Genomic DNA, 57,671 nt, shown 5'->3' with positions numbered 1-57,671 from the left:
CCGCGCCGGTCGGATGATCCGGCTCGACGACGCGGATCGCGACGCCGCGGCGGGCGAGCCAGCGCCAGGGCAGGTCGTTCGAGGGGAACTCGTGCCGCGCGAGCACCACCTCGTCGCCCTCGCCGAGGTCGAGCCCGCGCGCGACGGCGTTCACCACCTGACCCGCCCCGGTGACGAGCGCCACTGCCTCCTCGCGCGCGCCGAGGAGGCGCGCCGCGAGGGCCCGCGCCTCGGAGACGGCCGAGACGTAGGTGGCCGCCGAGATGCGCCAGGGCCGCTCCTTGAGGGCGAGCGCCTCGCGCCCGGCGCGCGACGCCGCGAGCGGGATGGGGCCCTGGCTCGCGGCGTCGAGGTAGGCGACGCCCTCGAATGGCGCGAAGCGCTCCGCCCAGCCGGGCATCTAGACCTTCGCGGCCTCGGCGAACGCCGCCTCGGCCGCGAGGAGCGTGTGCTCGATGTCGCCCTCGGAGTGCGCGGTCGAGAGGAACGCCGCCTCGAACTGCGAGGGCGGGAGGTAGGCGCCGCCCTCCAGCATGCGGTGGAAGAAGGCGCCGAAGCGCTTCGTCGAGGAGAGCCGCGCGCTCGCGGCGTCGAACACCGGCTTCTCCGAGAAGAACACCGTGAGCATGGAGCCGACCCGGTTCACCTGCACCGGCACCTTGGCGGCGGCGGCTCGGGCGCGGAGCCCGTCCGCGAGCTTCGCGGCGAGGCTCTCGAGCTTCTCGTAGGCGGCGGGGGTCATGAGCCGCAGGGTGGCGGTCCCGGCCGCCATCGCCATGGGGTTCCCGGAGAGCGTGCCCGCCTGGTAGATGGGCCCCGCCGGCGCGACCCGATCCATGACGTCGGCGCGCCCGCCGAAGGCGCCCACCGGCAGCCCGCCCCCGATGACCTTGCCGAAGGTGACGAGGTCCGGCCGGAGGCCGAAGAGCCCGCAGGCGCCCCCCGACGACACGCGGAAGCCGGTCATCACCTCGTCCACGATGAGGAGCGCGCCGTGCTTGCGGCACAGGGTGAGCAGGCCCTCGAGGTAGCCCGCCCTGGGGACGAGCACGCCCATGTTGCCGACCACCGGCTCGATGATGACGCCGGCGAGGCGGTCGCCCCGCTCGGCGAAGAGCCGCTCGGCGGCGGCGAGGTCGTTGTACGGCAGCGTGAGCGTGTGCTTCGCGAGGTCCGCCGGCACGCCCGGGGAGTCGGGCAGCCCGAGCGTCTCGACGCCGGAGCCCGCCTTCACGAGGAGCGGATCGCCCGCGCCGTGGTAGCAGCCCTCGAACTTGAGGATGTCGTCGCGCCCCGTGAAGCCGCGCGCCACGCGGATGGCGGCGGTGGTGGCCTCGGTGCCCGAGGAGCAGAAGCGCATCTTCTCGATCCAGGGCATCCGCTCGCGCACGAGCTCCGCGAGGGTGATCTCGCGCGGCGAGGGGGCGCCGAACGAGGCGCCCTCCTTCATGGCGTCCTGCACCTCGCGCATCACCTCCGGGTGGGCGTGCCCGACGATCATCGGACCCCAGGAGAGCACGTAGTCGACGTAGTCGTTGCCGTCGACGTCGACGAGGTGGCTGCCCCTGCCGCGCGCGATGAACCGGGGCGTCCCGCCCACGCCGCGGAACGCGCGCACCGGCGAGTTCACGCCGCCGGGGAACAGGGTCTGCGCCTTCGCGAACAGCTTCTCCGACAGCTCGGTCTTCATGGCTTTCCTCTCGGTGACTAGCGGAAGGCGGCGGCGCGATCGCCCGGCAGCGTCGCGGGCTTCGCCCGCTCGCGGCGCTCGGTGACCGCCTCGATGTTGGTCCGGATCGCGTCCGGGTTCGGGTGGATGGGCAGCGCGAGCGCGTACAGCTCGAGCGCGCGGTCGAAGCGCCCCGCCTGCGCGTGGATGAGGGCCTGCCCCTCGAGCGCGCGGGCCGCGAGCTCCGGGCGCGGCTTGCTGTCGATGAGCGCCTGGAAGGCGGAGAGCGCCTCGTCGTCGCGCTTCTCGAGCGACCACGCCTGGGCGGTGAGGAGCTGCGCCTCGTCGGCGAGCTCGTGATCGGGCCACTTCTCCCGCAGGATGCGGGCCTCGGTGCGCGCCTGCGACCAGTTCTTGAGCTCGAGGTAGGCGCGGGCGACCTCGAGCTGGTAGCGCGGCGCCTCCGGCGCGCTCGAGGCGGCGACGTCCGCGTACTGGGCGATCGCGGCGAGCGGGTCGCGGAAGCGCTCGCGGTAGATGTCGCCGATCTGGACGCGCGCCTCGCGCGCCTCCTTGCCGCCCGGGTAGAGCGCCACGATGCGCCGGTAGTAGGAGATCGCGCCGGTGTAGTCGCCGAGCTCGAGGTACGAGACGTCCCCCGCGAAGCGCAGCGCCTTGCAGCGCACCGCCGCCTCGTCGGGCGAGAGCGTCGCGTCGCCGAGCTCGGCGAGCACCGCCTTGTAGCCCTGGAGCGCGCCCTTCGGGTCGCCCGCGTGGCGCTTCCCGTTCGCCTCCTCGAGCCGCTTCGCCGGCGAGGCGCAGGCGAGCGCGAGCGCCGCCGCGAGCGCGGCGGCGAAGGGGCCCGACCGCCGCCTCACGCGCCTGCCTCCGGCTCCCCGCCGCCCTGGTCCTCCGGCCCGCCCTCGGGCGGCTCCTCGCCCTCCGCCGCCTCGGCGACCCCGGCCGCCGCCGCCTCGGGCGTGGTCTCGGCGACGCGCGCGAGGCCCACCACCTGCTCGGACTTGGACTCGAGGGTGATGAGGCGGACGCCCTGGGTGTTCCGCCCGATGAGGCTGATCCCGCGCGAGGGCATGCGGATGAGCATGCCGCCGTTCGTGATGAGCATCACCTCCTCGGCGTCGGACACGAGCGCCGCGGCGACCACCGGGCCGTTCCGCTCGGTGGTCTTGATGGTGATGATGCCCTTCCCGCCGCGGCTCTGGATGCGGTACTCGGCGAGCTCGGTGCGCTTGCCGTAGCCGTTCTGCGTGACGGTGAGGATGGTCGGCGCGGGCTCGCCCTCCGGCGGCGCCGCCGGGATCGACTCGGCCGAGACGACCGCGTCCTCCGCCTCGAGGGTGATGCCCTTCACGCCGTAGGCGGTCCGCCCCATGGCGCGCACGTCGGACTCCTCGAAGCGGATGGCCATCCCCTGCGCGGTCGAGAGGAGCACGTGGCTCTTGCCGTCGATGAGCCGCGCGGCGATGAGCTCGTCGCCCTCCTCGATGCCGAGCGCGATGATGCCGGCCGCGCGCGGCCTCGCGAACTGCTCGAGGCGGGTCTTCTTGATGAGCCCCCGGCGCGTGGCCATGAACACGAACTGTCCGGGCTCGGCGGCGACCGCGCCGTTCGCCTTCTCGGCGGGCTCCGCGGCCTCGGCCTCGCCCGGCTCGGCGGCGATCTCGGCCGCATCCTCGGCGCCGGCGGGCTCCGGGAGCCGCCGCACCGGCAGGATCGCGGCGACCTTCTCGCCCGGCGAGAGCTGCACGAGGTTCACGATGGGCTTGCCGCGCGCGGCGCGCCCGGCCGGCGGGATCTCGTGGACCTTGAGCCAGTAGACCTTGCCCTTGTCCGAGAAGACGAGCAGGTAGCTGTGCGTCGAGGCGACGAAGATCGCCTCGAGGAAGTCCTCGTCCCGCGTGGCCGCGCCGGTCTTGCCGCGCCCGCCGCGCCGCTGGGCGCGATAGAGCGACACCGGGTTCCGCTTCACGTAGCCGGCGTGGGAGACGGTGACGACCATCTCCTCCTCGGCGATGAGGTCCTCCGTGGAGTAGTCGGTCGCCTCGCCCAGGATCTCGGTGCGCCGCTCGTCGGCGAAGAGCTGCCGCACCTCCTTCAGCTCCGAGACGATGACCTCCATGAGGACGGCCTCGGAGGCGAGGATCTCCTTCAGGCGGCCGATGAGCTTCTGCACCTCGGCGAGCTCGTCCAGGATCTTCTGGCGCTCGAGGCCGGTGAGGCGCTGCAGCTGCATCTCGAGGATGGCCTTCGCCTGGAGCTCCGAGAGGGCGAAGCCGGTCATGAGCCCGTCGCGGGCCGCGTCGCGGTCGGGCGCCTTGCGGATGAGCTCGATGATCTCGTCGAGGTGGTCGAGCGCGATCTGCAGGCCGAGCAGGATGTGCTCGCGCTCGCGCGCCTTGCGCAGCTCGAAGCGCGTGCGGCGGGTGACCACGTCGCGGCGGTGGGCGACGAAGCGCTCGAGCAGCTCCTTCAGGTTGAGGATGCGCGGCTGGCCGCCGTCGATGGCGAGGAGCGTCACGCCGAAGCCGGTCTGCATCTGCGTGTGGGCGTACAGGTTGTTCAGCACCACCTGCGCGACCGCGTCACGCTTCAGCTCGATGACGATGCGCATGCCCTCGCGGCTGGACTCGTCGCGGAGGTCGCTGATCCCCTCGAGGCGCTTGTCGCGCACGAGCTCGGCGATGTGCTCGACGAGCTTCGCCTTGTTCACCTGGTAGGGGATCTCGGTGACGACGATCGCCTCGCGCTCGGTCTTGGGGTGGACCTCGACCGACGCGCGCGCGCGCACCTGGATGGTGCCGCGCCCCTTCTCGTAGGCGGCGCGGATGCCGTCGCGCCCCTGGATGATCCCGGCGGTCGGGAAGTCCGGCCCGGGGATGAAGCGCATGAGCTCCGGGACGGACGCCTTGGGATTCGAGATGAGGTGCGCCACCGCGTCGAGCACCTCGCCCATGTTGTGGGGCGGGATGTTCGTCGCCATGCCGACCGCGATGCCGGCCGAGCCGTTGACGAGCAGGTTGGGGAAGCGGGTGGGGAGGACGAGCGGCTCGACGGTCGAGTCGTCGAAGTTCGGCCCCCAGTCGACCGTCTCCTTGTCGATGTCGGCGAGGAGGAAGTCGGCGAGCCGCTCGAGGCGGGACTCGGTGTACCGGTAGGCCGCGGCGGGATCGCCGTCGACCGAGCCGAAGTTGCCCTGGCCGTCGATGAGCGGGTAGCGGAGGTTCCAGTCCTGGGCGAGCCGGACGAGGGCGTCGTAGACCGAGGAGTCGCCGTGGGGGTGGTACTTCTTCAGCACCTCGCCGACGACGCCGGCGCACTTCGAGTAGCGCTTGTTGTGGTGCAGCCCCTCGGTGTGCATCGCGTACATCACGCGGCGGTGCACGGGCTTCAGGCCGTCGCGCACGTCCGGCAGCGCGCGGCCGATGATGACCGACATCGAGTAGTCGAGATACGACTTGCGCATCTCGTCTTCGATCGCGACCTGGGCGCGCTGCCCGTCTCCGGGCGGCGGCGCCCCGGGGGCGGCGGCGGGCGGGCTCGGCGGGAGGTTCTCTTCGGCCATCGGAGCTCTTCCCTCCCGGGCCATAGGCGCGCGAGGGGGTTCGAGCGCGCGGGCACCTGGGAGAAGGGGGTGTTTTAGCCGGTTTCCCTCGGAGATTCAACGCTTTTGCCCGTCCCGGGGCGGGCCTTCGGGGCGTCCGCCGGGCCCGCGCGGCGGACCCCTCCGCGCGCCCCCGAGCGCCGCGCTCGTCCTTCACGATCCGTCCCGCCCGGACGCTCCCGCCGGCCCGAAAAAAGAGAGCGGGGAGGCGCGCCGTGCGCCTCCCCGCCCTGGGTCCACGAGTGGAGCGAGACGCCTAGCGCCCGGCCACCGAGAGCCGCGCCGCGGCCCGGCGCACGCGCGCCGACTCCTCGCCGTAGTGGCCGTCCTGCTCGGTGAGGCGGAGCAGCCGATCCTGCGCGTCGTCGAAGGCGCGCTTCGCCCGCTCGACGTCGATGTCGGCGGCCGCCTCGGCGGTGTCGGCCAGCACGATGACCCGGTTGTCGGCGACCTGCAGGAAGCCGCCGCCCACCGCGTAGTGGTGCTCCCGGCCCCCCTCGACGTACGTGAGCCGACCGGGCTCCAGCGCCGTCATGAAGGGCTCGTGGTTCAGGCGGATGCCGAAGCCGCCCGCGACGCCCGGCGCGCGGACCTCGTCGACGGTGACCGAGAGGACGCGCCGCTCCGGCGTGACGATGTCGAGGGTGAGCGCCATCGGTTACCCCGCGGCCAGCTTCTTCGCCTTCTCGACCGCCTCGTCGATGCCGCCCACCATGTAGAACGCCTGCTCCGGCAGGTCGTCGTGCTTGCCGTCCACGATCTCCTTGAAGCCGCGGATCGTGTCGGCGAGCTCGACGTACTTGCCCGGGTTGCCGGTGAACTGCTCGGCGACGTGGAACGGCTGCGAGAGGAAGCGCTGGACCTTGCGGGCGCGCGCCACGGTGAGCTTGTCGTCCTCGGAGAGCTCGTCCATGCCGAGGATGGCGATGATGTCCTGGAGGTCCTTGTAGCGCTGCAGCGTCTCCTGGACGACGCGGGCGACCTGGTAGTGCTCCTGGCCGACGACGAGCGGGTCGAGGATTCGCGAGGTCGAGTCGAGCGGATCGACGGCCGGGTAGATGCCGATCTCGGTCAGCTTGCGGCTGAGCACCGTCGTCGCGTCGAGGTGGGCGAACGCGGTCGCCGGGGCCGGGTCGGTGAGGTCGTCGGCGGGGACGTAGATGGCCTGCACCGAGGTGATGGCGCCGTTCTTCGTGGAGGTGATGCGCTCCTGGAGCTCGCCCATCTCGGTGGAGAGCGTCGGCTGGTAACCGACGGCCGAGGGGATGCGGCCGAGGAGCGCCGACACCTCGGAGCCCGCCTGCGTGAAGCGGAAGATGTTGTCGATGAAGAGCAGCATGTCCCGGTTCTCTTCGTCGCGGAAGTACTCCGCGATGGCGAGCGCCGAGAGCGCCACCCGGGCGCGCGCGCCGGGCGGCTCGTTCATCTGCCCGTACACGAGCACGCACTGGCTCTTCGAGAGGTCGTCCTTGTTGATGACGCCCGACTCGATCATCTCGTGGTAGAGGTCGTTCCCCTCGCGGGTGCGCTCGCCCACGCCGGCGAACACCGAGAAGCCGCCGCGCTTCTTCGCGACGTTGTTCACGAGCTCCATGAGGAGCACGGTCTTGCCGACGCCGGCGCCGCCGAAGAGGCCGATCTTGCCGCCGCGGAGGTACGGGGCGAGGAGGTCGATGACCTTGATGCCGGTCTCGAACGCCTCGATCTTCACGTTCTGCTCGACGAGGGTCGGCGCCGGGCGGTGGATGGGGAACTTGCGCACCGACGCCACGGGCCCGCGCTCGTCGACCGGCTCGCCGACGACGTTGAGGATGCGGCCGAGCACCTCCTTGCCGACCGGCACGGAGATGGGGGCGCCGGTGGTGCGCACGCCCATGCCGCGCACGAGGCCTTCGGTCGAGTCCATCGCGATGCAGCGGGCGGTGTTCTCGCCGAGGTGCTGGGCGACCTCGATGACGAGGTTGTCGGCGCGCGCGTCGAGCGCGGGGTTCGTCACCGAGAGCGCGGTGTAGATGTCCGGCAGCGCTCCGGGCGGGAACTCCACGTCCACGACCGGGCCGATGACCTGGGTGATCCTGCCGCTCTGAACGTTCGTCGGGGTGGTCATGTCTTCCTTTCCCAAATCTACTTGAGCGCCTCGGCGCCGCTCACGATCTCCATCAGCTCCTTCGTGACGTAGGCCTGGCGCGCGCGGTTGTACTGAAGGGTGAGCGAGGCGATCATCTCCTCGGCGTTCTTGGTCGCGCTCTCCATCGCGCTCATGCGCGCGCCGTGCTCGCTGGCGGCGGACTCGAGCAGCGCGCGCCACACCTGCATCGCGATGTGGCGGGGGAGCAGGTCGCGCAGGAGCCCCTCGCGCGACGGCTCGTACTTGAAGTCGATGGCGGCGCCGCTCGCGTCGGCGCCGGGCGCCGTCTCGATGGGCAGGAGCTGGAACACCACCGGCTTCTGGGAGATGGCGCTCTTGAACTCGTTGTAGGCGAGGAAGACCGCGTCCACCTCGCCGGAGAGGTAGCGCTCCGTGTACTCGCGGGCGAGGTCCTCGGCCTTCTCGTAGGTGAGGGCCGCGTTCACCCCGGTGAAGTCCTTGCGGACCTCCACCTTGCGCGCCCGGAAGAAGTCGCGCCCCTTGCGGCCGACGGTGGCGAGCTGGATGCGCTCGAACCGGTCGCCGTTCTCGACGAGGAAGCGCTGCGTGAAGCGGGCGATGTTCGAGTTGAAGCCGCCGGCGAGGCCGCGGTCGCTCGTGATGACCACCACCTCGGCGGTGTGCTGGGCGCGCGGGGCGAGGAGCGGGTGGGCCACCACCTCGTCCGCGGCCGCGCGCGCCGCCACCCGCGCGAGCGTCTGCTCGAGGAGCTGCGCGTACGGGCGCGTCTTCAGGATGGCGTCCTGGGCCCGGCGCAGCTTGGCCGCCGAGACCATCTTCATCGCCTTCGTGATCTGCCGCGTCGACTTGACCGAGCCGATGCGGTTCCGGATGTCGCGCAGTGAGGGCACGGGGGCTCGTCCTCGGAGGGCCTACTGGCCCTCGATCTGGAACACGCCGCGGAACTCGCGGAGCGCCGCGTCGAGCTGGGCCTTGATGCCGTCGTCGAGCGCCTTCTTCTCGGCGATGGCGCGGGCGACCTCCGGGTGGCGGCCGTCGAGGAACTCGATGAGCTCCTGCATGTAGCGGCCGATCTGCTCGACCGGCACCGCGCGGATCCAGCCCTGGCCGTTCTCGTCGCGCATGGTCGCCGCGTAGATCTGGATGACCTGCTTCTCGACCGGCATCGGCAGGTACTGGCCCTGCTTCAGCACCTCCACGAGCCGCTCGCCGCGGGCGAGGGTCTCCTGGGTGGCCTTGTCGAGGTCGGAGCCGAACTGGGCGAACGCGGCGAGCTCGCGGTACTGGGCGAGCTCGAGCTTGAGCGAGCCGGCGACCTGCTTCATCGCCTTGATCTGCGCGGAGCCGCCGACGCGGGACACCGAGATGCCGACGTTAATGGCCGGCCGGACGCCCTGATAGAAGAGGTTCGACTCGAGGAAGATCTGGCCGTCGGTGATGGAGATGACGTTCGTCGGGATGTACGCCGACACGTCGCCGGCCTGCGTCTCGATGATGGGGAGCGCGGTGAGCGACCCGCCGCCCTCCTTGTCGGAGAGCTTCGCGGCGCGCTCGAGCAGGCGGCTGTGGAGGTAGAACACGTCGCCCGGGTACGCCTCGCGGCCCGGCGGGCGGCGCAGCAGCAGCGAGAGCTGGCGGTACGCCACGGCCTGCTTCGAGAGGTCGTCGTAGATGATGAGCGCGTGGCGGCCGGAGTCGCGGAAGTACTCCGCCATAGTCACGCCGGTGTACGGCGCGAGGTACTGCATCGGGGCGGGGTCGGACGCGTTCGCCGCGACGACCGTCGTGTACTCCATCGCGCCGTGCTTCTTGAGCGTGTCGACGACGCGGGCCACCGTCGACTGCTTCTGGCCGATGGCCACGTAGAAGCAGTGGAGGTTGTTCCCCTTGTTGTTGATGATCGTGTCGATCGCGACCGCGGTCTTGCCCGTCTGGCGGTCGCCGAGGATGAGCTCGCGCTGCCCGCGGCCGACCGGGACCAGGGCGTCGATCGCCTTGAGGCCGGTCTGCATCGGCTCGTGCACCGACTTGCGCTTCACGATGCCGGGGGCCTTGATCTCGATCTTGCGGGTCTGCTTCGCGTTGATCGGGCCGCGGCCGTCGATGGGGTTGCCGAGGCCGTCGACCACGCGGCCGAGCAGCTCCTCGCCCACCGGCACCTCGGCGATCTTCCCGGTGCGCTTCACCGGGTCGCCCTCGCGGATGTGCTCGTAGGCGCCCATGATGGCGGCGCCGACGTTGTCCTCCTCGAGGTTGAGGACGAGGCCGGAGACGCCGCCCGGGAACTCGAGCAGCTCGCCGGCGGCGGCGCCGGCGAGGCCGTAGATGCGGGCGACGCCGTCCGCCTGGCTGAGGACGGTGCCGGTCTCGGCGACGTCGACCTTCTTGCCGTAGTCCTTGATCTGCTCGCGGATGATGCGGCTGATCTCGTCGGCGCGGATATCCATCGTGAGGCTCTCCGGAGGATGAACTGACAGTTAAAGATCGCTACTGCTTCAGCTGGCGCCGCAGGTCCTCGAGCTGGGTGCGGACCGAGCCGTCGTAGACGACGCTGCCGACCTGCGCGACGACGCCGCCGAGCAGGGCGGGGTCGACCTCGCGATCGAGGAGGACGGTGGCCTTCGTCGCCTGCGAGAGCCGGTCGGCGATGGCCTTCGCGGCGGCGGCGTCGAGGGGGACCGCGCTCGTCACCTTGGCCCGGACCCGGCCGAGGTGCGTGTCGGCGAGGGCCCGGAAGTGCTCGACGATGCCGCCCAGGTAATCGAGGCGGTTCCGGTCGCCGAGGAGGAGGAGCAGGTTCGCGGGCTCGGCCTCGAGCCTGAACGCGGCCGCGAGCTTCTCCACGATGGCCCGCCGCTGCTCGCGCGAGTACACCGGGTTGGACAGAACGTCGCGGAGATCGTCAGAGCCCTCGACAGCCTCCTTGAGGGACTGGAGGCTCTCGCTCCAGGGCTCTACTCGACCCATCTCCGCAGCCAGGCTGAAGAGCGCCCGCGCGTACCGCCGGGCAATGGAACCCATGATCATAAGGGACGCGCTCCGTAGCACGGTGTGGGTGCGACGGTCAAGCACGAATCTCCCGGCAGTACTTGGACTTAGGCTCGGTCGAAGCCCTCCCGTTTGACAGCCCGCGACCTCGCTTTACGTTCGCGTTGCCAAAAGGAGGATGAAAATCATGGCGATGCCGACGAGATGGGAGCCCTTCCGTGACCTCGCTCGTCTCCAGGACGAGATGAACCGACTTTTCGACGATCGCGCCTACAAGACCAGCGAGTCGGTCGGCTGGACTCCGCCCTGCGACATCTTCGAGGACGACGACGAGCTGGCGCTCCGCTTCGACCTCGCGGGGGTTGACCCGAAGGACGTAGACATCCGGTTCGAGAACGGGGTCCTCACGCTCAAGGGCGAGCGGAAGCTCGAGAACGAGGCGCGGCGCGACAGCTATCACCGCATCGAGCTGGCCTACGGGACGTTCACGCGCTCGTTCTCGCTGCCGGCCACGGTCGACGCCGAGAAGATCCGCGCCGAGGCGAGGAACGGTTTACTCACCGTCCACCTGCCGAAGCGTGCCGAGACGAAGCCCCGCGCCATCCAGGTGAAGGTCGGCGTGTAGCGCCGAGGCGAGGCTCGGGCGCCCCGCGCGCCGAGACGAGAAGAGCGGGCCCGGTTCTCCCGGAGCCCGCTCTCTTCGTCTCTACGGCTGGAGTGCGTCCGGGAGCGCTACGACTTCACGGCGGCGACGGGGCCGGGAGCGGTGGCCGGCTTCGCGCCGCCCTTCTCCACGCCCTCCATCTTCGTCTGGCCCTCGAAGATCACGCCCTTCTCGATCATGAGGGACGGCGACTCGATGTTGCCGCGCATGCGCGCCGGGTGGTGCAGCTCGATCGCGCTCTTGGCCCGAACGTTCCCGTTGATCTCCCCGTGCACGATGATCGTGCCGCAGGTGATCTCGGCGTTGACCTTCGCGCCCTCGCCCACGACGAGCACGTCGTTCGTCACGATCGTCCCGGTGAACTTGCCGTCGATGCGGACGGTGCCCTCGAAGGTGAGCTTGCCCTCGAACTCGGACCCGCGCCCGAGCAGGGCGTTGAGGTCGCCGGTGGGGGTGGGAACGGACGACAGCTCATCGCGCTTCAGCATGGCCATGTTTCTCGGCTCCTCGTTGAGTGACTTCGCGGGCGTGGGCGCTCCGGGTGCGTCCGCGCCGACCGCCGGCGACGTCGCCTCCTCCCGCAGCTTTGTCCAGAAGGACATCCGTCCTCGCTGTGGTTGCTCCCCGAACATCGGGGCTGCCGCCCCCTCGGGCGGCGGTACAGGGAACTACGCTCCAATCTTCCCGAGTATTCCATCCAGCTCGTCGAGCGAGGAGTATTCAATCTCCAGGCGCCCGGCGACTGCAGACTTGGGCACGACCCTACACCTGGCCCCCAGCCGGCGCTGCAGGCGCTGGCCCAGCGCCTTGACGGCCGGGCTCTCGGAACCGCCGGAGGGACGGTCGCTTTCCTTCCGCCCGAGCGAGCGGACGAGCGCCTCGGTCGCCCGGACGGAGAGCCCCTCCCGGATGGCCTTTTGGGCCGCCCGCTTGATGGCCTCGGCGTCGTCGATGGCGAGCAGCGCGCGGGCGTGGCCCATGTCGAGCTGACCCTGTCGGACCGAGTCGCGCACCTCCTCGGGGAGCTTCAGGAGGCGCAGGGCGTTCGCCACGGTGGAGCGCTCCTTGCCGACGCGCTTCGCGATCTCGTCCTGCTTGAGGCCGTGGTCGCTCGCGAGCACCTCGTAGGCCTCGGCCTCCTCGATCGCGTTCAGGTCGGCGCGCTGGAGGTTCTCGATGAGCGCGATCTCGAAGGCCTCGCGGTCGCTCGTCTCGCGCACGATGGCGGGGATCTCGCGGATCCCGGCGCGCTGCGAGGCGCGCCAGCGCCGCTCGCCGGCGACGATGCGGTACTTGCCGCCCTCCTTGCGCACGAGGATCGGCTCCACCACGCCATGCTCGCGGATGGAGGCGGCGAGCTCCTCGAGCTTCGCCTCGTCGAAGCGCTTGCGCGGCTGGTCCGGGTTCCGCTCGATCGCCTCGAGGGGCAGCGCGAGGAGCCCGCGCCCGGGCGCCACCGCCGCGGCGGCCGGTGCCGCGGCGGGCGCGACGCTCGCCGGGGGCGGTGCGTTCGAGAGCAGGGCGGCCATGCCGCGGCCGAGGGCGGGGCGGCGCTTGTCGGCAAGGCTCACGCGACACCTCCGAGCTGGCTGAAGCGGCCCGTCACCTCGCGCGCGAGCTCGAGGTAGCTCTGGCAGCCCTTCGAGGTCACGTCGTAGAGCAGGATGGGCTTGCCGTGGCTGGGCGCCTCGGAGAGCCGCACGTTGCGCGGGATGACGGTCTTGAAGACCTGGTCCGAGAACGTGCGGCGGATCTCCTCCGCCACCTGGTTGGAGAGGTTGTTGGGCGAGAACATGGTGAGGACGATGCCGTCCACGGTGAGCGCCGGGTTCGCGCTCGAGCGGACGAGCTCGATCGTCTTCAGCACGTCGGCGAGCCCCTCGAGCGCGTAGTACTCGCACTGGAGGGGGATGACGACGCCCTGGGCCGCGACGAGCCCGTTGAGCGTGAGGAGCCCGAGCGACGGCGGGCAGTCGATCACCACGTACTCGTACGAGCCCGCGACCTCGTCCACCGCGCGCTTCAGGCGCGACTCCCGCGACTCCAGCTCCGCGAGCTCGAGCTCGGCGCCCACGAGGTGCCGGGAGGCCGGGACGAGGTCTAGGAACTTGAGCTCCGTCTTGCGAACGGCGCTCGCCATCGGCACGCCGTCCACGAGCACCTCGTAGATGGAGCACTCCGACTCGTCACGTCGGATGCCGAGGGCGCTGCCGGCGTTCCCCTGGGGATCGACGTCCACGAGGAGGGTGCGCCGCTCGGCGGCGGCGAGCGAGGCGGCGAGGTTCACGGCCGTCGTGGTCTTGCCGACGCCGCCCTTCTGGTTCGCGATGGTGAGGATCCGGGCCATGGCCTGAGCATCCGTCTGCGGGGCGCGCGCCCCTTCCGTCGTGTTCGCCAACTCGGGACCTCTCGGTTGTTTCGCGCGACCCCCTGGCCGCGCCGGCGCGCACTTTGGCCGATCGATCTGACACGACGCGGCGTCCGAACGCCTCCGGCGCCTCCGCTTTCCGCCCATCGTCGCCCTCGCTCCTCGCGCTGTTCCACGTGGAACGTCGGTCCGGGAGGGCAGCGGCAGCCGCTCGGCCGGGCACGACGTTTCACGTGGAACATCGCCAGCGGGGGACCGCTTCCCGCGGGCGGGCGCGGCCAGTGGGCAACCCTCGTCCAGCAATGTTCCCGTGGTCTTCGTCGCGGGCGGGCGAGGCGAGGCGGCGTTCCCGGTCTGCGGGCGTGGAGGGCCCCTTGGGCGGGCGCTGGAAGGGCGGTTCGGACGCGGAGGTCGGCGCGAGGGTGGGGTTGCACCGCGACGGCGGGGGAGGCGGGAGGAGCTACGCGCAGCCGGGCCGCGAGCGGACGGTGATGCGTCGCCGTTCAGGCCGCGCTCGACCCTCCCTGATGCCTCGGGGCGCGGACGATGCGCATGCCCGCCCGCGAACGCGAAAGCTCGGGCGTACCCTGCCGAGGGCCCGAGGCCCGTCGAGCGGCCGGTCCTCAGCCGGAACCGGCGCCCGGCCATGGGGGCCACGGCCAAAGTGAGGAATGAAGCAGCTCTTCGCGACGCGCGCCCGCGTCGCCACCACCGCCCGAATCGTCGAAGCGGTTCATCTCGTCCTGGAGACGAGCGAGGTCACGGGAACGGTGTCTTCCGTCGGCTAGGCCGGGCCGTGCTCGCGCTCGCGCTATTGCAGATTCCCGCAGCACCAGAGCTCCCGGCAGTCGCGCGCCGCGTCCGCTGAGTCGAAGCGACCTGCGGCGTGGACCGTGTCCCGTCTTCCGCGAGCGCCACGCCTTCCACCGCGTTCCACGTGGAACAGCAGGACGCCGATTCGCTGCGCGTGAGTGGGCCGAGGTTCGGCGCCCGTGAGCTGCGGCGACCGCACAGGCGTCGACGACGACGCCCTTCGTGCGTCGTTCACGTCCGGGGACGACCGCCCATGAGTCCGCGCTTGCGCCTGGGCGCCCCGAGCCGCTCCCGCGGTCCTCCTGCGCACCATTCCGGACGGGCCGCCATCTCTCCCAGCCAAACGCCCGCGCGGCGGGTCGGATGGGGGAAGCGACCATCGGCGTAGACCGCATTCCCTCCGCCACGACCACGCACCACCAGCGTTCCACGTGGAACGGCAGGCCGTTCGCGGCGCGTGAGTGGGGGCCGACCTGAGGTGACCCGGGCGTCGGGATCACCTCCTCGCGCTTCCGCCACCCGTCTGAACCGCGCCGAGCGCCTCGGCGTCGACGACGACCCTTGGTGCATCGTTCACGTCTTCTGGACGTTGCTAACGACCGCCAGCCCAGGGTCGGTGCCGGCCGCTGGGCGCTTCCGCGCCGCCGCCCGAGATCCGCCGAAGCGCGGCGGCGCGCGAACCCGCTTGGACCCAGCCGTCAGGAGAGCGCGAGCCTGCGGCGTCGCGAGGCGGCGTTCCACGTGGAACATCGCGGTCCGTGGTGACTCCTCACGCCCGACGGCGTTCAGCTCGTGAACGGAACTCCTGGAGAGCCATGCTCGCGACTGTTCTCGCCGTCGCTCTCGCTTCCTCGCACGGGCACCGACCGACGCCGAGTTCGCGCGGCTCTACGCGACGGACGCCTACGTCCGACTCGAGCGGCGCGAGACGGAATGAAGACCGTTCACCGACGCCGAGTTCCGCGCGTTCGTCACGTCCGATGCGCTGCTCGACGGCGGGCCGAACTCCAGCGGTGCTTCGCAGCATGGCAGCAGGCGGATCTCCCGGCGGCCGCAGAGCGAGCGCGCCGGTATCTCCCCACCGGCGCCCGGCTGCGCGCGACCGTCTACCTCGTGGTGAAGCCGAACAGCTTCGTGTTCGAGCTCGCCACGAACCCCGCAATCTTCTTCGCCGTGGGCGCGGACGCTCCCGATCCAGCGGTCATCCAGAACACCGTCGCGCACGAGCTTCACCACGTCGGCGCCGCGAGCGTCGCCGATCGGCTCGCTTCGCTCGCCGAGCCGCGCCGCACCGCGGCCCTCTGGACCGGGGCGTTTTCCGAAGGCATCGCCATGCGGGCCGCGGCTGGCGGACCGGACGTGCACCCGCACGCCGAGCGGGCGCGCTGGGACGCAGACCTCGCGCGCGCGCCGGAGGACCTCGGCGCGGTGAGCGCGTTTCTCCTCGACGTCGCCGAGGGCCGCCTCGTGGGCGACGCGATGGCCGAGGCCGGCCATCTTCCACGCCGATGGCGATCGCCCTCAGGGCGCCTGGTACACGCTCGGCTGGCGCATGGCCGTCGTCGTCGAGCGCCACCGCGGCCGGGCCGCAGTCGTCGCCTCGCTCAGGGACCCGCGCCTTCTCCTCGCGCAGTACCAGGAAGTTGCGCGCATGCTGAACGCGAACGGTGACCATCTCCCGCTCTGGCCCGACCGACTGCTGCGGCTGCTCTCGGATCCGAGCTGAAGCGGTTGCCTTCTGCGGGCCTGGTCGGCACGCGCTCGAGGAGCGGGAAGCGGTGCCCGTCCGTCGCGACCAGGCGAAGCCCGGACGGCGGCCGCGAGGTATCACCTGCCGTGATGTTTTACCATCCGTCATCCCGTGCAAGACCGCGACTCTCGTCCGGTCCCCTGCCACCGGCCAGGCGGCGACGCGCCCCTTCTCCCGCTCGCCGCTGCCTGGAGCGAGGGGTAGCGCGGTCGCTCATGCGCTCCTCCTCACCCCGCCGCTCCGTGCCGGAGCGTGTCTCGTCGCGGCGCTGCTCGCCTGCGGCCGTGCTGATCGCGGGTCCGCACGGACGCGGCGGAGGGAGCGCCCGTCGTGGGGACCCATCGGACGTCGCGCCGGAACCTCTCACGCGCGGGACCCTTCGGCTCGCGGGCTCGGGCCCGCGAAGAGCGGAGGGAGCGATGGCCTCGTATCTGATGCAGTTCAGCTTCACCGCGCAGGGCATCCAGCAGATCAAGGACAGCCCGGCGCGCGTCGAGGCGGCGAAGCAGACGGTCCGCGCCATGGGCGGTGAGGTGCGGGAGTTCTACGCGATCCTCGGCAGCGCCCACGACACGCTGTTCATCCTCGAGGCCCCGGACGACGCGGCGGTCGCGCGCATGGTCCTCGCCATCGGCTCGCGCGGCTACGTGCGCACCGAGACCCATCGCCTCTTCACCGAGGAAGAGTACGGGAAGGTCATCCGCTCGCTTCCCTGAGACGACGCGGGAGCGCACCCCGCCGCCGGATGCGGCGCACGCGCCTGCGCGCAGGCCCGGCGCGCGACCCGCCGCGCGCGCCACCTGCGACAACCGGGATCTCCGCCGTGGAGGAGACGCCGAGGCTGAAGCGGCGCGAGGTGGCCGAGCGGCACGCCGCGCCGCCGCCGAAGAGGAGGAGACCCGCGGGGTCTTCGCCCGGCGCCGCTACTGCGCGCGCCAGCGCGCGATGGCGCGCGCGGAGCGCGAGAGCGGCAGCTCGAAGCGCGAGACGTCGACGAGCGTGAGGCCGGCCGCCTCGCCGACGGCGGCGAGCCCCGCCGCGTCCGCGTCGCGCCCGAGCATGGCGAACAGCGTCCCGCCCGGCGCGAGGTAGCGGACGCCGAGCGGCACCCAGCGCTCGGGATCGGCGAGCGCGCGCGAGACCACCGCCTCGGCGCGCGGGAGCTTCTCCCGCTCCGGGTCGCCGTCGGCGCGGACCGCGAAGGCGCGGACCGCGAGGTCGAGCTCCGCGGAGACCGCCTTCACGAACGCGACCTTCTTCGCCACCGAGTCGCAGCAGGTGACCTCGAGCTCCGGCCGCGCGCAGGCGAGCGGCACGCCCGGCAGCCCCGCGCCGGCGCCCACGTCGAGGAGCGTGCGCGCGCCGCCGAGGAGGGGGAGCAGGAGCAGGCTGTCGACGAGGTGCTTCTCGGCGACCTCGGCGGGATCGGTGATGGTGGTGAGGTTCACCTTCCGGTTCCAGGCGAGGAGCCGGTCGGCGAAGCGCTCGAGGCGGGGGAGCGCCTCGGCGGAGACCGGAAGCCCGAAGGCCTCGATGCCGCGCCGCAGCGCCTCGTGGAAGGCGGCGTCCATGGCGTCGCTACTTCTTCTTCGCGCCGCGTCGGCCGATGGCCGCCTCGACCTCGCCCCGGTGCTCCGCGAGGTAGGCGTCGACCTCGGCGTCGTCGAGCTCGAGGTCGCGCAGCACGCCCTCGTACACGAAGCGGAACCCGGCGGCGTACTCGCGGTCCTGGAGCTCGAACGAGCGCCGCACCACCGCGGCCGAGAAGAGCCGCTCCGCCTTCGTGCGGGGACGCGCCACTACCGCTCGCCCCGCCCGCCCGGGATCACGAGCAGCTGGCGGAAGATGCCCTCGCCTTCGCTGCGGGTGGTGACGCCCTCGTGCTCGACGAGGGCGAGGTGGATCTGGCGGCGCTCGCGGGCGCTGATGGGCGCCACGGCGAGCACCTTGCCGGTGCGGATCGCGGCCGCGGCGAGCCGCTCCGCCATGGCCTTCACCGCGGGATCGCCCTCCTGGGCGAACCCGCCCACCTCGAGGTTCACCCACTTGCGCCCCTCGGAGCGCGGGTTCACCACGCGGTTCACGAGGTACTGGACCGCCTCGACGAGCGCCGAGGAGAGCTCGACGGCGTTCCCGGCGCGCGGGTTCAGGGCGACGCCGATCTGCTCGGCCGTCTCCTTCACCTCGACGTCCACCGCCGCGCCGAGCCGCTCGAGGAGCCCTGTGCAGAACTCCCGCGCCCGGGCGACCTTCTCCGGCGCCTCGGCCGGCGGCGGGCTCGGGGTTCCCTTGGTCTCGTCCATGGCTCCCCCCGGACTACTTGGCCTTCGCGGGCGCCGGCACGGCCGGCATGCGCCGCATCATCCACTGCTGCTGCGCGATGGACAGGAGGTTGTTCACGAAGATGTAGAGGGTGAGGCCCGCCGGCACGCTCAGCATGAGGAACGTGAAGAAGCCGGGCATGAAGTAGAGCATCATCTTCGCCTGCGCGTTGTCGGCGGGCTGGGGCGACAGGCGCTGCATGATGAACTGCGAGAGGCCCATCGCGATCGGCAGGACGAAGAACGGGTCCTTGATCGTGAGGTCGTGGATCCAGAGGAACGGCTCGCGGTAGAGCTCGACCGAGGTCTGCAGCGTCGCGTAGAGGGCGAACCAGATCGGCAGCTGGATGAGCATCGGCAGGCAGCCGCCGAGCGGGTTCACCTTGTGCTGCTGGTAGAGCTGCATCGTCGCGAGGTTCAGCTTCTCGCGGTCGTTGCCGTGCTTGGCCTTGAGCTTCTCGATCTCCGGCTGCAGCTTCCGCATCTCGTTCATCGACTGCATCGACTTCGCGGTGAGCGGGTAGAGCAGGAGCTTCACGAGCAGCGTGAGGAGGATGATCGCGACGCCCCAGTTCCCCACCAGCCGCTCGAACCAGCGCATCACATAGAGGAGCAGGCGGGCGAAGAACGCGAACGGGCGGGCCATCGTGCCGTAGTCGATGGCGCTCTCGAAGTTGCGGCCGTAGGCGCGCAGGTGATCGAGGTCCTTCGGGCCGGAGTACACGGTGAGCGCGTACTTGCGGGAGCCGCCCTCGAACGGCAGGCGCAGCGCGGCGAGCGCGCTGCCCTTCTCCGTGCCCTTCGCGAAGACGCAGCTCCCGGCCGGCTCGGCGGGGAAGATCGCCGAGACGAAGTAGCCCTGGTCGAGCCCGACCCAGGCCGCCGTGCCCTCCACCTTCTCCACGGCCTGGTCGCCGTCGACCTTGAAGCGCTCGGTCGTGTCCGCCGCGCGGCACACCGGGCGGATGAACTCGACCGGCGGCCCGGAGAAGAAGCCGCCGGACTTCGTCTTGGGCGGCATGTAGCCGGGGTAGAGGATGACGATCCCCGCGCCCGGCGCGGCGGCGCCCTGGACCTCGAGCTCGAGGGCGAGCTCGTGGAACTTGCCGGTGAGGCGGAAGGTCTTCCGGACGGTGGCGTTGCCGGCGCGGCCCTCGAAGGTCACCGAGCGCGCGTCCTTCGCGACGACCCGCATCGGCGCGCGCGCCGACGGATCGCTCGCCGCGTCCTGCGCGCCGCCCAGCTCCGGCGAGGCCACCACCGCGAGCGGGTAGGGCTGATCCTTCGCCACCCGCACGAGGTCGATCTGCACCGGCTTCCCCTCGTGGTCGCGGCGGTACTTCTCGCCCTCGAGCACGACCTCCTTGAGCGCGCCGCCGTGGCTCGTGAGCACCGCCTCGAAGCCGTCGCCCGCGAGCTTCACGAGCTCCTCGGGGGTGTTCTCCGGGACGGCAGGCGCCGCCGGCGCCACCGGGGCAGGGGCGGGCGCCGCCGGCGCGGTCTGGGCCGCCTCGGGACGCTTCTGCGCGCCGGGCTTCGGCTTCGGCGAGGGGAAGACGAACTGCCAGACAATGAGGACCGCCACGGAGAGGACGGTGGCGATGAGGACACGACGGTTCTCGGGACCCAAGGTTACCTCTCGGACTCCGGCACCGGATCGATGCCGCCGGGATGGAAGGGATGGCACTTGAGAAGCCGCCGCGCCGCGAGCGCCGACCCCTTGAGCGCGCCGTGGCGCTCGAGGGCCGTCACCGCGTAGGCGGAGCAGCTCGGATAGAAGCGGCAGGCGGGCGGAAGCAGCGGCGACACGAGCCGCTGGTAGAGGCGCACGAGGAGCACGAGGGCGCCCCGGATCACGCGCTCCCCCTCGGGGCGAGCCGCGTCCGCGCGGCCGCGAGCGCGAGGCGGATCCCGTCCCTACCCGCGGCGAGCGCGCCCGCGCGAGCGATCACGACGAAATCCACCGCGGGCAGATCACCCTGCATCGCGCGGAACTCCTCCCGCACCCAGCGCTTCACCCGGTTGCGCTCGACCGCGTTCGCGATCTTGGACGACACCGTGATCCCGATGCGCGGCCGGGCTCCGCCGGAGTCGAGCGACAGGACGAGCACGTCTCCGGCGTAGAGCCGCGTACCGCGCTGCTGGACGAGGAGGAATTCGCGGCGGCGGCGCAGGCGCGCCGCCTTGGGTAGCTTCACCTGCAGTGCTACTTCTTCGGCGTGCTCGGCGTGAGGCGCTTGCGACCCTTCGCGCGGCGGCTCTTGATCACGTTCTGCCCGCCCGGAGAGCTCATGCGCTTCCTGAAACCGTGCGTGCGATTACGGCGCTGCTTCTTCGGCTGATATGTCCGCTTCATGGCGCGGCAACCTCCCCGATCAGTCGCGAGATGTCAAGGTTTCCAGAGACTTGGCCCGTTCCGCCGGACCCTCGCGCGATCCGTCACCGCCCCGTCACGCGAAAAGCTCGTCGTTTCGCGACCACGCACGACGCCCTTGATCCTCTCGGTGAACCTTGGCTAACTTCCGCCCCCACGCAACACGAGGCCGCCTGCACTCTCGCCCTACGAGCGCCGAGTGAGCCGTCGTCCGGAAGCCCGGGCGTCGGAGGGGGGATCCTCGTTCCGTTGCGCGCACCTCGGGGGACAGCAGCATGGACTCGCGCGCGAGCGCCAAGATGATCTCGCCGGCAGACGAGCTCTGGTCGCGCCTCGACGCGTTCCTGCGCTCCCGGCTGCGCCCTGACCTGTACGACCGCTGGTTCGCGCCGCTCCACCTCGTCTCGCTCGAGGGGAGCCGGCTGCAGATCGCCGCGCCCGACCGCTTCCACCGGGACTTCGTCGAGGACAACTACCGCTCCTTCTTCGAGGAGTTCGTGCCCGGCCTCGCCGGCCAGGCGGTCCAGATCACGTTCGTGGTGGACGCCGCGCCGCGCCTCGCGCCGACGCCCCTGCCGCTCGCGGACGGCCCGGCGCTCACGCCGGTGCCCCGCGCGGCGGAGGCGGCCGACCCGCGCGACTCGCGGCCGAACCCGCGCTACACCTTCGACACCTTCGTGGTGGGCGAGTCGAACCGCTTCGCGTTCGCCGCGGCCCAGGCCGTGGCCGCGAACCCCGGCCACACCTGGAACCCGCTCTTCCTGCACGGCGACTCCGGGCTCGGCAAGACCCACCTCCTGCACGCCCTCGCCCACGCCATCCTCGACAAGCACCAGGGCGGGCGCGTCGCCATCGTCTCCTCGGAGCGCTACACGAACGACTTCGTCGCCGCGCTCTCGAAGGGCACGATGGACGAGTTCCGCCACAAGTACCGCGAGTGCGCCGCGCTGCTCGTCGACGACGTGCAGTTCCTCGCCGGGAAGGACAAGACGGCGGAGGAGTTCTTCCACACCTTCAACGAGCTCCACGATCACCACGTGCAGATCGTCCTCTCGAGCGATCGCAGCCCGAAGGAGCTGAAGGGGCTCGACGCCCGGCTCTGCTCGCGCTTCGAGTGGGGCATGCGCGTCCAGATCGAGGTGCCCGAGTTCGAGACGCGCGCCGCCATCCTCCAGAAGAAGGCAGAGGTCGAGTCGATCGACCTGCCCGGCGAGGTGACCCAGCTCCTCGCCAGCCACATCCGCTCGAACGTGCGCGAGCTCGAGGGCGCGCTCATGCGCCTCGCCGCCTTCGCCTCCTTGAAGAGCGAGCCCATCACCGTGCCGCTCGCGCGCGACGTGCTCGGCGACGTGATCCCGCCCGAGGGCTACAAGCCGCCCATCGAGCGCATCCAGGAGGCGGTGGCGGCGCACTACGGCCTCACCGTCGCGAAGCTCACGAGCGCCTCGCGCGAGCAGAAGATCGCGCAGCCGCGCCAGGTGGCGATGTACCTCTGCCGCGAGCTCGGCAAGGAGAAGTTCCAGTCCATCGCCGAGCGCTTCAACAAGAAGGACCACACCACCGTCATCGCCGCGGTGGAGCGGATCCGCTCGCTCATGGAGAGCGAGGAGACGGTCCGCACCGCCGTGCAGGTCCTCACCGCGAAGCTCGCGCCCTGAGCCGCGCGACGCCCTCGACCCCGCTCCCGTTCGCGCGCGGGCCGCTACAGGCGGCCTCGCGCGTCCTTGCGTCCGCTCGCCGGGCGCCCGCGACGGCTCGGCTCGCCTCCCGGGCTCGGCGCGAGGCTGTGGATCATCTGTGGATCCGGCACCGATCCTCGTGGGGACGGGGTGTGGACCGCTGTTGACACCGTTTCTCGGCCCGCGCTACACAAACTCGACCCAAAGGGATCCGGAGAGTTTTCCAGGCCGAAAGCTCCAGGAGTTTCGCGGGTTCCGAGCCCTTATCCACATCCACTCGGCCCCTGCTGTTACTTCTAGGATCACAAGAAGAGGATCTTCCCATGGAACTGAAGATCGGAGTCGCTGAGCTCTCGAAGGCGCTCGGGCGCTCCCAGGGCATCGTGGAAAAGAAGAGCACGATGCCGATCCTCTCCCACGTCCTCCTCGAGGCGAAGAAGGGTCAGCTCGTCGTCTCGGCGACCGACCTCGACCTCGCCGTCTCGTCCGAGCACGGCGAGAGCTGCGAGGTGCTGAAGGAAGGCGCCCTGGCCGTCTCGGCCCGCCACCTGTACGAGATCGTTCGCGCCCTGCCCGAGCAGCAGGTCACCCTAAAGCGCGCGAACAACAACTACCTCGAGGTGCGGAGCGGCCCCTCCGAGTTCCGCATCGTCGGCCTCCCCGCCGAGGACTTCCCGGCACTCCCCCGCTTCGAGAAGGTCACCTTCACGGACGTGAAGCCGGACGAGCTGCTCGAGATGATCGAGCGGACCTTCTTCGCCGTCTCGAACGACGAGACCCGCTACAACCTGAACGGCGTCTACTTCGAGCCGAGCCCCGAGGTGCTCCGCCTGGTCGCGACGGACGGGCACCGCCTGTCGCTCTCCGAGCGCCCCTCGAGCAGCACGTTCGGGCTGAAGCGCGGCGTGATCCTGCCGAAGAAGGGCCTCCAGGAGCTGCGCAAGCTCCTCGCCGAGGCCGTCGAGGGGGGCACGGAGGCCGGCGAGACGAAGCTCGGCTTCGTCGAGAACAGCGCCATCTTCCGCCGCCCGGGCGTGATCCTCTCGATGCGGCTCATCGAGGGGCTCTTCCCGGACTACCGGCAGGTCATCCCGAAGCAGGGCGAGAAGGTGGTCCGGGTCGGGCGGGACCGCCTCCTCGAGACGCTGCGGCGCATCTCGCTCCTCTCCACCGACAAGGCCCACGCGGTGAAGCTCGAGCTCGGGAAGGGCACGCTCCGGGTGCTCTCGCAGAACCCGGACCTCGGCGAGGCCAAGGAGGAGGTGCCGGTCGAGTACGAGGGCGAGCCGCTCAAGATCGGCTTCAACGCGCGCTACCTCATGGACGTGCTCGCGGTGGTGAAGAGCGCCGACGTGCAGCTCGAGCTCGCGGACGACCTCTCCCCGGGCGTGCTCCACGGCGGCGACGAGAAGGATCAGGGCTTCACCGCGGTGGTGATGCCGATGCGGATCTGACGTCCCGGGTGAAGCTCCTCTCCCTCGCCGTAAAGGACTTCCGCAACCTCGCCGAGGTCGTGCTCGAGCCCTCGCCGCGCGCGACCGTGCTCCTCGGCGAGAACGGCCAGGGGAAGACGAACCTCCTCGAGGCCATCTACTTCCTCACCACGCTGAAGCCCCTGCGGGCGGCGCGCCTCGTGGAGCTCGTCCGCCACGGCGCCGAGCGGGGTGAGGTCGCGGGCGACTTCGACGGCCCGGGCGGCGTCCGGCGGGTGGCGGTGCAGGTCGCCGCCGGGGGACGGGTGGCGCTCCTCGACGGAAAGCCGCAGGAGCGGCTCGACGACTACTTCGAGGGGCTCGCCGCCGTCTGCTTCGCGCCCGACGACCTCTTGCTCGTGAAGGGCGGACCGGAGGGTCGCCGCCGCTTCCTCGACCGGGCCGCCTTCAACCGCTGGCCGGCGGTGCTCGGCGAGGCGCGCGACTACGTGCGGGCCCTGCGCGCCCGGAATGCCGCCCTGCGCGGCGGGGTCGCCGAGGTCGAGGCGAGCTTCCGCGCCCCGCTCGCGCGGGCCGGGGCGCGCCTCGTGCGCCGCCGGCAGGCCCTCGTCGACGAGCTGGCGCCGCGGGTGGGCGCCGCCTTCCGGGAGATCTCCGGCCCGGGCGCGCCGGACGCGCGCTTCGCGTACCGGCCCTCGGCCGGCCTCTCCGGCGAGGGCAGCGAGGCGGAGCTCGCCGCAGCGCTCGACGCGGCCCTCGGGGCGCGGCTCGAGCGCGATCGCGAGCGCGGCTTCACCTCCGCCGGCCCGCACATGGACGAGCTCGTCCTCGCGCTCGACGGCCGCGGCGCCCGCGCCTACGCGAGCCAGGGACAGCAGCGCGCCCTCGTGCTCGCCCTCAAGATCGCCGAGATCGAAAATCTTCGGGCGGCGCTCGGCCGGCCGCCTTTGCTCCTGCTCGACGACGTGTCGTCCGAGCTCGATCCCGCCAAGAACCGCTACCTGCTCGCCTACCTGGCTGCCCTGCCGGCGCAGGCGTTCCTCACCACCACCGACCGGCGGCTGCTCGAGCCCGCGGCCGGCCCGGATACGACCTTCTATAGGGTAGAGCGCGGGGTGGTCACGCCGCTCGTTTCCTGAGTGGATCCGAGAAGTTGAGTTGACGAAGGGAACGTTGCCAGCAGCCGCCTTGCCTGCTATACCCCACTGTCTCGCCTAAGCTGCGGGAACCCTTCGGGGAAACGACGGAGGAACCCCCCTGGAAACCGCCGAGAAGAGCCTTCAGCCGACGAACGGCGTGGAGGAGTACGGAACCGACGCGATCAAGGTGCTCGAGGGCCTGGAGGCGGTCCGCAAGCGCCCGCACATGTACATCGGCGACGTGGGGGAGCGCGGGCTCCACCACCTCGTGTACGAGGTCGTCGACAACTCGGTCGACGAGGCGATGGCGGGGCGGGCGAACGAGATCAACGTCACGATCCACGCCGACCGCTCGATCACCATCGTCGACAACGGCTCCGGCATCCCCATCGGCCCTCATCCCACGGTGAAGGGGATGGACACGCTCGACGTGGTGCTCACGAAGCTCCACGCCGGCGGCAAGTTCGAGTCGAACGCGTACAAGGTGTCGGGCGGCCTCCACGGCGTCGGCGTCACCTGCGTGAACGCGCTCTCCGAGTGGCTCAAGGCCGAGGTCTACCGCGACGGCAAGGTCTGGCAGCAGCGCTACGAGCGCGGCACGCCTGCGGGCAAGGTCACGGCCGTCGGCGAGACGCAGCGGCGCGGCACGAAGATCACCTTCAAGCCGGACTCGACCATCTTCGAGGTGTTCGACTTCTCCTTCGAGACGCTCTCCGGCCGCCTGCGCGAGCTCGCCTTCCTGAACGCCGGCCTCAAGATCACCATCGACGACGAGCGGAGCGGCAAGAAGCACGAGTTCCTGTTCAAGGACGGCATCCGCGAGTTCGTGGCCTACCTGAACAAGAGCCGCGACGTGCTCTTCCAGCCCCCCATCTCGCTCCGCCAGGAGGTGGAGACCGAGCGCGGCGCCGCCGTCGTCGAGATCGCCCTGCAGTGGAACGACGGCTACGACGAGAAGGTCTTCGCCTTCGCGAACAACATCCACAACCACGAGGGCGGCACCCACCTCATCGGCTTCAAGACCGCCCTCACCCGCACCATCAACGCGTACGGGCAGAAGAACAACCTGTTCAAGGACCTGAAGGACGAGCTGCCCTCCGGCGACGACATGCGCGAGGGGCTCGCGGCGGTGATCTCCATCCGGCTGCCCGGCGCGAGCTTCGAGGGCCAGACGAAGACGAAGCTCTCGAACACCGAGGCGAAGAGCATGGTCGAGACCATGCTCAACGAGCGGCTCGGCGCGTTCCTGGAGGAGAACCCGAACGTCGCGAAGCGCGTCTGCGGCAAGGTGGCGGAGGCGACCCGGGCGCGCATCGCCGCGCGCAAGGCGCGCGAGACGGTGCGCCGCAAGGGCGCGCTCGACGGCGCCTCGCTGCCGGGGAAGCTCGCCGACTGCCAGTCCAAGGACCCGCGCGAGTCCGAGCTCTTCCTCGTGGAGGGCGACTCCGCAGGCGGCTCGGCGAAGCAGGGGCGCGACCGGCGCATCCAGGCCATCCTCCCCCTGCGGGGCAAGATCCTGAACGTCGAGAAGGCGCGCTTCGACAAGATGCTCTCGTCCGCCGAGATCGCGACGATGATCACCGCGCTCGGGACCGGCATCGGGCCCGAGGAGTACGACGCCGGCAAGATCCGCTACCACAAGATCGTGATCATGACGGACGCGGACGTCGACGGCTCGCACATCCGGACGCTGCTCCTCACCTTCTTTTTCCGGCAGATGCCGGAGCTCGTCGAGAGGGGCTACCTCTACATCGCCCAGCCGCCGCTCTACCGCGTGCAGAAGGGCAAGAAGGAGAGCTACCTCAAGGACGAGCCGGCGCTCGACGAGTTCCTGCTCCACCTCGGCACGGACAAGGCGAAGCTGGTCTCCGGCGAGACCGTGGTGGGGGGGCACGACCTGAAGCGCCTCGCGCAGGAGGCGCTCGCCTACCGCGCGCTCCTCGCCCGCGTCGATCGGCGCCGCGACAGCCGCATCGTCGACGCGGCGGTCCAGCTCGGAGACCTCGACCTCGAGCTCCTGAAGCACCACGAGAAGGTGAAGGAGCAGGTCCAGAAGATCTACGACCGGGCGCAGAAGCTCCACCCCGAGCTCGAGGTGCGCCTCGCCAAGATCGAGCGCGACGAGGAGCACGGCTGCGACGCGCTGGTGTTCCAGACCACCATGTCGGGCGCCACCCGCACGACGCGCATCGACTTCGACTACCTCTCCGGCCCGGAGTGGGGCGAGCTCGCCGGCCTCTACGCGGCGGTGGCGGAGATCGGCCCCGGCCCGCACCGGCTCCAGACCGGCGAGGGCGAGGAGGAGGTCGACGACGTCTTCGCCGCGGTGGAGGCGCTCAAGAAGAGCGCCACGGCGGGCCAGACCATCCAGCGTTACAAGGGGCTCGGCGAGATGAACCCCGAGCAGCTCTGGGAGACGACGATGGACCCCACCCGCCGCACGCTCCTGCAGGTCCGCGTCGACGACACCGTCGAGGCGGACGAGGTCTTCAGCGTGCTCATGGGCGACGCGGTCGAGCCGCGCCGCGAGTTCATCGAGAAGCACGCCCTCGACGTGCAGAACCTCGACATCTGACAGCAGCCGCCCGCGCGCGAAGGGCTCCTCCCCTTTCGCGCGGGGCGCTCACCGCAAGGACCCAAGCGATGCCTCGCGCCGCCTTCGCCGCCCTCGGCACCTTCGTCCCCGACCGCGTCGTCACGAACGAGGAGCTCACCCGCCACATGGAGACCACCGACGCGTGGATCCAGGAGCGGACGGGGATCCGGGAGCGGCGCTGGGTGCGCGAGGGGACCGAGAACTCCGACCTCGCCTTCGAGGCCACGAAGCGCGCGCTCGACAAGGCCGGCTGGAAGGCGGGCGACATCGAGGCGATCATCTACGCCTCCCTCTCGCCCGACCACATGTTCCCGGGCGACGGCTGCTTCCTCAACGCGAAGCTGGGCATCCCCGGCGTGCCCGCGCTCGACATCCGCAACCAGTGCTCGGGCTTCCTGTACGGGCTCTCCGTCGCCGACGCCTGGATCCGCGCCGGCGTGTACCGCCGCATCCTGCTCGTCGGCTCGGAGATCCACTCCACCGGCCTCGACGTGTCGACCCGCGGCCGGGACGTGGCGGTGATCTTCGGCGACGGCGCCGGCGCGGCCCTCCTCGAGGCGACCGACGACCCGGGCCGCGGCGTGCTCTCGGTGCACCTCCACGCCGACGGCCGCTTCGCGAAGGAGCTCTGGACCGACGCGCCGGGCTCCAAGTACCACCCGCGCGTGCAGGTCGCGCACATCGAGTCGGGCGCGATCTACCCGCACATGGAGGGGCAGAAGGTCTTCAAGCACGCCATCTCCAAGATGCCGGAGGTGGTGCGGCGCGCCCTCGACCAGCACGGCCTGACCCCGAAGGACCTGAAGGTGCTCGTGCCGCACCAGGCGAACCTGCGCATCGCGCAGATGGTGCAGCGCAGCCTCGAGCTCGAGGACGCCCAGGTCTTCAACAACATCCAGAAGTACGGGAACACCACCGCGGGCTCCATCCCCATCGCGCTCGCCGAGGCCGTCGAGGAGCGCGGGGTCTCGCGCGGGGACCTCGTCGGGCTCTGTGCGTTCGGGGCGGGTTTCACCTGGGGGAGTGCCCTGGTACGCTGGTAGGTCGCTGCCGCGCGGGAGGATTCCCGCCCGCGCCGTCGAGAGGAAACCCGCGCCGGGGAAGCGCAGCGAGGAAAAGCAGGCCGCCCGTGCGTCGCAACGATGAGGCGTCGTCCAACGGCAGGACTGCGGACTTTGGATCCGCGTATGAAGGTTCGAATCCTTCCGCCTCAGCCAACTCCGGCCCGAGGCCCGGCAGCGCGCGCGCGGAGCTGAAGGCGCTGGCGCGCCCGAGCCACGTGCTCCTCGTGCCGCTCGGCGAGGTGAGCCCGAAGGTCGTCGCCGAGGCGGCCCAGGCGCTGCGCGAGGTGCTCGGGGTCGCCGCGAAGAACGGCCCCTCGCTCGACCGACCGCGCTACGCGTTCAACGAGGCGCGCGGCCAGTACCACGCCACCTCGATCCTCCGCCGCCTCGCCTCGCTGCGCACGGGCGGGAGCGGGCCGGTCCCGGTGGTGGGGATCACCGACGTCGATCTGTTCCTCCCCGACGCGCCCTACGTCATCGGCGACGCCGACCGCGACGCGGGGGCGGCGATCTTCTCGCTCGCGCGGCTCTCGCACGGGGCGCCCGCGGAGGTCCGGCGGCGCGCGCAGGTCGAGACCGTCCACGCGACCGGCCACCTCCTCGGCCTCTCGCACTGCGCGGACTACCGCTGCGCCATGTTCGTCTCCCGCGACGCCGCCGACTCGGACCGCAAGGGCCCCGGCCTGTGCGCGAGCTGCCGCGCCGCGCTCGGCTCGGAGGGGTGACGCCGCGGTGCGGCGGCTCTGCCAGACGGAGCGGTCGAGCTGCGGCGCGTGCTGCGGGCTCTACAACGGCCGCGACCTCTCCCGCGAGGGCCTGCGCGCGGAGCTCTCCCGGCGCAGCCGCGCGCTCGCCCGCGTGCCGCGGACGCCCGCGGCGTTCCGCGCCGCCGCGGCGGCCATCGCCGCCGACTCGCCCGCGCCGCTGTTCCCGTCGGTGCGGATCTGCCCGCTGCTCGGCTTCCTCGACGCGGCGGAGACGCGCGTCGGCTGCCTCGCCCACCCGCTCGCGACCGGCGGCGCCGACCTGCGCGACTGCGGCGCCTATGACGTCACCACCTGCGACGCGTTCCTCTGCCCGAGCCACGCCTGGCTTGCGGAGGAGGAGGCGGCGCTCCTCGACCGCGCCCTCGCGGACGACTTCCACCTCTACGGGCTCGTCGTGACGGACGTGCCGTTCCTGCGCGCGGCGCTCGCGGGCGTGTCGGCGCGCACCGGGGCGAGGGTGGAGCTCCGCCACCTCGAGCACGCGCCGTTCCGCTCCGCGCTGCGGCGGCTCTTCGCCCTCAAGGAGGAGCTCGCCCCCGGCTCGGAGGGGCTCTTCGGGGCGTTCCGGCCGGGCAGGGACGGGGAGCCGGTGCCGCGCCGCATCGACTACGAGGCCCTGGGCGCCGCGCCGTCGCCCTACGACGAGATCCTCACCTGCGTGGGCGCGGACCCGCGCTCCGGGAACGACCTCGAGCTGTTCGAGCGCGAGGTGACGCGCCGGCTCGACGCTGCGGCGGCGGCGTTCCCGCGAGCGGTCGGTCGCTAGCCGGCGGCCAGCTCCGCGCGACGCTCCCGCCGACGCGAGGCCCGGCTGCACGGCCGCCCACGAGTCCGCGCTCAGCGCAGGAAGCCCGCGCGCCGCGCCACGTCCCGGATGGCGTCGGCGATGGGCCCCGGCGCCTCCTCCTGCGGATAGTGGCCGGCGGAGAGGCGCGTCACGCACGCCCGGGGCAGCGCCGAGGCGACGCCGCGGAGCGCGCGGCCGAGCACCGGATCGCGCTCGCCCCACACCACCGCGGCCGGGCCGTCGAAGGCGGTCGCGACGGCGAGCGCGCGCTCGAGGCCGGCGACGGATGGGTGATCGGGGCGCAGCGGGACCATCCGCGCGAGGGCGAGGGGCGCCGTGCGATCGCGGAGCCGCCGCAGCGGCCAGCGGTAGGCGCGCGCGACGTCTCCGCGGATCGAGCGGCGATCGGCCTGCGCGAGGTGGAGCGCGTTCTGCGGGAAGCCGAGGAGCCGGAAGAGGAGCGCGGGGAGGACGGGCAGGTTCGCGAGGCGGTGGAAGGCGGTCTTGCGGGAGCCCGGGCGCGGGGGTCCGACGCCGGTGTTCGTGACGACGAGCCCCGCGAGCCGCCCCGGGCGATCGGCGAGGGCGGCGAGGCCGATGGGGCCGCCCCAGTCGTGCACGGCGAGGACGAAGCGGCCGGGGACGACCGCGTCGAGGAAGGCGCCCATCACGCGGGCGTGGTTCTCGAGCGTGTGGAAGCGCGGGTCGCGCGGCTTCTCGGAGAGGCCGAGGCCGGGGAGATCCGGCATGACGAGGCGGAGCGGCGCGTCGCGGAGCCCGTGGGCGACCTCGCGCCAGAGGAAGCTCCAGGTCGGGTTCCCATGGAGGAGCACGACCGGCGGCGCGCCGGCGGGACCCGCCTCCATGACGTGCAGGGCGAGGCCGCCGGCGACGACCACCGAGCGCTCGAACGGGAGCGCCCGGGCGAGGAACGGCGGGAGCGGCGGGGCGGGGAGCCGCTCCACGAATCCCCTACCCTTCGCGCGGCGCGCGCGCGGCGGGGAGCCCGAGCGCGACGATCTCGGCGACGTCCAGGACCTTCAGCTTCTCCTCGCGGCCGGTCTCGTTCACGCCGTCCTTCATCATGGTGAGGCAGAACGGGCAGCCGGTGGCGATGACGCCGCCGGTCTCGCCGAGCGTCCGGGCCGCCTCCTCCACCCGGTCCTGGTTCACCCGCGTGCCGAGCTTCTCCTCGAGCCAGAAGCGGCCGCCGCCGGCGCCGCAGCAGAAGCCCTGCCGGCGGTTGCGCTCCATCTCGACGAGCTTCACGCCCGCGACGGCGCCGAGCGCCTCGCGGGGCGCCTCGGTGACGCCGTTCCAGCGCGCGAGGTAGCACGGGTCGTGGAAGGTGACGGGCCCGAGCCCCTCGGCCGCGCCGGGCGTGAGCCTCCCGTCGGCCACGAGCTTCGCGATGAGCTCGGCGTGGTGCACGACCTCGTAGCGCCCGCCGAACTGCGGCAGCTCGTTCTTGATCGTGTTGAGGCAGTGCGGGCACTGGACGAGGATCTTCTTCACGCCGTAGCCGTTCAGCGTGTCCACGTTCGCCTGCGCCTGCAGCTGGAACAGGTACTCGTTGCCGAGGCGGCGGGCCGCCTCGCCGTTGCAGGTCTCCTCCTCGCCGAGGATGGCGAACGAGACCTTCGCCTCGCGGAGGATCCGCACGATGGCGCGCGAGACCTTCTTCTGGCGGTCGTCGAACGCGCCGGCGCAGCCCACGAAGAACAGGTACTCGAACGGCTCGCCGGCCGCGGCGCGCGGCACGTCGAGGTCCTCGCACCACTCGGTGCGCTTGTTCGAGCCGATGCCCCAGGGGTTCCCCTGCGTCTCGATGCCCTTGAACACCCGGGCCGCCTCGTCCGGGAAGGCCGACTCGACGAGCACCTGCTGGCGGCGCATGTCCACGAGGCGCGGGATGTTCTCGATGAGGACCGGGCAGGCCGTCTCGCACCAGCCGCAGGTGGTGCAGGCCCAGAACGTCTCCGGCGGGATGACCGAGGTGATGGGCGGGAGCCCGGCGAGCGCGGCGTCGCGCGCGGCAGGGTCCTTTGCCCGGGCCGCGGCGGTGAGCGCGGGGGCCACCTCCGCGAGGTGGTGCCGGATCGACCGGTTCACCTCCTTGTGCGAGAGGGGCTTGCCGGTGACGTAGGTCGGGCAGTGCGTCTGGCAGCGCCCGCACTCGGTGCAGCTGTAGACGTCCCAGGCCTCCTTCCACGACAGGTCCTTCACGGTCGCGGTCCCGAAGCTCGCGTCCTCCGCCTCGAGGTCGAGCTTGCGGAGCGCGACGGCGGGGGGGAGCCGCGCGAAGAAGACGTTCGGGAGGCCGGTGATGATGTGGAAGTGCTTCCCGAACGGGAGGACGTTCAGGAACACGAGGATGAGGGCGAGGTGCAGCCAGAAGGCGAGGACGCCGAGCGCGTGCGCCTGGCCCGCCGGGAGCGGCGCGAGGAGCGCGCGGCCGAGCGCGCCGGCCGGTCCCCACGCGGAGCCGGGCGCGCCGCGCGAGAGGAGCTCCGACCCCTCGAACACGAGGTCCGTCACCATGAGGCCGGCGATGAAGAGCAGGATCACGACGCCCTCGGTCGAGAGCGTCACCCGGTCCGGCTTCGTGACGAGCCGCCGCCAGAGGAACCCGGCCACGCCCACCAGCGCCGCGAGCAGGACGAGGTCCTTCACGAGGCCGTACACGCGGCCGAACGGGGCCTCCGGCGCGAGGAGCGGCAGGTGGAACCCCTCGGAGAAGCCCATCCCGAACATCGTGATCGTGCGCAGCGCGAGCACGAGGAACGCCGCGAAGATGACGACGTGGAGGAGGCCCGGGCCGCGCTCCTCCGGATCGACGAGCCGCTTCTGGCCGAGGCCGAAGCGGAGGAGCGTCGCGAGCCGCTCGCCGGTCCGCGAGAGCCGGTCGTCGCGCCGGAGCGCGAGGAGCGGCGCGATCCTCTGGAGCATCGTGAACGCGAAGAACGCGAGCGCGAAGACGAGCATCGCGGCCGTGAGGAAGGGGCTCATGACGCGGCACGCTATCACCCCGCTCGGGCCCGGCAAGTCGCCGCAGCGGTCACGGCGGGGGGGCGAAAATGCCATGTCGGGAAGCGAAGAGGCCGCCCGCGGACGGGCGGCCTCCAGGCGTCTCGACCTTCACCCGGTGCTATGCCGGCTTTCAGCGCCGGCCGTTGCCCCGGCCGTCCTTCTCGTCGTCGTCGCCCTTCTTGTCCCCGCCCTGCCCGCGGCCGTTGCCATTGCCGTTGCCGCGGGGGCCGGCGCGGTCCGGACGGCCGCTCGGGGCGGGGGCGGGCGCGGCCTGGCCGGGCGGAGTGCCGCCGTGGCCCGGGGCGGCGCCGCTGTTGCCGGGCGAGGACGGCGCCTGCGCGGGAGAGGCGGCGCGGCCGGGCGTCGAGCCGTGGTCGCGATCGTCGTCGCCGCGGCCCGGCCGGCCCGCCGGCGGGGTCGGAGCCGGAGCCGGCGCCTGCGGGTAGGCCGGCGCGGCGTGGCCGGGCGGGAGGTTGCCGTGGCCGGGGGCGTCGTCGGAGCGGCCGGGTCGGTCCTGCGTCGGATAGGGCGCGGGAGCCGGCGGCTGCGGGTAGGGAGCCGGTGCCGGGGAGGCATGCCCGGGCGGCGTCCCGCCGTGGCCGGGCGGGAGGTTGCCGTGACCGGGGGCGTCCTCGGAGTGGCCGGGGCGGTCCGGCTGCGGGTACGGCGGATAGCTCGGCGCCGGGGCGGGGGCCGGCGCGGGCAGCGGCGCGGGGCGCGGGGCCGGGTACGAAGGCGCGGGATAGGGGGCGGGACGCGGCGCCGGGTAGCCGGGCTGCGGCGCGGGAGCCGGGCGCCGGTCGTCGTAGCCGGGATAGGCCGGGCGGCGATCGTCGTAGGCCGGACGCGGCGCCGGACGCCGGGCGGGCGCGACCACCGGCCAGTAGCTCGGCGGCGGCGGGCGGTTCGGGCGCCACGCGCCGCGGAACACGAAGCCGCGACCGCGGTTCCACGCGAAGTCCGGCCCGCTCGGCGGGTAGTACTCGTGGTTGTGCGGCCCGCGCATGTAGCACCAGCCGCGACCGGGCACCGGGTGCCCGCCGTAGTACGAGAACACGTACGGGCCGCGGTAGGAGTAGGCGCCGTCGTAGACGTCGTACTCGTCGAGGCGGTCGGGGGCGTAGTCGTGCCGGTGCGGTCCCTCCTCGTAGCACCAGCCGCCGCCGAACGCGTCGGGCACGAAGTGCTGGCCCTCGTACCAGACCACCGCGACGCGGGGCGGCGCGGGCGCGGGCATGGGCGCAGGAGGGGGCGGAGGTGAGTAGACCGGCCGGCTCGCCGCGGTGTCGACGACGCACCCGGTGGCGAGGGCGGCGAAGGTGGCGGCGAGGAGGAGGCGCTTCATCGGGGAACTCCTTCGCGAGGGCTCGCTCGATCGACGCGCGGCGGGCGTCGGCATTCACCGGGGCGCCTCGCGCACCCCGCGGCGAGCGTAGTCGCAACGCGCGTGCCGGGCGAGCCCGCGACCGGAAAAGCGTGCGGGAGCGCGGCGCGCCGCGGCTGCGGGGGATGTGGGCGTGCCCGCCGCGCACGGGCGCGGGCACACTCGGCGGAACGCTCAGTGAATGACGCGCGCCAGCGGGAGGCCGTGGCGCACCCGCGCGTACCGCTCCAGGATCTCGCGGTACTCGTCGGCGGAGCGCGGTCCGGCGACGAGCCACTCCTCGCCCACGACGAGGGCGGGCGCGACCTCGACGCCGCGGTCCACCGCCTCCTCGTAGCGAGCGCGCACGCGCCGCTCGGTCGAGGGGGTCGCGAGCGCGCAGGCGAAACGCGAGACGTCGAGGCCGGCGCACCCGGCGAGCTCGTAGAGGACGTCCCGGCGCGACACGTTCACCCCGCGGAAGAGGGCCGCCTGGCGGAGCGCGGTGCGGAGCGCCTCCTCGCTCCCGGCGCCCTGGAGCCGCGCGGCGGCGAGCGCGGCGAGGGGCGGGATGGACGAGAGCGGCGGATCCTGCGAGAGCCACAGGTCGGGCGTGATGCCCTGCGCCTCGGGCTCCTTCGCGGCGCGCCGCGCGGCGCGGGCGAGCCGTTCACGCTCGGTCCGCGACATCGCGCGCGGCTCGAGGCGCAGCGGGAACGGCTCGTGGCGGAGCGGCTCGTAGGTGCGCTCGAGGTCGGCGAGCGCGGCGGCGATGCGCTTCTCGGCGACGAGGCACCAGGGAGAGAGCGGATCCTCGTACAGGACGAGCGGGATGGGCTCGACGGGCGGGGTTCGAGGTGGCACGGTTGCGCGGATTCTAGATGCCGCGATCCGTTTGTTGAAGGGGCGTCCGCGGGCTGGCCTGCTCGCCTGGCCGCTCCCCACCTCCACTCACACGAGGTGGCCGCCCACGTAGCCGGAGTGGCGGGCGTGGCCGTACTCGACGGCGTGCGACACGTAGGCCGTGGCGATGTCCACGCCGGTGGCGGCCTCCAGCCCCTCGAAGCCGGGCGAGGAGTTGACCTCCATGATCTTCGGGCCGGTGCGCGCCTCCAGCATGTCGACGCCGGCGACCTCGAGCCCCATCACGCGCGCGGCCTTCACCGCCACCTCGGCGAACTCGCGCTCGAGCGCGACCGCCTCGGCCACGCCGCCGCGGTGGATGTTGGAGCGGAACTCGCCCGCGCGCGCGGTGCGCCGCATGGCGGCCACCACGTGATCGCCCACGACGAGCGCCCGCACGTCCTTGCCGCGCGACTCGGCCACGAGCTCCTGCAGGAGGATCTCCTGGCCGAGCGTCCAGAGCGTGTCGAGCATGCCCTCCACCTCGGCGGAGGTGTGGGCGATCATGACGCCCACGCCCTGCGTCCCCTGGATGAGCTTGATGATGCAGGGCAGGCCGCCCACCATCTCCACCGCCTGGGGGACCTCGTCGCGGTAGCGGCACATCACCGTGCGCGGGATGTCGATGCCGAAGCGCGAGAGGAGCTGCAGCGCGCGGAGCTTGTCGCGCGAGCGGGCGATGGGGATGGCGTTGTTGAGGACCGGCACGCCCATCATGTCGAACTGGTTCACCACCGAGAGGCCGTAGCCGGTGATGGAGGCGCCGATGCGCGGGATGACCACGTGGAGGTCGGTCGCGAGGACCTCCTCGCCGCCGTAGAAGATCCGCGGACGGTCGCGGCCGAGCACCATGTTGCAGCGGAGGGTGTCGAGCACGCGCGGCGCGTGGCCGAGCGCGGTCGCGGCCTCCACGAGCCTCCGCGTCGAGTAGAGCTTCGCGTTGCGCGAGAGGATCGCGACGCCGAGCCCCTCGCCTGGAGCAGTCGCGCGACGGCGGCGCGCGCGGGGTCGCGTTCCGTTCCTGCGGGGGGGCGGCATGAGGCGGGGAAGGTTAGCGGCGCGTCGTCCGGCCCGCAATGGAGCGCCCGCGCGCAGCGGTTCGTTGAGAAACTCCCGCCGCGCTGCTAGAACCCCTGGTTTCCCAGAGGAAAATGCCGTGGACTACAAGGACACCGTCAACCTCCCGAAGACCGCGTTCCCGATGAAGGCGAACCTGCCGCAGCGGGAGCCCGAGATCCTGCGCGGCTGGGAGGAGCAGACGATCTTCCAGCGCCTCGTCGCCTCGAACGCGGAGCGGCCGGGCGCGAAGCGCTTCGTGCTCCACGATGGGCCGCCCTACGCGAACGGCGACATCCACATCGGCCACGCGCTCAACAAGATCCTGAAGGACGTGGTGGTGAAGTACCGCAACCTCAAGGGCGAGGTGGCGGACTACGTGCCGGGCTGGGACTGCCACGGGCTCCCCATCGAGCTCAAGGTGGACAAGGAGCTCGGGCCGAAGAAGCGCGACATGGACCGCGCCCAGATCATCGAGGCGTGCCGCGCCTACGCCCAGAAGTGGATCGAGCGGCAGCGCGAGTCGTTCAAGCGGCTCGGCGTCTTCGGCCGCTGGGACGACCCGTACACCACCATGTCGAAGGGGTACGAGGCGGAGATCGTCCGGACGCTGGCGCGCGCCGCGGAGAAGGGGTTCCTCTTCCGCGGCAAGAAGCCGGTCTACTGGTGCGTCACCGATCGCACCGCGCTCGCCGAGGCGGAGGTCGAGTACGAGGACCACACCTCGCCCTCGATCTACGTGGCCTTCGACCTCGTCTCCCCGCTCCCCGACGCGAAGCTCGCCGGGAAGAAGGCGCGCCTCGTCATCTGGACCACCACCCCCTGGACGCTCCCCGCCAACCTGGCGGTCGCGGCGCACCCCGAGTTCACCTACGTCGCCTACGAGCTGCGCGGGCAGGTGCTCGTCGTCGCGAAGGACCTCCTCACCCGCTTCCTCGCCGACTGCGCGCCGGAAGAGCTCGCGGTGAAGGACGTGCCCGTCGCGCACTCCCCCGACGCGCACGCCGCCGCGACCGGCGGGGGCGGGCTCGTGCCGAGCGCGCACCTCGTCCACCCCGAGCGGATCCTCGCCTACCTCGACGGCAAGGCGCTCGAGGGGCTCACCTACCGCCACCCGTTCATGGGCCGCGAGTCGCCGGTGATCCTCGGCGAGCACGTGACCCTCGAGGCCGGCACCGGGCTCGTGCACACCGCGCCCGGCCACGGCGCCGAGGACTACCAGGTCGGCCTCGCCTACGGGCTCGAAGTCCTGAACCCGGTGGACGGCGCCGGCCGCTTCACGGCGGAGGCCGGCAAGTACGCGGGCAAGAAGATCTTCGAGGCGAACGCGGAGATCGTGGCGGACCTGCAGGCCTCGGGGCACCTCCTCTCCGACCCCAAGGCCTCCCTCCGCCACAGCTACCCGCACTGCTGGCGCTGCCACAACCCGGTGGTCTTCCGCGCCACCGACCAGTGGTTCCTCTCCCTCGAGCACGACGGGCTGCGCAAGAAGGCGCTCGACGCTATCGACCGCGTGCAGTGGATCCCGCGCTGGGGGCGCGAGCGCATCTACGGGATGATCGAGAACCGCCCGGACTGGTGCCTGTCCCGGCAGCGCACCTGGGGCGTGCCGATCCCGGTCTTCTACTGCGAGGGCTGCGCCGAGCCGCTCGTCTCGCCGCCGGTGATGGAGCGGGTCGCGCAGGCGTTCGAGGCGGAGGGCATCGAGGCCTGGTACCGCCACGCCCCGGCCGACTTCACGCAGGGCGAGGCCTGCCCGAAGTGCGGCAAGGCCGAGTTCCGCCGCGAGCAGGACATCCTCGACGTGTGGTGGGACTCGGGCGTCTCCTGGGCGGCGGTGGCCGCGAAGCGCGGCTTCGGCGTGCCGGTGGACCTCTACCTCGAGGGCTCCGACCAGCACCGCGGCTGGTTCCACTCCTCGCTCCTCACCTCGGTCGCCATCCGCGGCCAGGCCCCCTACCGCGGGGTGCTCACCCACGGCTTCGTGCTCGACGGCCAGGGCAAGGCCATGTCGAAGAGCCTCGGGAACACCGTCGCGCCCGAGGAGATCATCAAGAGGTACGGCGCGGACATCCTGCGCCTGTGGGTGTCGGCCGCCGACTACCGCGACGACGTGCGCATCTCCGCCGAGATCGTGGCCGGCCTCGCCGAGGGCTACACCAAGATCCGCAACACGGTGCGCTACATGCTCGGCGCGCTCGACGGCTTCGACCCGGCCCGCGACGCGGTGCCGCTCGAGGAGCTCGAGCCGCTCGACCGCTGGGCGCTCGCGAAGCTCGCCGCCTGGGACGAGAAGGTGAAGGCGGCGTACGAGGAGTACGAGTTCCACCTCGCCTACCACGCGACGATGCAGCTCTGCGCGGTGGACCTGTCCGCCCTCTACTTCGACATCATCAAGGACCGGCTCTACACCTGGAAGAAGGACGGCAAGCCCCGGCGCTCGGCGCAGACCGCGCTCTGGCTCGTCTGCCAGGACGTGCTGCGGCTCCTCGCGCCGGTGCTGTCGTTCACCGCGAGCGAGGCGTGGGGGCACCTGCCGGGCAAGCCCGCCGAGAGCGTGTTCCTCGCCGGGCTCCCCACCCGCGCGCGCCCCGCGGACGCGGAGGCGCTGGAGGCCCGCTACGGGAAGCTCTTCGAGGTCCGCGCCTCCGTGCAGAAGAAGCTCGAGGAGGCGCGGCGGGCGGGGCTCATCGGGAAGAGCCTGGAGGCCGCCGTGACGATCCGCGCCGAGGGCGAGACGCGCGCCCTCCTCGAGGAGGCGAAGGCCGAGCTGCCGACGCTGCTCATCGTCTCGCGGGTGACCCTCGCCGACGGCCCCGCGGCCGTCGAGGTCGAGCGCGCGCCGGGCGAGAAGTGCGAGCGGTGCTGGATCTACGCCGACGATCGCGGCATCGACCCGGCCCACCCCACCCTCTGCGGCAAGTGCGCGGGCGCCCTGCGATGAGCGCGAGCCGGCCGTTCTCCAAGTGGGCGCTCCTCGCCCTCCTCTTCGTCTCGCTCGTCGCGGTGGACCAGTGGACGAAGTACCTGGCCGTCGAGCGGCTCACCACCCTGTTCGACCGGACCGGCGCGCAGTCGCTCGGGGAGCGGGTGGCGGGGTTCCTCGAGCACGAGCACCTCGAGGAGATCTCGACCGAGCCGTACTACGTGTGGCGGCCGGTCTGGCGCATGAACTACGTGGAGAACCCGGGCGCCGCCTGGGGGCTCTTCCGCGGGCACTCGGAGCGCTTCCGCAACGGCTTCTTCACGCTCGTCTCGCTCGGCGCAGTGGCCTTCATCCTCTACTACTTCCGCAGGCTGCGTCCCGAGCAGCGCTACCTCCAGGTCGCGCTCGCGCTCGTGCTCTCCGGCGCGGTGGGGAACTTCCTCGACCGGCTCGCCCGCGGCTACGTGATCGACTTCGTCGAGTGGTACTGGTGGAACCGGCCGGACATCCGCTGGCCGACCTTCAACGTCGCCGACTCGCTCATCGTGGTGGGCGTGGCGATGCTGGTCCTCCACCCCGGCTCCGGCAAGGCGGCCCAGGCGAGCGGCGCCGCTTCCGAGGGCGACCGGCGCGCGTCCACGGGCGCCTAGCGCCGGCGGTGCGTCCGCGCGCGGGCCGCCGGCGCGGGCCCGCGCCGAAGGGATCCGAATGCACCCCATCCTCCTCCACCTCGTCGTCCCCGCGGGCCTCGGCAAGCTCGTGGCGCTGGCGGTGCTGGTCATCTCGGTCGTCGGACGCGCGGCGTCGCGGCTCCGCGCGGCGCGGCGCGCGGACGAGCCGCTCTCGGTCGGCCAGGCCTTCCGCGCGGACGGGCTCTCGAGCCTCGCGCTCGCCGCCGCGGTGCTCGCCCTCTGGCGCGCGGGGCTGCTCGACCGGGAGCTCCGGCTGCCCGTCCACGCCTACGGCCTCCTCATCGCCGCGGCGTTCGTCATCGGCATCTGGCTCGCGCAGCGCGAGGCGCGCCGGGTCGGCCAGGACGCCGAGCGGCTCGCCGACCTCGCGTTCTGGGTGCTCGTCGCCGCGCTCGCCGGGAGCCGCGTCTACTTCATCCTCGTGAACGCCGGCACGTACTTCGGCTCAGGCAGCGCCTTCGTCGCGACGCCCCTCGGGCGGATCCCGCGTGTCCTCGCGATCTGGGAGGGCGGCCTCGTCTTCTACGGCGGCTTCATCGGCGCGGCGCTCGCGGCCGCGATCTACATGCGCCGGCACCGGATGCCGTTCCTCGCCCACGCCGACACGCTCATCACCTCGGTCGCCTTCGGCCACTTCCTCGGCCGGCTCGGCTGCTTCTGCGCGGGGTGCTGCTGGGGCGGGCTCGCGGATCCGTCGCTGCCCTGGGCGGTGCGCTTCCCGCCGGAGTCGCTCGCCTACAAGACGTTCCTCGAGCGCCCGGAGCCGGCGCACTACCTCGCCGCCGGCTGGGCGACGACGCTCCCGCTCCACCCAACCCAGCTCTACGAGGCGTTCGGCGAGCTCGCCCTGTTCCTCCTCCTCGCCCTCGTCATCCGGCCCCGCAAGCGCTTTCACGGCCAGGTGCTCGCGAGCTGGCTCCTCGCCTACGCGGTGCTGCGCACGGTCGTCGAGCTCTTCCGCGGCGACGTGGAGCGCGGCGTCTACCTGGGCCTCGGCGCCGGCCAGTGGACGTCGTTCGTGATCCTCGCGGTGGGCGTCGCGGTGTGGGTGGGTGCGCGCAAGGAGCGCCCCGCGATCGCCGCGGCGGGCGCGCAGTAGCGGGAACGTTGATCGCCTCCGCGCGCGGCCGATAGACTCCGCGCGTGCCCGTCCCGCCGAAGCCGCCCGCACGTCCCGGTGCTCCGCTCGCGAAGGGCGCGCTGGGCGCCGAGGATCCGCTCTCGAGGTCGCGCCGCGGCAAGGACGAGCTCGCCGAGGCGGTGCAGGGGCTCGAGGAGGAGCTCGAGACCCTCAAGGCCCGCTACGAGCAGTACTTCCTCGGCATCGAGCGGCGCGAGCCGGTGCGCTGGCGCGAGGAGCTGAAGCGCAACGTGGCGCGGGTGAAGGGCGCGTTCACGCGGAACGCCGGGCTGCGCTTCCGCATCCAGGCGCTCCACGCGCGCTACCTGTCGTACGAGCGGCTCTGGATGCGCAGCGCGCGCGAGCGCGAGGAGGGGACCTACAAGCGCGATCTCTTCAAGGCGCGGCTGCACGCTCGCGCCAAGGCCGAGCGCGCGCAGGAGGCGAGCGGGAAGGCGGCCGCCGAAGGATCGGGCCCGGCGCCCGTCGAACCCGCCGCGGCCGCGAGCCCGCCCGCGGTGCCCGCCCGCACGCGGCAGCCGGCCCCGGCGCGGACCCCGGCGCCCGGCGGCGTCGGCGAGGCGCAGCTCCGGGCGCTCTACGAGGCCTACGTCGCCGCGAAGAAGCAGTGCAACGAGGACGTCTCGCGCCTCACCTACGAGGCGGTCGCGAGGAGCGTCGCGAAGCAGGTCCCGGAGCTCATGACGCGCTTCAAGGCGAGGTCCGTCGACTTCAAGGTCGAGGTGAAGGACGGGCGCGCCGTGTTGAAGGCGATCCCGAAGGTCTAGGCCGCGCGGCGGGCCGCGTCCCCAGCCGCTTCGTTCGTTTCACGCCAAACGAATGGTTCCCCCGGTCGCGCCCGTGCGCGCCCGGCGCGGGCCTCGTCGATTCCGGGGCGCGCTCCAACCGGGAGGGACCCGCCCGGCACGGCCCGTGCGGTTTTTCCGCCGCGGCGAAGCGGGCTTCCGCCCGTGGCTCACACCCGGGGCCGTCTCGCGCGGAGGATGTGGTCCGGCGCCGACATGGAGACGTTCCTGCGGACCGAGGCGCGACGCCCGGTGGCCCTTGGAGGGAGGTCCGCTTGAGAACGCTCGCGCTTCTCGCCGCCGTCGCCCTCGCGGGCGCCTGCGGGCCGTCGAGGGAGCTCGAGGTCCACCGCGCGCGGCTCGCCGCCGAGCGCCGGGAGCTCGAGGCGACCTTCGATCACCTCGAGGACCGGCTCGTGGTGAACCAGGCGCGGGTCCGCTTCTGGCGGGAGATGCGCGAGCGGCACGAGGGCGTGACGGCCATCGCCTGCGCCTCGCTCGAGCAGCACGCCGAGGACATCGCCCGGCGGATGGCGCCGCCGCCGCCCGCGCTGCGCCAGGCGCGCTCGTCGCTGCACAACTCGCGGGTCGCCGCGCGCGGCGGGCCGCTGGACGAGCCGTCGCCCGCCGCCCGAGCCGATCGCTCCGAGTAGGCGCGCGCCGCCGTCTCAGGCCCTCCGGCGGCGGCCGCGTTTTCGATTTGCCTTCCGGCCCCGGTCGATCGTAGAACGCTCCCCGCGGTGGGCCCCCCGGCTCGTCGCGGACCGTTCGCCTGGGTAGCTCAGTCGGTAGAGCAGGGGACTGAAAATCCCCGTGTCGGTGGTTCGATTCCGCCCCCAGGCACACTCATCTTCGCTCGAACATCTGGCCCATCAGACCGCGAGGTCTGGTGGGCCTTCTGGTTTTCGGGGGCGGCGCGCGGTCCACTGGCTGGCCCGCGGGACCTCCGAGCCCTCACGCGACCGCTAGTCCTCCATGAACGGGTACTCGTGCTGCGCGTCACGCACCGTGAGCGCTCGTTTCCCGCCGGCGCCCCGTCCGACCACGAACTCGAGCCCCTGCACTCCGGGGGCGATCGTCAGGAACGAGATGGTGCCGTCCGGATTCCGGCGCGAGGCCACCTCGCTCCGCCACTCGCCGAAGTCGAAGACGGTGGCGGCGCCGCTGCGGCTCACCGCGATGCTCCCGAGCGCCGTGCTCGCGTAGCGCGGGGCGAGCCGGGCACTCTCCGCCGCGTCGGCGGGGACGGTGAGGAGCTTCCGCTCGGCGGCGAGCTCGTCGAAGAACGTCTTCGCCGCGGCCGTCGCCTGAGCGTCGGCCTCGGGTCTGCCGTCGAAGAGCACTTCCAGGAGCTTGCGGCGGAACACGTCCCGGAGCGCCCAACCGGGATCGCCGTTGGTCAGGATCACCGCGCCCACCGCCTGCCCGGGCAGCCAGATCATGTCGCTGTGGTAGCCAATCATGTCGCCCCCGTGGTGCACCACCGGGACGCCGTAGGTGGTGTCCACCGCGAGCCCCATCCCGTAGGTCACGTCCTTCCCGATCGTCACCTGCGGCGTCCGCCGGTCGAGGAGCGGACCCTTCCCGACGTAGGGCGCGCCGCCCGGCAGCGTCCCCTCGTCGAGCTCCATCTGCACGTAGCGCAGGAGGTCGCGCACGCTGCTCCAGGCAGCGCCGGCCGGGCGAAGCGGGATGATCGACCGGTTGACGTCCATGACCGCCAGCGCGGGCTTCCCGTCCACGTCCGGCGCGTGCGCGTCGGCGTGGGCCGCGGCCAGCGCGCGCCGGAAATCGAACGTCGTGGCGGTCATCCCGAGCGGCCCGAAGACCTGCTCCTGCATGGCCCGGTCGTAGGCCGCACCGAGCTCCATGCCCGGGAAAAGGACGTGTCCCGCCGTGAACCCGGCCGCAGCCGCCAGGGGGTTCGAATACTGGAACAGCTCGCCGAAGCGGCTGGTGGGCTGCATGGTGGCGAGCTCCGCGAGGGCCTTACGGGGTGTGAGGTCGCCGAACTCGAGGAGCCACTCCATGTCCTGCCGGGGCATCCCGGTGCAGGCGCAGACGAGGTGCCTGATCAGCACCCGATGTGTCGTGTCAGCGTCGCCCAGCGCGAAGCCGGGGAGCACCGACGTGACCGGTGTCGTCCAGGTGAGCCGCTTCTCGTCCACCTCCTTCGCGAGGAGCAGCGTGGTGAGCGCCTTCGTGTTCGAGGCGATCATGAAGAGGGTGTCGCCGTCGACCGGCGACGTGTCGCCCAGCTTGCGGACGCCGAGGCCGCCGGCGAAGACGACCTTACCGCCTTGCACGATGCCGAGCCCCACCCCCGGCACCTTCATCGCCCGCATGGCGCGCTCCACGAAGCGCCGGAGCTCGGCCATGCGTGGGGCGTCGATGGGTGCGGCCTTCTTCCCCGCGAAGCTCTCGCGGGCATAGCCCTTCGGCAGGAGCCGCCCGAGCACCAAGACGACCTGCCCGCGCCGCTTCTCGGCGACCGGCTGTGAGAGGTCGCCGATCACCACCGTCCAGCCGCCCGCAGAGAACCGGGCGCTCGCGAACACGTCCCGGCGCTCGTTCGGCGACGTCTGGTAGGCGAAGTCGCGGCGCCTCGACCAACCGTCCTTGTCGGGAAGATCGGTCGCCACCTTGAGCGGCCACCGCGCGCCGGGCCTGTACGCTTTCCAGGCGGCCGCGACCGCGGCGTCCGCGTCCAGGGCCGGGACGTCCACCAGCGCCAGCCACGAGTCGCCCTCCGGGGCTTCGAGGATGGTCGCCGGACCGCGTACCGAGAGCGACCAGCCGGCAGGCGCCAGGAACGGGTTGCCGCCCACGGTCGTCTTCGGCCCGTCACTGGAGAGGCGCTGGGGGGCGCGCGCGGCCGGCGCGCCGTCGGTCGGCGCGATGGACGCCGGCGGCGGCTTCTGCGGTGCCGACGAGTGAGCGAGCGAGGGAACGGCGACAAGGACCAGCAGACCGGCGAGAGCGCGCAATGGACCCCCCGCAGCGAAAAGGCGCGGAGAGGGTCCCCGCACCATGAGTCGCAGGCTTTCATGCGAAGAGCGCGACGACAACACGCTTCCGGGGGCGCACGCCGTGGGCACCCCGCGCCCGAACGACGTCTCGAGCGTGGTGCTCCGGCAGGACTATCCGACGCGGTGATGGTGGCATCGGACGAGAGGTACACGCCCACGAGGAACGCGGGAGCTGCACCGCCTGCGGCGCTCGCGGCCACAGTGTTCAAGAACCCTCGCGCGGCAGCGCCGCGGCGGCACCTCGGGTGGTCGACGCGTCCGCAGGGGGCCGCTACGTCAAGCCGCTCTTCCGAGGACGCTCACGCAGTTGGTAACACCCGATCCACCGATGTTGAACGAGACCCCGATCTCCGGCTTCTTCCACGTGGGGGTCGCGCCGATGGGTCGACCGACGAGCTGCTTGAACAGGAGCGCGTGCATGGAGACGCCCGTCGCGCCCACCGGATGCCCCTTCGCCTTGAGGCCACCGGAGAGGTTCACCGCGCATCGATCGTCGCGCGTGAAGCGGCCCTCGAGGTAATCAAAACCAGCGCGGCCGTCGCGAGATAGCCCGAGCGCCTCGGTCGTGAGGAGCTGGGCGATGCTGAAGCAGTCGTGCACCTCGACGAGGTCCACGTCGGAGACCTGGACCTGCGCCTCGGAGAACGCGCGACGAGCCGCTTCCTTGCCGGCCTCCAGCTCGTGCAGTCCCGCTCGCGACGACAATGGCAGGCGTTCGTTCACGTGCCCGATGCCCATGATCTCGACCGCCACCTTCCCTGCGCGCCTCGCGTCGCCGGTCCTCATGAGCACGACCGCGGCCGCCCCGTCGGTGACGAGCGAGCAGTCGTGCAGCCGCAGCGGAGCCGCGATGACGGGGTTCTTCTCGGGTGGCAGGGCCATGATGGCGTCGGCCGTGAAGAGACCGAGCTTGTCGCTCGGCCCGCCCCTGCCGAAGTGCGCGAGCGGGTTGTCCACGCCGTTGCGATAGCCGAGCGCGGCGACCGTCGCGAACATGCGCGCGAGGACCGCCTCGTCGATGCCGTGCCGGGCCTGGTAGCCCTTCGCGAAGCTCGCGAACAGCTCCGGGAAGGTCACGCCCTTCGCGCCCTCCTCGGGCCAGTACGAGCACGTCGCGAGCGCGTGCGTCACGCCCTTCGTGTCGAGGAGGTTCATCTTCTCGGCGCCGATCACGAGCGCGACCTTCGCCCGCCCCGACTCGATCGCGTAGAGCGCGTCATACAGCGCGACGGAGCCCGACGCGCAGGCGTCCTCGCAGCGGGTCATCGACTTGAAGCGGAGCCCCTGAGGATCGATCTCGGTCGCGTACGCGGCGAGGTGCTCCTGGTTCGCGAAGATCCCCGGCGCGCAGGAGCCGACCCACACGCCATCGACCTCGCGGCCTTCCACCCCCGCGTCCGAGAGCGCTCCCTTGCCCGCCTCGACCAGGAGGTCGTGGATCGACCTCAGGTCGGAGACCTTTCCCGTCTCCCGGTCCTTCCGGACGAGGGCGCCGAACTTCGAGTTGTAGGCTCCGACGATGCTCACCTGGCTCAAGTCGCCTCCCTCGGATGTTCGCGGTGGGTGGAGTGGCTCTGCTACTGCGCGGTCCAGCCGCCGTCCACGGGCAGGGTCACGCCGGTGATCTGCGCGGCGGCATCGGAGCACAGGAACACCACGACCGCGCCGAGCTGATCGACGGTGACGAACTGCTGCGTAGGCTGCTTCTCCGCGAGCAGGTTTCGCGCGGCCTCCTCGAGGTCGACCCCGAGCGTCTGGGCGCGTGCCGCGATCTGCGGCTCCACGATCTCGGTCCGCGTCCAGCCCGGGCCGAAAGCGTTGCAGGTGATCCCGGAGCCGGCCGTCTCCAGCGCGACGACCTTGGTGAACCCGACGAGGCCGTGCTTCGCCGCGACGTACGCCGCCTTGTGCACCGAGCCGACGAGGCCGTGCACGGAGGCGGTGTTGACGATGCGCCCCCAGCCGCGGCGCTTCATGTGCGGCAGCGCGAGCCGGGTGGTGTGGAAGGCGGCGGACAGGTTCGTCGCCAGGATGGCGTCCCACTTGTCCGGTGGGAACTCGTCCACCGGCGCGGTGTGCTGGATCCCCGCGTTGTTGACGAGGACGTCGACCCCGCCGAGCTGGTCGATCGTCGCCTCGACCAGCCGCGCGGCGCGCGCGGGCAGGGTGAGATCCGCGTCGTCGTACCGCACCTTCACCGCGTTCTCGGCCTCGAGCGCCGCCCGCGTGCGCTCGATCACGGCCGGGTCGCCGAAGCCGTTCAGCATGACGTTGCAGCCCTGTCCTGCGAGCGCGCGGGCGATCCCGAGGCCGATGCCGGACGTGGAGCCGGTGACGAGGGCGGTCTTCCCGATGAGCATGCGATCCTCCCTCACTCCTCGATCGTGTTCCGGTGCGTCTCCGCGGCAAGCGCGACCGAGATCACCGTGATCACGACGAGCACGATCATGTAGACCGCGATCGGCCATGGCTTGCCGTCCGCCCACGCGAGCAGCCCCGTGGCGATGAGGGGCGAGAGGCCGCCTGCGAACACGGAGGCGAGCTGGTAGCCCAGCGACGCGCCGCTGTAGCGCAGCCGCGCCGAGAAGAGCTCGGAGAAGAAGCTCGCCTGTGGGCCGTACATCGCCGCATGGCCGAGGCCCAGCGGCAGCGCGATGGCGAGCCAGATGAGGGCAGGCTGCTTCGTCCCGAGCATCCAGAAGAACGGGAACGCGAGCAGTCCGCACGCGACGGCGCCCCAGATGTAGACCGGGCGGCGGCCGATCCGGTCGGAGAGCGCGCCCCACAGCGGGCCGAGGAAGATGTTCACGAACGAAGCGACGAGGAGGCCGTTCAGGGCGATGACCCGATCCATCTTGAGCTGCGTCGCCACGTAGGTGAGCGCGAAGGTCGTGAAGATGTAGAAGAGGCCGTTCTCGGCGAACCGCGCGCCTGCGGCGAGCAGCATGTTCTTCGGGTGCTTCTTCAGCACCTCGACGATGGGCAGTCGGGACTCGTGCTTCTGCTGCTTCACCTTCTCGAACACCGGGGACTCGGAGACCTTCATCCGGATCCAGAGGCCGACGCCCACGAGCAGGAAGCTCAGGAGGAAGGGCACGCGCCAGGCCCAGGACAGAAAGACTTCCTCGGGCAGCTTCGAGACGTAGCGGAACACCAGCGTCGAGAGGAGCAGGCCGATGTACGCGCCGATCTGCGGCCACGATCCATAGAACCCGCGCCGGTTCGCGGGTGCGTGCTCGACCGCCATGAGGACCGCGCCGCCCCACTCCCCGCCGAGTCCGAAGCCCTGGGCGAGACGCATGGTGACGAGGAGGACAGGGGCCCAGATGCCGATCGTGGCGTAGGTCGGGAGCAGGCCGATGATGGCCGTCGCGGTCCCCATGATGAGGAGCGTCAGGTACAGCATGTTCTTGCGCCCGATGCGGTCGCCGTAGTGGCCGAAGACGATGCCGCCGATCGGCCTCGCGATGAAGCCGACCGCGAACGTGGCGAACGCCGCGATCGTCCCGACGAGCGGATCGAAGGTGGGGAAGAACAGTTTGTTGAAGACCAGCGCGGCGGCGGTGCCGTACAGGAAGAAGTCGTACCACTCGATCGACGTTCCGATGAGGCTCGCGAGCGCCACCTTGACGCTCTCGCGGTAGCCCGGCTGTGGCTGCTGCTGGTCGACCGAGGACAGGGCGGGAATGGCCATGGACATGCCTCCGGCTGCGGTGGGGGTGCTTCGAAGAGGCGACGACGTCAGCTGCGGAACTGTGGCGCGAGCAGAAGAGGCGGTTCGGTGCACGCGCACACGTCGCGCGGAGTGAAGCCGGGTGCGACCTCGACGAGGACGAGCCCGCGGGGCGTCACGTCGATGACGGCGCGATCGCTGATGATCCGATGCACGACAGCCTTCCCGGTGAGGGGGAGCGAGCAGCGGTTCAGGATCTTCGGCTGCCCCTGCTTGTTCACGTGCTCCATCAGGACGACGATGCGCTTCGCTCCGTGGACGAGGTCCATGGCGCCGCCCATGCCCTTCACCAGCTTCCCCGGGATCGTCCAGTTGGCGAGGTCGCCCGTCGCCGAGACCTCCATCGCGCCGAGGATGGCGAGGTCGATGTGCCCGCCCCGGATCATGGCGAACGACTCCGCGCTGCTGAACACCGAGGCGCCTGGGATGACGGTGATCGTCTCCTTCCCGGCGTTGATGAGGTCAGGATCGAGCTCCTCCTCCCGTGGGTAGGGACCGATCCCGAGCAGCCCGTTCTCCGACTGCAGGACCACGCGCTTCCCCGGGGGAATGAAGTTCGCGACGAGCGTCGGCATGCCGATGCCCAGGTTCACGTAGTAGCCGTCCTGGATCTCCTGCGCGGCCCGCTGCGCGAGCTGCTCTCTCGTCCATCCCATGATCGCCCGCCTCCTAGGCCCGAACCGTCCTGCGTTCGATGCGCTTCTCGACCTCTCCGGCGGCGAGGACGCGATGCACGTACACGCTCGGCGTGTGCACCTGGTCCGGGTCGAACCCGCCCACGTCGACGACCTCTTCCACCTCCGCCACCGTCACGCGCCCCGCCGTCGCCATCACGGGGTTGAAGTTCCTGGCGGTGCGCCGGTAGACGAGGTTCCCCAGCCGATCGGCGCGCCACGCCTTCACGAGCGCGAAGTCGGCCGTGAGACCGCGTTCGAGGAGGTAGGGCCTTCCATCGAACACCCGCACCTCGCGCCCCTCCTCGAGCGGCGTGCCGACGCCCGCGGGCGTGTAGAACGCGGGGATCCCCGCGCCCCCCGCGCGGATGCGCTCGGCGAGCGTGCCTTGGGGGACGAGCTCGACCTCGATGTCGCGTGCGAGCAGCTGCCGCTCGAACTCCTTGTTCTCGCCGACGTACGACGCGACCATCTTCCGGATCTGCCGGTTGCGGAGGAGCAGCCCGAGTCCCCAGTCGTCCACGCCGCAGTTGTTCGAGATGACGGTGAGCTCGCGGACGCCCTTGTCGCGCAGCCCTTCGATGAGCCGCTCGGGGATCCCGACGATCCCGAACCCGCCGGCCAGGATCGTCGCGCCGTCCTCGATCCCTGCCAGTGCCGTGTCGATTGAGTCGCACACCGTCATCGCTCTCTCCGGTCAGCTGAGGCCGGCTGCCTCGTCCGACGCCGTCGGCCGAGTGCCAGCACGCTCACCGTATGTGGAGCAACGAACGGGCCAGGTGCGGGACTGCGCTAAGAGCCGGATGAATCGACGGACCGTCTCGCCGGGCGCGTGGCGCCGCTCCAGGTTCCTGGAACCGGGTGCGCGAGCCGACCCCGCCTGCCGCAGCGCGGCAGCGCCCTGATTGGGACCCTCTGTGCGGAGAATCGCGTCCGCGTCTCAGCGCGTGCGGCGCGTTCCAGGGCCGTGGACGTCGCTCCGCGAACCTGGAAGGGCGGGAGCCCGGTCCGCGGCTTGGGTGATGCCGTACTGCTCGATCTTGGCGTAGAGCGACGACTTGCTGATGCCGAGGCGCGCCGCGGCCGCGAGCTTGTCGCCCTCGGCTTCCTGCAGCGCGCGCCGGATCGCGTCCTGCTCGGTGCGCCGCAGGAGAATCTTGAGCGTGGCGCACCCGTCGTCGAGATCGCCGGCGCGCTCGCCCGCGACCGCCCTGGGCAGGTCGGCCCTGGAGATCGCGCGCCCACCCTTCACGTAGAGCGCCTGCTCCAAGGCGTTGCGCAGCTCCCGGACGTTCCCCGGCCACCGATACGCCTGGAGCGAGGATGCAGCCTCGGCGTCGACGCCGTCGACTGGGATGCCGGTCTCCTTCTCCAGGCCGCGGAGGAGCGCCTCGACGAGGAGCGGAATGTCCTCTCTCCGTTCATGAAGCGGTGGGATCTCGAGCTTCAGGACGTTGAGGCGATAGTACAGGTCTTGCCGGAACGCCCCCTCGGCGATGAGCGCCTCGAGGTCCTTGTTCGTGGCTGCGACGATGCGGACGTCGATCGGCTCCGGCTCGACGGCCCCCACGGGCTCGATCTCGCGCTCCTGGAGGACACGCAGCAGCTTGACCTGCATCGCGAGGGGCAGCTCGCTCACCTCGTCGAGCAGGAGGGTGCCCTTGTCTGCGAGCGCGAACTTGCCCTTCTTGCCGCCGCGCTGCGCGCCAGTGAAGGAGCCCGCCTTGTAGCCGAACAGCTCGGACTCGAAGAGCGACTCCGGGATGGCGGCGCAGTTCACCTTCACGAACGGACCGAGCGCCCGCCCGCTCTCGAGGTGGATGGCGTGCGCGAACAGCTCCTTCCCGGTGCCGCTCTCGCCCTTGAGCAGCACGGTCGTGTCGCTCCGCGCCACCTTGCGGGCGAGCGCCTTCGCGCGCTCGAGCGCCGCGCTCGTCCCCACGATCTGCGAGAAGGAGTACTTCGCGCCACCGCGGCGGTGCAGCTCGTTCTTGTAGAACTCCAGCTCTTTCTTCAGCGCCGCGAACCGGCCCGTCATGGTGAAGAGGTCGTCGACGTCGCGGAACATGACCTTGCCCACGACCGCGACGATCCTTCCGCCCTCGAAGATCGGGATCCGGTGGCAGATCATCTCGTGTCCTCGGATCTTCTGCAGCTGCGCGATCTCGGGGACCCCGGTCTTGGCGACGATGTGCATCCGGGTGTTCTCGACCACCTCGGTGACGTGACGGCCGATCATCTCGTCCTGACGCAGGCCGAGGAACCTGGCGTACGCCTCGTTCGTCTTGAGAATGATGCCGTCCACGTCGGTGATGAGGAGCCCCTCGTAGGCATGGCCGAGGGCCTCCTCGAGCATCGCGTGGGCGCGCTCCGAGGAGACGACGCGCGCGGCGAGACGATTCAGCAGCCGGTGAGTGAACCCTCCGCGCCGGATCCTCATCGCGGCATTGTACGGCAGTCCGAGCTTCCGGACGCGAGGGGCTCATCCACGTTCCCGCGGCGCGATACGGCGAGCCCGGCGGGCTCTCGACTCGACCGGCCTTCGGCTGCAGGACCAGTCGAGGCCGCCTGGCGCCGCGATCGAACCACTCGCAGGGGAAGTTTCGATTTCACGTCCGCCTCGTGACCAGGTCAGAGAGCGCGCGCTCGGCGGCGGACCGGGAGGCGGTGCCCACGCCGATGGCCACCGCCTTCACGGCCGCGCACACGGCGCGGAGCGACGAGCCCAGCTGCCGCGAGGCAGCGGAGCTCGTCCACGGCGTCGCCGGGACGCGGCGAAGCTAGAAGACGTAGCTCGCCGTGGCGATGAGCTGGTTCCCCTCGAGGTTGGCGTCTCCCGTGAACGCGGCCGGAGTCCCGGCGTAGCTCGCGTTCTTCGTGCGGAAGGCGAGCCACTCGAAAGCGACCGCGTAGGCGCCGTCGCGGTACTGGAGCATGAGGTCCGTCGTCTGGTTCCGCAGGAGCTTGAACTGGGCCTTCTTCGCCTGCTCCTCGTCGAGCCGCTGCAGGCCGTAGAAGCCCCAGACCGAGAGCTGCTTCGTGAGGTTGTAGCCTGCCTGGCCCCATCCGCCCCACGAGTACACGTCGTTCAGCGTGCCCGCCGCGGGCGTCGCTCCAGGCGCGCCGGGGGTTCCGATCGCGCCGCCAGACTGGAACTGTACGAGGTTTCCGAGCACCGGTCCGGTGTTCTTGCCGTAGTAGCCGCTCGCGGCGAGGCTCAGCGGGCCGAACGACCCCTTCGCCCCGAGGTTGCCGGCGACGACATCAATCCTGTCTGCGACGCTCCCGGCGCCGTCGGTGCCAGCGCCCGTCAGGTCGACGCGATTCCAGTGCCCCGCCACGAACGCGCTGAGCGCGGTGCCGCGCGAGACGGTGACGCGCGCCTCGAGAGCGGGAAGGCCGGACGCCTCGCCGAGCGACACGCCGTACGGGGTGTTCGGGATGTTGGCGCCGATCCCGGTGGCCGCATCGTTCCACTGGCTGCGGCCGACCTCCCATGCGAGCTCTACCTTCATGTCCGGAGCGCCGAAGGCGTGAAAGCCGAACACGCCGGGGCGGCGCCAACCGATGTTGCCGGTGGCGTATCCGAGCGGGAATGCGACGTGCGAGAGCGACGTCGGGCCCATCGCGAAAAGGAGGTCGTTGAGCTGGCCGACGTCGATGCGGTGATCGCCCCAGTTCAGCTCGGAGTAGGCGAGGCGCATCCGGTTCAGGACCGAGACGTTGCCGAACCCGCCCGCGCCGAAGCCCTGGAAGAAGTCGATCTCGAGGACCGCCTGCGGCGTCGCATCGGCGAAGACCTTCGGTCCCTTCACGGAAAAGTTGAAGCGCGACTGGCGGACGTCGAACCCCAGCGCGTTCTTGTCGGTCGCCGGCTGCGCGCCGGAGACGAAGAGCGTCTGCTGCCCCTCGCTGAGCCCGAGATTCGCGTCCTGCAGGTAGCCGGAGGCAGAGACGAAGCCGTGGAGTGCAAACGTGAAGGGTGGCGCCGCTGGCGGACTGGAGGGCGCGACGGCCGCGGGGGGTGCCGCCGGAGGTGCGGACGAGGCGACGAGCGAGGGCTGCTCGGCGCCCTTGGCTTCGCCCGCGCCAGGCTTGGTGTCCTGCGCCTGGGCGAGTGAGGCGAAGCAGACGCAGAGTGCAACGAGGATCGGCTTCAGTGTCACGGGTCGACCTCCGGGTGGACGGACGTACGGGGCAGCGAGAGGGAGTGCAGACCGGGTGACGCCGAAGGCCGAGGCGCCAGCCCGGCGGACCGTATGAGGAGCAACGACCGGGCCAGGTCTTCGGCCGCGCTAAGCGCCCTGTGAACCTACGGGCCAGAAGCCCGCTGCGAGGCGCGGCTCCAGGTTCCTGGAAGCAGTTGCGAGACCGCACCTCGCTTGCCGCGCCGCGGCAACGTGCCGCAGCGACCCTCCTGTGCGGGGAATTGCGCCAGCTCGTCAGAGCGTGCCTCGCGTTCCAGCGCGGTGGACACGCCTCCGCGAACCTGGAACGGTGCAAAGCGCTCCACGCCGACCGAGATCCCGTACCGCTCCGCCTGCGCGACCGTTCCGCTGAGAATGCTCGTCAAGGCCGGAAGCCTTGGAGTTGGCGCTCGTGACCCTCACCGGTCCTCGGCCAACTCGCTCGAACATCAGAGGCCCCGTGGACTGCAAAGTCCGCGGGGCCTCGCGCTTTCCGGGCCTGGGTACGCCGTGGCCGTCGCCGCGTTCATGGCAAAGCGGTGGCCCCGGCCAGCGGCGTGGCCGGGGCCGCGAAGGCCGCTAGGGCGCGCTGATCACGATGGCCCCGCCCGCGAGGGCGTTGTTCGCCCCGTCGGGCTCCTTCGCCTGGTCGCCCTGGCACTCGTACTCGTCCGTCGACCAGTTGAACTCGCAGACGGTGAAGTCGTCCGCGAGGACGCCGAGGTAGTACGTCCCCGGCGCCACCGTCGCCGGGATCGCCACGAGGGTGGTGTCAAACGAGCTCGCGCCCGGCTGGAGGCCAGCGACGCTGCGGTAGCCGAGCAGCAGATCCGACGCGGTGATGGTGGCATCGGAGGAGAGGTACACGCCCACGAGGAACGCGGGAGCTGCGCCGCCCGAGGCGCTCGCGGCCACCGTGTTCGAGACCGGGATGCTGGTCCCGCGCAACGCGGAGGCCGGGCCGGACACCGCGGTCGCCACGAGGTCGGGCCCGGTGATCGCGATGGTGCCGCCGGCGAGGCCGTTGTTCGCCTCGTCGCTCTCGGGCGTGGTGCCGTACGGGTCGGCGAACGCGCCGAGCTGATAGGTGCCGCCGGCGATGCCCGCCGGGATCGTCAGCGTGACCGTGCCCGAGCGCGACGCGCCGGACGCGAGGTCGCCGGGGTACGCGGTCCCGACCGAGATGTCCTGCGGCGTGATGAACAGGTCGCTCGACAGGTAGATCCCGAGCGGCGGGCTCGTCACGCCCGCGCCGGTCGGGAGCGCCGAGAGCGTGTAGCTCACGGTGATGGTCTCGCCGGTGAGTGCGGCCGGCGGGCCCGAGACCGCGGTCGGCGCGAGATCGGGCCGGTCGAGGGTGAGGGCGGCGCCCGCGGAGGCGTTATTCGTCTCGCTCGCCTCCTTGACCTGGTCGTACGGGTCGAGGAAGACGCCGAGGTAGTAGGTCGCCTGGGCGACGGAGCTCGGGACGCTCACCGTGAGCGTCGCGGTGCTCGTCTCGCCCGGCGCCGGCATCGCGAAGGTGCCGTAGCCGAGCCGCAGGTCGGAGGTCGTGATGACGGGATCGGTGGAGAGGTAGATCGACACCATCGTGGCGGGGCTCGCTCCAGAGCCGAGGTTCGCGACGGTCGCCGTGACCGAGAACGGGGTCGCCGTCCCGACGCTCTGCGGCGCGGCCAGCGCGGAGACGGTGAGGTCGGGTCCGGCCACGGAGACGGTGTTGCCGGCGCGGGGGTTGTTCGTCTCGCTCGCCTCCGCGACGCGGCCCTCGTAGTCGGCGATGGCGCCCACGTAGTACGTCCCCGGCGCGAGCCCCGCAGGGACCGTCAAGCTCGTGTCGGCGCTGCTCGTGGCGCCCGGCGCGAGGCCGCCGAGCGCGCGGTAGCCGAGGAACCGATCCGCCGTAGTGATCATCGGGTCCGTCGAGAGGTAGTAGCCGACCTTGAACGCCCCCGTCCCTCCGCCGACCGCCGCGACGGCGTCGTGGACGACGAGCGGCAGGCCCGTGCCGGCGGTGGCCGGCGCGCTCACCTCGGTGAGGACGAGGTCCGTCCCGCCGACGACGATGGGCCCGCTCGCGCGGGCATTGTTCGACCCGTCGGGCTCCTTCGCGACGTCGCCGCCGTAGCAGTAGGAGTTGTACAGGTAGTCCTCGTAGCAGTACGTGAAGTCATCGGCGATGACGCCCACGTAGTACGTGCCGGGCGCGAGCCCGAGCGGCAGGGTGACCGGCGTGGAGGCGGAGCTCGAGGCGCCCGGCGCGAGCGCAGCGGCGGAGCGCCAGCCGAGGAGCAGGTCCGACGGCGTGATCACGGGGTCGGTGGAGAGGTAGAAGCCCACGTCGAACGGGGGCGTCGCGCCGCCCGCGGCGCTCGCCGCGATCGTGTCGAGGACGGTGAGGGTCTCGCCGACGACTCCGGACGCGGGCGCGGAGACGGAGGTGGCCACGAGATCGGGGCCGATCACGGTGAGCGCGCCACCCGCGACCGCGTTGTTCGCCTCGTCGAGCTCCAGGACCTCGTTTGCCACGTCCGCGATGGCGCCGACGTAGTAGGTGCCGCCCGCCCACGTGACGGGCAGGGTGATCACCGTGGCCCCCGAGGAGGAGGCGCCGGAGGAGAGGGAGGGGATCGTGCGCTCACCGAGCTTCAAGTCGGCGGTGGTGACGATCGGATCGTCGGAGAGGTACAGGCCGACCTTGAACCGCCCGGCGCCGCCGCCGGTGGGGCGCGCGGTGACCGTGTCCTCCACGGTGAAGGTCCCGCCGGTGAGCACCGTCGCGGGGCCGCTCACGGACGTGACCTCGAGATCCGGGCCGTCCACGACGACGCGGGGGCCGACGAACACGTTGTTGTCCTCGTTCGACTCCTTGACGTAACCGACGACGTCGACGATCCCGCCGAGGCGGTAGGAGCCCGCGGGCAGATCGCTCGGGAGCGACAGGGAGGTGGTCACGGTCGCGGAGGCGCCGCCGTCGAGCGAATAGGCCTCCTGCCATCCCAGCATGCGGTCGGCGGTGGTGATCGTGTCGTCCGTCGACAGGTACACGTTCACGAGGACGTTGATGGCGATGCCGCGTCCCGGGTTCGCGACCGTGGTCGTGAGCGAGAACGGGGTGGAGGTCCCCAGGCGCGCTGGCGCGGACATCGCCGTCACCGTGAGGTCGGCCGGCTCGAACGTGGTCAGGTTCGACGCCAGCTTGTAGTTGTTGTCCCCGGGCGCCTCGTTCTGGTCGACGAACGCGAGCACGCCCACGTGGTAGCCGCGACCGAGGAAGCTTTCCGAGCTCGCGCGGATCGTGTACGCGAGGTTGGTGCACCCGCCGAGCTGGGAGTAGACCCGCTTGGCCGAGCCGAGCGCGACGTCGCCGGGGCCGAGCACGTCGTCCTCGGAGATGAACCAGATGACGCTGAAGTAGTCCGCGGTGATCCCGCCCTGGCCGATGTTGCAGACCTGGGCGGTGACGGGGAACCCCATGCCGAGGCCCGCCACGTCGGGCGCCGTGACGGACGTGACGGTGAGGTCCGGCAGCGGGATCCGGTGGACCACGAGCGTGGTCGTGGCCGACTGCCCGCGCCCGTCGGTGGCCACCACGGTGATCGGGTTCTCGCCCAGGGCGAGCGGGACTGCGGTCTCGAAGTAGCCGTCGGCGGCGCGGACCGGAACGGCCGCGCCGTTCACGGTGAGCGAGGCCACGCCCGAGGGATCGACGGCGGTGCCGAAGACGACCGTCTCCGCCTCCTCCGTCTCCTCACCCATGGAGGAGAAGACGCCGAGCACGGGCGGCAGGACCGGCGTCGTGAACGTGCGCGGCGTACCTCCGCCGTCGTCGAAGGAGACGTTCCCCGCCTCGTCGGTGGCCTGCGCCGCGTAGAAGTAGGTCGTGCCCTCCTCGAGCGCGCCCAGCGGCACGTCGTGGGAGCTCGCGAGCCAGCGGAGCGAGACCGTTCCGCCGAGGGCGGGCGTCTTTCCGTAGAGGACCGCCGCCGAGGACGGCTCGCTCGTCGA

General features: G+C 71.7%; 49 protein-coding genes, 2 tRNA genes and 1 pseudogene (2 of these 52 only partly in view). 18 read left to right on the top strand and 34 right to left on the bottom strand.

Annotated elements, in window-relative coordinates; translation table 11 throughout:
- The 9 genes from MNZ39_RS02885 to atpH form a co-directional block, all read right to left on the bottom strand.
- Positions 1-400, bottom strand: partial view of an aminotransferase class V-fold PLP-dependent enzyme gene (locus MNZ39_RS02885; RefSeq protein ID WP_242334182.1) — the beginning only. Its footprint begins 731 nt before the window's first position; the window shows 400 of its 1,131 coding nt (coding positions 1-400); it begins with the start codon at positions 398-400; its stop codon lies beyond the left edge, outside the window.
- Positions 401-1,690: a glutamate-1-semialdehyde 2,1-aminomutase gene (gene hemL / locus MNZ39_RS02880; protein WP_242334179.1), complete on the bottom strand. Its 1,290-nt coding sequence runs from the start codon at positions 1,688-1,690 to the stop codon at positions 401-403.
- A 17-nt stretch (positions 1,691-1,707) separates the two neighbouring features.
- Positions 1,708-2,547 (bottom strand): tetratricopeptide repeat protein, encoded by an 840-nt coding sequence (locus tag MNZ39_RS02875; protein WP_242334175.1) that lies wholly within the window; start codon positions 2,545-2,547, stop codon positions 1,708-1,710.
- Complete coding sequence (gene gyrA / locus MNZ39_RS02870; protein WP_255821338.1) at positions 2,544-5,252, bottom strand: DNA gyrase subunit A; 2,709 nt, start codon at positions 5,250-5,252, stop codon at positions 2,544-2,546. Before gyrA ends, MNZ39_RS02875 begins: the two co-directional genes overlap by 4 nt.
- A 295-nt stretch (positions 5,253-5,547) precedes the next feature.
- The gene (locus MNZ39_RS02865; RefSeq protein ID WP_242334172.1) at positions 5,548-5,946 is read right to left on the bottom strand and encodes a F0F1 ATP synthase subunit epsilon; all 399 of its coding nucleotides are present in this window, start codon (positions 5,944-5,946) and stop codon (positions 5,548-5,550) included.
- Positions 5,947-5,949: 3 nt separating this feature from the next.
- Positions 5,950-7,398: a F0F1 ATP synthase subunit beta gene (atpD, locus tag MNZ39_RS02860; RefSeq protein WP_242334169.1), complete on the bottom strand. Its 1,449-nt coding sequence runs from the start codon at positions 7,396-7,398 to the stop codon at positions 5,950-5,952.
- Between the two features lie 17 nt (positions 7,399-7,415).
- Complete coding sequence (gene atpG / locus MNZ39_RS02855; protein ID WP_242334167.1) at positions 7,416-8,291, bottom strand: ATP synthase F1 subunit gamma; 876 nt, start codon at positions 8,289-8,291, stop codon at positions 7,416-7,418.
- Between the two features lie 21 nt (positions 8,292-8,312).
- Complete coding sequence (gene atpA / locus MNZ39_RS02850; RefSeq protein ID WP_242334164.1) at positions 8,313-9,848, bottom strand: F0F1 ATP synthase subunit alpha; 1,536 nt, start codon at positions 9,846-9,848, stop codon at positions 8,313-8,315.
- Positions 9,849-9,888: 40 nt separating this feature from the next.
- Complete coding sequence (gene atpH / locus MNZ39_RS02845) at positions 9,889-10,428, bottom strand: ATP synthase F1 subunit delta (RefSeq protein ID WP_242334161.1); 540 nt, start codon at positions 10,426-10,428, stop codon at positions 9,889-9,891.
- A 205-nt stretch (positions 10,429-10,633) separates the two neighbouring features.
- Between atpH and MNZ39_RS02840 the strand changes: the two genes are divergently transcribed.
- The gene (locus tag MNZ39_RS02840; protein ID WP_242334158.1) at positions 10,634-11,014 is read left to right on the top strand and encodes an Hsp20/alpha crystallin family protein; all 381 of its coding nucleotides are present in this window, start codon (positions 10,634-10,636) and stop codon (positions 11,012-11,014) included.
- Between the two features lie 107 nt (positions 11,015-11,121).
- On the opposite strand, the gene MNZ39_RS02835 is transcribed toward MNZ39_RS02840, so the two are convergent.
- The 3 genes from MNZ39_RS02835 to MNZ39_RS02825 form a co-directional block, all read right to left on the bottom strand.
- The gene (locus tag MNZ39_RS02835; RefSeq protein ID WP_242334236.1) at positions 11,122-11,547 is read right to left on the bottom strand and encodes a polymer-forming cytoskeletal protein; all 426 of its coding nucleotides are present in this window, start codon (positions 11,545-11,547) and stop codon (positions 11,122-11,124) included.
- Positions 11,548-11,721: 174 nt separating this feature from the next.
- Complete coding sequence (locus MNZ39_RS02830) at positions 11,722-12,624, bottom strand: ParB/RepB/Spo0J family partition protein (RefSeq protein WP_242334155.1); 903 nt, start codon at positions 12,622-12,624, stop codon at positions 11,722-11,724.
- Entirely contained in the window at positions 12,621-13,400 is a 780-nt protein-coding gene (locus tag MNZ39_RS02825; RefSeq protein ID WP_242334152.1) for a ParA family protein, read from the bottom strand. Before MNZ39_RS02825 ends, MNZ39_RS02830 begins: the two co-directional genes overlap by 4 nt.
- Positions 13,401-15,167: 1,767 nt before the next feature.
- Here MNZ39_RS02825 and MNZ39_RS25085 point away from each other — a divergent pair.
- The 3 genes and pseudogenes from MNZ39_RS25085 to MNZ39_RS02815 all read left to right on the top strand — a co-directional run.
- Positions 15,168-15,638: pseudogene (locus tag MNZ39_RS25085) on the top strand (DUF5700 domain-containing putative Zn-dependent protease); the annotation flags it as partial.
- 91 nt (positions 15,639-15,729) lie between these two features.
- Complete coding sequence (locus MNZ39_RS24210) at positions 15,730-15,960, top strand: DUF5700 domain-containing putative Zn-dependent protease (protein WP_308197146.1); 231 nt, start codon at positions 15,730-15,732, stop codon at positions 15,958-15,960.
- A 443-nt stretch (positions 15,961-16,403) separates the two neighbouring features.
- A complete protein-coding gene (locus tag MNZ39_RS02815) occupies positions 16,404-16,700 on the top strand; it encodes a GYD domain-containing protein (protein WP_242334149.1) in 297 nt (98 codons plus the stop codon).
- Between the two features lie 207 nt (positions 16,701-16,907).
- On the opposite strand, the gene rsmG is transcribed toward MNZ39_RS02815, so the two are convergent.
- The 7 genes from rsmG to rpmH are packed head-to-tail and all read right to left on the bottom strand — an operon-like array spanning position 16,908 to position 20,661.
- Entirely contained in the window at positions 16,908-17,555 is a 648-nt protein-coding gene (gene rsmG / locus MNZ39_RS02810) for a 16S rRNA (guanine(527)-N(7))-methyltransferase RsmG (protein WP_242334146.1), read from the bottom strand.
- Between the two features lie 7 nt (positions 17,556-17,562).
- Positions 17,563-17,784: a hypothetical protein gene (locus tag MNZ39_RS02805; RefSeq protein ID WP_242334143.1), complete on the bottom strand. Its 222-nt coding sequence runs from the start codon at positions 17,782-17,784 to the stop codon at positions 17,563-17,565.
- Complete coding sequence (locus tag MNZ39_RS02800; protein WP_242334140.1) at positions 17,784-18,287, bottom strand: R3H domain-containing nucleic acid-binding protein; 504 nt, start codon at positions 18,285-18,287, stop codon at positions 17,784-17,786. The genes MNZ39_RS02805 and MNZ39_RS02800 overlap by 1 nt, the downstream gene beginning before the upstream one ends.
- Before the next feature lie 13 nt (positions 18,288-18,300).
- Positions 18,301-19,935, bottom strand: a complete 1,635-nt coding sequence (gene yidC, locus MNZ39_RS02795) for a membrane protein insertase YidC (RefSeq protein WP_242334137.1) — start codon at positions 19,933-19,935, stop codon at positions 18,301-18,303.
- A 2-nt stretch (positions 19,936-19,937) separates the two neighbouring features.
- The gene (gene yidD, locus MNZ39_RS02790; protein ID WP_242334134.1) at positions 19,938-20,162 is read right to left on the bottom strand and encodes a membrane protein insertion efficiency factor YidD; all 225 of its coding nucleotides are present in this window, start codon (positions 20,160-20,162) and stop codon (positions 19,938-19,940) included.
- The gene (gene rnpA / locus MNZ39_RS02785) at positions 20,159-20,503 is read right to left on the bottom strand and encodes a ribonuclease P protein component (RefSeq protein ID WP_242334131.1); all 345 of its coding nucleotides are present in this window, start codon (positions 20,501-20,503) and stop codon (positions 20,159-20,161) included. Before rnpA ends, yidD begins: the two co-directional genes overlap by 4 nt.
- 8 nt (positions 20,504-20,511) lie before the next feature.
- Positions 20,512-20,661, bottom strand: a complete 150-nt coding sequence (rpmH, locus tag MNZ39_RS02780; protein ID WP_242334129.1) for a 50S ribosomal protein L34 — start codon at positions 20,659-20,661, stop codon at positions 20,512-20,514.
- A gap of 293 nt (positions 20,662-20,954) precedes the next feature.
- Here rpmH and dnaA point away from each other — a divergent pair, with 293 nt between their 5' ends.
- From dnaA to MNZ39_RS02740, 8 genes are all read left to right on the top strand, one after another.
- Complete coding sequence (gene dnaA / locus MNZ39_RS02775) at positions 20,955-22,337, top strand: chromosomal replication initiator protein DnaA (RefSeq protein ID WP_242334127.1); 1,383 nt, start codon at positions 20,955-20,957, stop codon at positions 22,335-22,337.
- 344 nt (positions 22,338-22,681) lie between these two features.
- Positions 22,682-23,812, top strand: a complete 1,131-nt coding sequence (dnaN, locus tag MNZ39_RS02770; protein WP_242334124.1) for a DNA polymerase III subunit beta — start codon at positions 22,682-22,684, stop codon at positions 23,810-23,812.
- An 8-nt stretch (positions 23,813-23,820) separates the two neighbouring features.
- A complete protein-coding gene (recF, locus tag MNZ39_RS02765) occupies positions 23,821-24,930 on the top strand; it encodes a DNA replication/repair protein RecF (protein WP_242334122.1) in 1,110 nt (369 codons plus the stop codon).
- Between the two features lie 157 nt (positions 24,931-25,087).
- Positions 25,088-27,505: a DNA topoisomerase (ATP-hydrolyzing) subunit B gene (gyrB, locus tag MNZ39_RS02760; RefSeq protein WP_308197059.1), complete on the top strand. Its 2,418-nt coding sequence runs from the start codon at positions 25,088-25,090 to the stop codon at positions 27,503-27,505.
- 68 nt (positions 27,506-27,573) lie between these two features.
- Positions 27,574-28,569 (top strand): 3-oxoacyl-ACP synthase III family protein, encoded by a 996-nt coding sequence (locus tag MNZ39_RS02755; protein ID WP_242334120.1) that lies wholly within the window; start codon positions 27,574-27,576, stop codon positions 28,567-28,569.
- A 100-nt stretch (positions 28,570-28,669) separates the two neighbouring features.
- Positions 28,670-28,743 (top strand) — tRNA-Gln (locus MNZ39_RS02750).
- A 62-nt stretch (positions 28,744-28,805) separates the two neighbouring features.
- Complete coding sequence (locus MNZ39_RS02745; protein ID WP_242334118.1) at positions 28,806-29,315, top strand: archaemetzincin; 510 nt, start codon at positions 28,806-28,808, stop codon at positions 29,313-29,315.
- Positions 29,316-29,322: 7 nt separating this feature from the next.
- Positions 29,323-30,123, top strand: coding sequence for a hypothetical protein (locus MNZ39_RS02740; protein ID WP_242334114.1), 801 nt, complete (start codon positions 29,323-29,325; stop codon positions 30,121-30,123).
- A 71-nt stretch (positions 30,124-30,194) separates the two neighbouring features.
- Here the strand turns inward: MNZ39_RS02740 and MNZ39_RS02735 are convergent, their stop codons facing one another.
- The 5 genes from MNZ39_RS02735 to MNZ39_RS02715 all read right to left on the bottom strand — a co-directional run bounded on the left by MNZ39_RS02735 (position 30,195) and on the right by MNZ39_RS02715 (position 36,478).
- Positions 30,195-31,109, bottom strand: a complete 915-nt coding sequence (locus tag MNZ39_RS02735) for an alpha/beta fold hydrolase (protein WP_242334111.1) — start codon at positions 31,107-31,109, stop codon at positions 30,195-30,197.
- A 7-nt stretch (positions 31,110-31,116) separates the two neighbouring features.
- A complete protein-coding gene (locus tag MNZ39_RS02730; protein ID WP_242334109.1) occupies positions 31,117-33,153 on the bottom strand; it encodes a heterodisulfide reductase-related iron-sulfur binding cluster in 2,037 nt (678 codons plus the stop codon).
- Positions 33,154-33,304: 151 nt separating this feature from the next.
- Positions 33,305-34,519, bottom strand: coding sequence for a hypothetical protein (locus MNZ39_RS02725; RefSeq protein WP_242334106.1), 1,215 nt, complete (start codon positions 34,517-34,519; stop codon positions 33,305-33,307).
- Positions 34,520-34,732: 213 nt separating this feature from the next.
- Positions 34,733-35,401 carry a DsbA family protein gene (locus MNZ39_RS02720; protein WP_242334103.1) on the bottom strand — a complete coding sequence of 223 codons (669 nt, stop codon included), beginning with the start codon at positions 35,399-35,401 and terminating at the stop codon, positions 34,733-34,735.
- Between the two features lie 87 nt (positions 35,402-35,488).
- The gene (locus tag MNZ39_RS02715) at positions 35,489-36,478 is read right to left on the bottom strand and encodes a RimK family alpha-L-glutamate ligase (RefSeq protein ID WP_242334099.1); all 990 of its coding nucleotides are present in this window, start codon (positions 36,476-36,478) and stop codon (positions 35,489-35,491) included.
- 118 nt (positions 36,479-36,596) lie between these two features.
- Here MNZ39_RS02715 and MNZ39_RS02710 point away from each other — a divergent pair, with 118 nt between their 5' ends.
- From MNZ39_RS02710 to MNZ39_RS02685, 6 genes are all read left to right on the top strand, one after another.
- On the top strand, positions 36,597-39,440 hold the full coding sequence (locus tag MNZ39_RS02710) for an isoleucine--tRNA ligase (RefSeq protein WP_242334096.1): 2,844 nt from the start codon (positions 36,597-36,599) through the stop codon (positions 39,438-39,440).
- The gene (lspA, locus tag MNZ39_RS02705) at positions 39,437-40,072 is read left to right on the top strand and encodes a signal peptidase II (RefSeq protein WP_242334093.1); all 636 of its coding nucleotides are present in this window, start codon (positions 39,437-39,439) and stop codon (positions 40,070-40,072) included. The genes MNZ39_RS02710 and lspA overlap by 4 nt, the downstream gene beginning before the upstream one ends.
- Before the next feature lie 58 nt (positions 40,073-40,130).
- Positions 40,131-41,213, top strand: coding sequence for a prolipoprotein diacylglyceryl transferase (gene lgt, locus MNZ39_RS02700; RefSeq protein ID WP_242334090.1), 1,083 nt, complete (start codon positions 40,131-40,133; stop codon positions 41,211-41,213).
- A gap of 44 nt (positions 41,214-41,257) precedes the next feature.
- Positions 41,258-42,022: an MXAN_5187 C-terminal domain-containing protein gene (locus tag MNZ39_RS02695; protein ID WP_242334087.1), complete on the top strand. Its 765-nt coding sequence runs from the start codon at positions 41,258-41,260 to the stop codon at positions 42,020-42,022.
- A gap of 293 nt (positions 42,023-42,315) precedes the next feature.
- On the top strand, positions 42,316-42,693 hold the full coding sequence (locus tag MNZ39_RS02690; protein ID WP_242334084.1) for a hypothetical protein: 378 nt from the start codon (positions 42,316-42,318) through the stop codon (positions 42,691-42,693).
- Positions 42,694-42,810: 117 nt separating this feature from the next.
- Positions 42,811-42,883, top strand: a tRNA-Phe gene (locus tag MNZ39_RS02685).
- A gap of 122 nt (positions 42,884-43,005) precedes the next feature.
- Here MNZ39_RS02685 and MNZ39_RS02680 read toward each other — a convergent pair.
- The 10 genes from MNZ39_RS02680 to MNZ39_RS02635 all read right to left on the bottom strand — a co-directional run.
- Positions 43,006-44,868, bottom strand: coding sequence for a serine hydrolase (locus tag MNZ39_RS02680; protein WP_242334081.1), 1,863 nt, complete (start codon positions 44,866-44,868; stop codon positions 43,006-43,008).
- Between the two features lie 477 nt (positions 44,869-45,345).
- Positions 45,346-46,596, bottom strand: a complete 1,251-nt coding sequence (locus tag MNZ39_RS02675; RefSeq protein WP_242334230.1) for a hypothetical protein — start codon at positions 46,594-46,596, stop codon at positions 45,346-45,348.
- 50 nt (positions 46,597-46,646) lie between these two features.
- A complete protein-coding gene (locus tag MNZ39_RS02670) occupies positions 46,647-47,429 on the bottom strand; it encodes a 3-hydroxybutyrate dehydrogenase (RefSeq protein ID WP_242334079.1) in 783 nt (260 codons plus the stop codon).
- A gap of 11 nt (positions 47,430-47,440) precedes the next feature.
- Positions 47,441-48,763, bottom strand: coding sequence for an MFS transporter (locus MNZ39_RS02665; protein ID WP_242334076.1), 1,323 nt, complete (start codon positions 48,761-48,763; stop codon positions 47,441-47,443).
- Positions 48,764-48,810: 47 nt separating this feature from the next.
- A complete protein-coding gene (locus MNZ39_RS02660) occupies positions 48,811-49,458 on the bottom strand; it encodes a CoA transferase subunit B (RefSeq protein WP_242334074.1) in 648 nt (215 codons plus the stop codon).
- Between the two features lie 13 nt (positions 49,459-49,471).
- Entirely contained in the window at positions 49,472-50,161 is a 690-nt protein-coding gene (locus MNZ39_RS02655) for a CoA transferase subunit A (RefSeq protein ID WP_374112055.1), read from the bottom strand.
- Positions 50,162-50,416: 255 nt separating this feature from the next.
- The gene (locus MNZ39_RS02650; RefSeq protein WP_242334068.1) at positions 50,417-51,916 is read right to left on the bottom strand and encodes a sigma-54-dependent Fis family transcriptional regulator; all 1,500 of its coding nucleotides are present in this window, start codon (positions 51,914-51,916) and stop codon (positions 50,417-50,419) included.
- A 340-nt stretch (positions 51,917-52,256) separates the two neighbouring features.
- Positions 52,257-53,642 carry a hypothetical protein gene (locus MNZ39_RS02645; protein ID WP_242334065.1) on the bottom strand — a complete coding sequence of 462 codons (1,386 nt, stop codon included), beginning with the start codon at positions 53,640-53,642 and terminating at the stop codon, positions 52,257-52,259.
- 146 nt (positions 53,643-53,788) lie between these two features.
- The gene (locus MNZ39_RS02640; protein ID WP_242334062.1) at positions 53,789-54,049 is read right to left on the bottom strand and encodes a hypothetical protein; all 261 of its coding nucleotides are present in this window, start codon (positions 54,047-54,049) and stop codon (positions 53,789-53,791) included.
- A 193-nt stretch (positions 54,050-54,242) separates the two neighbouring features.
- Positions 54,243-57,671: the 3' portion of a CARDB domain-containing protein gene (locus tag MNZ39_RS02635; protein WP_242334059.1), read on the bottom strand. The gene runs 2,556 nt beyond the window's last position; only the last 3,429 of its 5,985 coding nucleotides appear in the window; its start codon lies beyond the right edge, outside the window; its stop codon occupies positions 54,243-54,245.

Origin of the sequence: Anaeromyxobacter sp. SG66 (assembly GCF_022690805.1) — a bacterium.
GTDB lineage: Bacteria > Myxococcota > Myxococcia > Myxococcales > Anaeromyxobacteraceae > Anaeromyxobacter > Anaeromyxobacter soli.
This window is presented reverse-complemented; position numbering and strand designations above follow the sequence as displayed.

Excerpts from the sequence above, each read along its gene's own strand:
- hemL (WP_242334179.1), bottom strand. The coding sequence starts at position 1,690 with ATGAAGACCGAGCTGTCGGAGAAGCTGTTCGCGAAGGCGCAGACCCTG.
- gyrA (WP_255821338.1), bottom strand. The coding sequence starts at position 5,252 with ATGGCCGAAGAGAACCTCCCGCCGAGCCCGCCCGCCGCCGCCCCCGGG.
- MNZ39_RS02865 (WP_242334172.1), bottom strand. The coding sequence starts at position 5,946 with ATGGCGCTCACCCTCGACATCGTCACGCCGGAGCGGCGCGTCCTCTCG.
- atpD (WP_242334169.1), bottom strand. The coding sequence starts at position 7,398 with ATGACCACCCCGACGAACGTTCAGAGCGGCAGGATCACCCAGGTCATC.
- atpA (WP_242334164.1), bottom strand. The coding sequence starts at position 9,848 with ATGGATATCCGCGCCGACGAGATCAGCCGCATCATCCGCGAGCAGATC.
- atpH (WP_242334161.1), bottom strand. The coding sequence starts at position 10,428 with ATGATCATGGGTTCCATTGCCCGGCGGTACGCGCGGGCGCTCTTCAGC.
- MNZ39_RS02840 (WP_242334158.1), top strand. The coding sequence starts at position 10,634 with ATGAACCGACTTTTCGACGATCGCGCCTACAAGACCAGCGAGTCGGTC.
- MNZ39_RS02835 (WP_242334236.1), bottom strand. The coding sequence starts at position 11,547 with ATGGCCATGCTGAAGCGCGATGAGCTGTCGTCCGTTCCCACCCCCACC.
- MNZ39_RS02825 (WP_242334152.1), bottom strand. The coding sequence starts at position 13,400 with ATGGCCCGGATCCTCACCATCGCGAACCAGAAGGGCGGCGTCGGCAAG.
- MNZ39_RS02815 (WP_242334149.1), top strand. The coding sequence starts at position 16,404 with ATGGCCTCGTATCTGATGCAGTTCAGCTTCACCGCGCAGGGCATCCAG.
- rsmG (WP_242334146.1), bottom strand. The coding sequence starts at position 17,555 with ATGGACGCCGCCTTCCACGAGGCGCTGCGGCGCGGCATCGAGGCCTTC.
- MNZ39_RS02800 (WP_242334140.1), bottom strand. The coding sequence starts at position 18,287 with ATGGACGAGACCAAGGGAACCCCGAGCCCGCCGCCGGCCGAGGCGCCG.
- rpmH (WP_242334129.1), bottom strand. The coding sequence starts at position 20,661 with ATGAAGCGGACATATCAGCCGAAGAAGCAGCGCCGTAATCGCACGCAC.
- dnaA (WP_242334127.1), top strand. The coding sequence starts at position 20,955 with ATGGACTCGCGCGCGAGCGCCAAGATGATCTCGCCGGCAGACGAGCTC.
- dnaN (WP_242334124.1), top strand. The coding sequence starts at position 22,682 with ATGGAACTGAAGATCGGAGTCGCTGAGCTCTCGAAGGCGCTCGGGCGC.
- MNZ39_RS02755 (WP_242334120.1), top strand. The coding sequence starts at position 27,574 with ATGCCTCGCGCCGCCTTCGCCGCCCTCGGCACCTTCGTCCCCGACCGC.
- MNZ39_RS02730 (WP_242334109.1), bottom strand. The coding sequence starts at position 33,153 with ATGAGCCCCTTCCTCACGGCCGCGATGCTCGTCTTCGCGCTCGCGTTC.
- MNZ39_RS02725 (WP_242334106.1), bottom strand. The coding sequence starts at position 34,519 with ATGAAGCGCCTCCTCCTCGCCGCCACCTTCGCCGCCCTCGCCACCGGG.
- MNZ39_RS02715 (WP_242334099.1), bottom strand. The coding sequence starts at position 36,478 with ATGCCGCCCCCCCGCAGGAACGGAACGCGACCCCGCGCGCGCCGCCGT.
- lspA (WP_242334093.1), top strand. The coding sequence starts at position 39,437 with ATGAGCGCGAGCCGGCCGTTCTCCAAGTGGGCGCTCCTCGCCCTCCTC.
- lgt (WP_242334090.1), top strand. The coding sequence starts at position 40,131 with ATGCACCCCATCCTCCTCCACCTCGTCGTCCCCGCGGGCCTCGGCAAG.
- MNZ39_RS02670 (WP_242334079.1), bottom strand. The coding sequence starts at position 47,429 with ATGCTCATCGGGAAGACCGCCCTCGTCACCGGCTCCACGTCCGGCATC.
- MNZ39_RS02665 (WP_242334076.1), bottom strand. The coding sequence starts at position 48,763 with ATGGCCATTCCCGCCCTGTCCTCGGTCGACCAGCAGCAGCCACAGCCG.
- MNZ39_RS02660 (WP_242334074.1), bottom strand. The coding sequence starts at position 49,458 with ATGGGATGGACGAGAGAGCAGCTCGCGCAGCGGGCCGCGCAGGAGATC.
- MNZ39_RS02655 (WP_374112055.1), bottom strand. The coding sequence starts at position 50,161 with ATGACGGTGTGCGACTCAATCGACACGGCACTGGCAGGGATCGAGGAC.
- MNZ39_RS02650 (WP_242334068.1), bottom strand. The coding sequence starts at position 51,916 with ATGAGGATCCGGCGCGGAGGGTTCACTCACCGGCTGCTGAATCGTCTC.